This window comes from Alienimonas chondri (genome assembly GCF_013036045.1).
GTDB classification, from domain to species: domain Bacteria; phylum Planctomycetota; class Planctomycetia; order Planctomycetales; family Planctomycetaceae; genus Alienimonas; species Alienimonas chondri.
In genome coordinates, this window is sequence record NZ_WTPX01000026.1 from 1 (window position 1) to 42,040 (window position 42,040).

General features: G+C 68.9%; 32 protein-coding genes. 14 read left to right on the top strand and 18 right to left on the bottom strand.

The window, feature by feature from the left end; genetic code table 11:
- On the top strand, nt 1-592 hold a 592-nt coding region (locus LzC2_RS05925), incomplete at its 5' end, for an NAD(P)/FAD-dependent oxidoreductase (RefSeq protein ID WP_171184773.1).
- Nucleotides 593-599: 7 nt separating this feature from the next.
- Here the strand turns inward: LzC2_RS05925 and LzC2_RS05930 are convergent.
- Nucleotides 600-1,628, bottom strand: coding sequence for a zinc-dependent alcohol dehydrogenase family protein (locus LzC2_RS05930; RefSeq protein WP_171184775.1), 1,029 nt, complete (start codon nt 1,626-1,628; stop codon nt 600-602).
- Nucleotides 1,629-1,657: 29 nt separating this feature from the next.
- Nucleotides 1,658-2,548: a PDZ domain-containing protein gene (locus tag LzC2_RS05935; protein WP_171184779.1), complete on the bottom strand. Its 891-nt coding sequence runs from the start codon at nt 2,546-2,548 to the stop codon at nt 1,658-1,660.
- 77 nt (nt 2,549-2,625) lie between these two features.
- On the opposite strand from LzC2_RS05935, the gene LzC2_RS05940 reads away from it, so the two are divergent.
- On the top strand, nt 2,626-4,110 hold the full coding sequence (locus tag LzC2_RS05940) for a sulfatase-like hydrolase/transferase (RefSeq protein WP_171184781.1): 1,485 nt from the start codon (nt 2,626-2,628) through the stop codon (nt 4,108-4,110).
- A gap of 104 nt (nt 4,111-4,214) precedes the next feature.
- Here the strand turns inward: LzC2_RS05940 and LzC2_RS05945 are convergent, their stop codons facing one another.
- A complete protein-coding gene (locus LzC2_RS05945) occupies nt 4,215-5,687 on the bottom strand; it encodes a hypothetical protein (protein WP_171184783.1) in 1,473 nt (490 codons plus the stop codon).
- Nucleotides 5,688-5,836: 149 nt separating this feature from the next.
- Nucleotides 5,837-6,730: a bifunctional DNA-formamidopyrimidine glycosylase/DNA-(apurinic or apyrimidinic site) lyase gene (mutM, locus tag LzC2_RS05950; RefSeq protein WP_171184785.1), complete on the bottom strand. Its 894-nt coding sequence runs from the start codon at nt 6,728-6,730 to the stop codon at nt 5,837-5,839.
- A 17-nt stretch (nt 6,731-6,747) separates the two neighbouring features.
- Between mutM and LzC2_RS05955 the strand changes: the two genes are divergently transcribed.
- Together LzC2_RS05955 and LzC2_RS05960 are read left to right on the top strand one after the other, a co-directional pair.
- The gene (locus LzC2_RS05955) at nt 6,748-8,292 is read left to right on the top strand and encodes a DUF1598 domain-containing protein (protein ID WP_171184787.1); all 1,545 of its coding nucleotides are present in this window, start codon (nt 6,748-6,750) and stop codon (nt 8,290-8,292) included.
- Between the two features lie 171 nt (nt 8,293-8,463).
- Nucleotides 8,464-9,141: a 3-keto-disaccharide hydrolase gene (locus LzC2_RS05960; RefSeq protein WP_171184789.1), complete on the top strand. Its 678-nt coding sequence runs from the start codon at nt 8,464-8,466 to the stop codon at nt 9,139-9,141.
- Nucleotides 9,142-9,244: 103 nt separating this feature from the next.
- On the opposite strand, the gene LzC2_RS05965 is transcribed toward LzC2_RS05960, so the two are convergent.
- Nucleotides 9,245-9,904, bottom strand: a complete 660-nt coding sequence (locus tag LzC2_RS05965) for a DUF2238 domain-containing protein (RefSeq protein WP_171184791.1) — start codon at nt 9,902-9,904, stop codon at nt 9,245-9,247.
- A 54-nt stretch (nt 9,905-9,958) separates the two neighbouring features.
- Nucleotides 9,959-11,020: a thioredoxin family protein gene (locus LzC2_RS05970; RefSeq protein ID WP_171184793.1), complete on the bottom strand. Its 1,062-nt coding sequence runs from the start codon at nt 11,018-11,020 to the stop codon at nt 9,959-9,961.
- A 437-nt stretch (nt 11,021-11,457) separates the two neighbouring features.
- On the opposite strand from LzC2_RS05970, the gene gpmI reads away from it, so the two are divergent.
- Complete coding sequence (gpmI, locus tag LzC2_RS05975) at nt 11,458-13,071, top strand: 2,3-bisphosphoglycerate-independent phosphoglycerate mutase (RefSeq protein ID WP_171184795.1); 1,614 nt, start codon at nt 11,458-11,460, stop codon at nt 13,069-13,071.
- Between the two features lie 4 nt (nt 13,072-13,075).
- Here the strand turns inward: gpmI and LzC2_RS05980 are convergent, their stop codons facing one another.
- On the bottom strand, nt 13,076-13,513 hold the full coding sequence (locus tag LzC2_RS05980) for a hypothetical protein (RefSeq protein WP_171184796.1): 438 nt from the start codon (nt 13,511-13,513) through the stop codon (nt 13,076-13,078).
- Nucleotides 13,514-13,566: 53 nt separating this feature from the next.
- Here LzC2_RS05980 and LzC2_RS05985 point away from each other — a divergent pair, with 53 nt between their 5' ends.
- Nucleotides 13,567-14,352, top strand: a complete 786-nt coding sequence (locus tag LzC2_RS05985) for a YqjF family protein (RefSeq protein ID WP_171184798.1) — start codon at nt 13,567-13,569, stop codon at nt 14,350-14,352.
- 25 nt (nt 14,353-14,377) lie between these two features.
- On the opposite strand, the gene LzC2_RS05990 is transcribed toward LzC2_RS05985, so the two are convergent.
- Complete coding sequence (locus LzC2_RS05990) at nt 14,378-15,067, bottom strand: DUF2062 domain-containing protein (RefSeq protein WP_171184800.1); 690 nt, start codon at nt 15,065-15,067, stop codon at nt 14,378-14,380.
- A gap of 320 nt (nt 15,068-15,387) precedes the next feature.
- Between LzC2_RS05990 and LzC2_RS05995 the strand changes: the two genes are divergently transcribed.
- On the top strand, nt 15,388-16,686 hold the full coding sequence (locus LzC2_RS05995; protein WP_315854553.1) for a formylglycine-generating enzyme family protein: 1,299 nt from the start codon (nt 15,388-15,390) through the stop codon (nt 16,684-16,686).
- 132 nt (nt 16,687-16,818) lie between these two features.
- Nucleotides 16,819-18,738, top strand: coding sequence for a ribosomal protection-like ABC-F family protein (gene abc-f / locus LzC2_RS06000; RefSeq protein WP_171184804.1), 1,920 nt, complete (start codon nt 16,819-16,821; stop codon nt 18,736-18,738).
- A 9-nt stretch (nt 18,739-18,747) separates the two neighbouring features.
- Here the strand turns inward: abc-f and LzC2_RS06005 are convergent, their stop codons facing one another.
- From LzC2_RS06005 to LzC2_RS06035, 7 genes are all read right to left on the bottom strand, one after another.
- Complete coding sequence (locus tag LzC2_RS06005) at nt 18,748-19,905, bottom strand: helix-turn-helix domain-containing protein (RefSeq protein ID WP_171184806.1); 1,158 nt, start codon at nt 19,903-19,905, stop codon at nt 18,748-18,750.
- 1,857 nt (nt 19,906-21,762) lie between these two features.
- Complete coding sequence (locus LzC2_RS06010) at nt 21,763-22,311, bottom strand: DUF2062 domain-containing protein (RefSeq protein WP_171184808.1); 549 nt, start codon at nt 22,309-22,311, stop codon at nt 21,763-21,765.
- Nucleotides 22,312-22,369: 58 nt separating this feature from the next.
- Nucleotides 22,370-23,734: an AI-2E family transporter gene (locus LzC2_RS06015; RefSeq protein WP_171184811.1), complete on the bottom strand. Its 1,365-nt coding sequence runs from the start codon at nt 23,732-23,734 to the stop codon at nt 22,370-22,372.
- A gap of 77 nt (nt 23,735-23,811) precedes the next feature.
- A complete protein-coding gene (locus tag LzC2_RS06020; protein ID WP_171184813.1) occupies nt 23,812-25,206 on the bottom strand; it encodes an outer membrane protein assembly factor BamB family protein in 1,395 nt (464 codons plus the stop codon).
- A gap of 96 nt (nt 25,207-25,302) precedes the next feature.
- Nucleotides 25,303-26,400, bottom strand: coding sequence for a DUF1559 family PulG-like putative transporter (locus LzC2_RS06025; protein WP_414636410.1), 1,098 nt, complete (start codon nt 26,398-26,400; stop codon nt 25,303-25,305).
- A 125-nt stretch (nt 26,401-26,525) separates the two neighbouring features.
- Complete coding sequence (locus tag LzC2_RS06030) at nt 26,526-27,200, bottom strand: hypothetical protein (RefSeq protein WP_171184815.1); 675 nt, start codon at nt 27,198-27,200, stop codon at nt 26,526-26,528.
- A 77-nt stretch (nt 27,201-27,277) separates the two neighbouring features.
- A complete protein-coding gene (locus tag LzC2_RS06035; protein ID WP_171184817.1) occupies nt 27,278-27,535 on the bottom strand; it encodes a hypothetical protein in 258 nt (85 codons plus the stop codon).
- Nucleotides 27,536-27,683: 148 nt separating this feature from the next.
- Here LzC2_RS06035 and LzC2_RS06040 point away from each other — a divergent pair, with 148 nt between their 5' ends.
- Entirely contained in the window at nt 27,684-28,586 is a 903-nt protein-coding gene (locus LzC2_RS06040; RefSeq protein WP_171184819.1) for an ABC transporter permease, read from the top strand.
- Between the two features lie 112 nt (nt 28,587-28,698).
- Here the strand turns inward: LzC2_RS06040 and LzC2_RS06045 are convergent, their stop codons facing one another.
- Both LzC2_RS06045 and LzC2_RS06050 read right to left on the bottom strand, forming a co-directional pair.
- Nucleotides 28,699-30,006: a DUF1501 domain-containing protein gene (locus LzC2_RS06045; RefSeq protein ID WP_171184837.1), complete on the bottom strand. Its 1,308-nt coding sequence runs from the start codon at nt 30,004-30,006 to the stop codon at nt 28,699-28,701.
- Between the two features lie 76 nt (nt 30,007-30,082).
- On the bottom strand, nt 30,083-33,406 hold the full coding sequence (locus LzC2_RS06050) for a DUF1553 domain-containing protein (protein WP_171184821.1): 3,324 nt from the start codon (nt 33,404-33,406) through the stop codon (nt 30,083-30,085).
- A gap of 226 nt (nt 33,407-33,632) precedes the next feature.
- Here LzC2_RS06050 and LzC2_RS06055 point away from each other — a divergent pair, with 226 nt between their 5' ends.
- From LzC2_RS06055 to LzC2_RS06075, 5 genes are all read left to right on the top strand, one after another.
- Nucleotides 33,633-34,241 carry a sigma-70 family RNA polymerase sigma factor gene (locus LzC2_RS06055; RefSeq protein WP_171184823.1) on the top strand — a complete coding sequence of 203 codons (609 nt, stop codon included), beginning with the start codon at nt 33,633-33,635 and terminating at the stop codon, nt 34,239-34,241.
- Nucleotides 34,234-35,931, top strand: coding sequence for a FecR family protein (locus LzC2_RS06060; RefSeq protein WP_171184825.1), 1,698 nt, complete (start codon nt 34,234-34,236; stop codon nt 35,929-35,931). Before LzC2_RS06055 ends, LzC2_RS06060 begins: the two co-directional genes overlap by 8 nt.
- Nucleotides 35,928-39,251, top strand: coding sequence for a DUF1549 domain-containing protein (locus tag LzC2_RS06065; RefSeq protein ID WP_171184827.1), 3,324 nt, complete (start codon nt 35,928-35,930; stop codon nt 39,249-39,251). Before LzC2_RS06060 ends, LzC2_RS06065 begins: the two co-directional genes overlap by 4 nt.
- A 61-nt stretch (nt 39,252-39,312) precedes the next feature.
- The gene (locus LzC2_RS06070) at nt 39,313-40,731 is read left to right on the top strand and encodes a DUF1501 domain-containing protein (RefSeq protein WP_171184829.1); all 1,419 of its coding nucleotides are present in this window, start codon (nt 39,313-39,315) and stop codon (nt 40,729-40,731) included.
- A 177-nt stretch (nt 40,732-40,908) separates the two neighbouring features.
- Complete coding sequence (locus LzC2_RS06075; RefSeq protein ID WP_171184832.1) at nt 40,909-41,346, top strand: hypothetical protein; 438 nt, start codon at nt 40,909-40,911, stop codon at nt 41,344-41,346.
- Nucleotides 41,347-41,371: 25 nt separating this feature from the next.
- Here LzC2_RS06075 and LzC2_RS06080 read toward each other — a convergent pair.
- Nucleotides 41,372-42,040: hypothetical protein (locus tag LzC2_RS06080; RefSeq protein ID WP_171184834.1), on the bottom strand; the 669-nt coding region annotated here is incomplete at its 5' end.

A 42,040-nucleotide genomic window follows, 5' to 3' on the forward strand; every position in this document is an offset into this window, starting at 1 on the left:
GTCGAACGCCCCCGGCAGCCGCGTGGGGGCGGGGGCCGAACTGGCGCCGGGGGCGTTCGACGCCGACTTCTTCGATCCCGGCACGATCCACATGGCTGTCGCCGGGGGCGGTTACGTCGGCGCGACGATCACCGAAGGCGGCGAGTTGAACCTTGCGGGCGCCTACGATCTGTCGTTCCTCAAATCGCGGGGCGGTCCGGGAGCGGCGTCGGCGGCGATCTTCGCGGCGGCGGGCTTCCCCGTCTCCGACACGATGGCGACGGCCGCGTGGGCCGGCACCCCGCCGTTGACCCGCACCGCGGCCGACGTGGCGGACGACGGCGTGTTTCTCATCGGCGATGCGGCCGGGTACGTCGAACCGTTTACCGGCGAGGGGATGGGCTGGGCCGTCGCCTCCGCCCGCGCCGCCGCGGACCCGGTCGAAGCCTTCCTGAAAGGCGACCCGACTGCCGAAGAGCAATGGCGAACGGCCTATCAGCGGCGCGTCGGACGACGCAAAGGCTGGTGCCGCGCGGTCGCCGTGGCGACCCGCGCGGCGCTGAACCGGGCGCCGATCCTCGCGGGGCCTTTGGTGCGGCACTTGGCGGGGTGACGACGGCTCAGCCGCCGATCGTCACCACGACTTTGCCGAAGTGCGAACCGCTTTGCAGGTGCTTGTAGGCGTCGATCGCTTCGTCGAAGCCGAAGGTGCGGTCGATGACGGGGCGAATCGCGTTGGCGGAGAGGTGCCGGTTCAGGGCCGCGAACATCTGCCGACTGCCGACGTAGATGCCGTCGATCGACAGCCGTTCGAAAACGCAGGGCAGCGGGTTCACGGCGCCGCTGGTGCCGGTCAACACGCCGATCAGACCGATATGGCCGTTGAGGGCGCAGGCTCGCATGCTCTTCTCCAGCGTGCCCGGTCCGCCGACCTCCACCACGTGATCGACGCCGCGGCCGTCGGTCAGCTTGCGGACCTCTTTGTGCCAGTCGGGAGTGGTCTTGTAATTGACCGTTCCGTCGGCGCCGAGTTCCTTCGCCCGCTCCAGCTTTTCATCGCTGGAAGAGGTGATGTAGACCGTTGCCCCGGCCGCTTTGGCGAGTTGCAGAGCGATCGTGCTGACGCCGCCGGTGCCGAGGCAAAGCACGCTTTGGCCGGCGGTCAGGTCGCCTTTGACGAACAACGCCTGCCACGCGGTGACCGCGGCGCAGGGCAGGCAGGCGGCTTCCTCGAACGACAGATGCTCCGGGATCGGCAGCAGCGCCCGCTCCGGAAAGAGCACGCGCTCGGCAAGCACCCCGTCGATGCCGCCGCCGTAGGAACTCCGCATCTCCTGCTCGGTCGGGTCGCCGGCGATCCAGTCGCGGAAGAACGTGTTCACCACGCGATCGCCGACGGCGAAGTTCGTCACGCCCTCGCCGATCGCGTCCACGACGCCCGCCCCGTCGGAGAGCGGCACGCAGGGGAAACTGTCGTTTCGCGGATAGCCGCCGGCGGCGACGATCGTGTCGCGGAAGTTCAGGCTCGCGGCCCGCATCGAGACGAGAACCTCGCCCGGACCGGGCCCGCCGTCGCCGCCGGGGTCGGGACGTTCGACGCGTTCGATCGCGTCGGGACCGCCGTCGGAAGTGACGAGATAAGCCTGCATAGAAACGCTGAGGGGATCGAAGGGGCGGGTCAGCGACGGGGGATCCCGCCGCGGGGTTGTGGGGCACGGTACAGAGGATCGAGGCCGTAACCGCTGTCGTAGCGGGGGGGGCCGAGCGGGTTCACGCCTGTTCCGAAGCCGGTGTCCGGGCCGTAGAGCGAACCGGCGCCCGGCCGCGGGCGGTAGGGGTCGCCATACCCGGATTCATAGCCGGGCGGGCTGGTCGGTCCATACCGACTCACGGGCCGGACCGTGACGGTCGTGATCTGCCGGGTGCGATGGTCCTGGACGAGCAACTCGGCGTCGCCGGTCGGGGAGAGACGTCGGGCGAGTTCCACGCCGAGCGGATAAACCCGCGGACCGTTCGGCGTGCTCACCACGCCGACCTGATAGCCGCTGACGGTCAAGATGCGGTCGCCCCGCTCCAGGCCGGCTCGTTCCGCCGGCGTGCCTCGGACCACGTTGGTGACCAGTACCCCCGAGGCGGTGTCCGTCCCGCTGACGCCCAGCAAGACCGGGCTGTCGTCCGGGTCGAACCCGGGCAAACCGCCGGCGCCGGGGACGAGCCGGGTGGAAGGGATGTCTAACAGCGGGGAGACCGGCTGGCCCGACGGGGGGCTGTACTCGTAGCCGTTCGATGGCCCGGGGACCGCTCGCGGGTCGGGCGCAGACCTTGGATCGCGGACCTCGCCGGGCCTCTCGGCGGGGTCGGGGGTGAAGCGACGGGCGTCGATGCCGTCCTCCCGCACCCGCGCGTCCCCGGTGGGGCCCTCCTCCGGGGCCGAGAGGCCGTCGGGCAGCTCCGGCAGTCGCGGCGGTTCCTGAGCGACCGCCGCGGACGGGACGAGCGTCGAGAGAGCCGCGACGGCCAGCGAGGCGGCGAACGTCGCGACCGGCCGGCGGGGAACGGGGCGGAACATGGAACCGGCGGGGCGTGCGGAGACGAGCGGGGGACGGCATCATCCTACCCGCCCGCCCACGCTGATCGGAGCGCCCAATGCCGCGTTCGTCCCTCGCCGTTCTCCCCCTGCTGCTCCTCGCCGGACCGCTATACGGCGACGAAACCAGCCGAGTTGCGACGCGGCCGAACATCCTGCTGCTGATCGCGGACGACCTCGGCTACGGCGAATGCGGCTTCCAGCACGGGCCGGGGACGAAGTCGGTCAAAGCGGGCGGCGTCGGCGCCGTGCCGACCCCGCACCTCGACGCCCTCGCCGCGGACGGCGTGCGGTTCACGCAGGGCTACGTGACGGCCTCCTACTGTTCCCCGAGCCGGGCCGGGCTGCTGACCGGCGTGCTGCAAACCCGATTCGGCCATGAATTGAACCCCGTCGGGCCGCACAACGAACATCCCCTCGCCGGGTTGCCGATCGGTCGCAAGACGCTCGCCGATCATCTCCGCGGACAGGGCTACGCCACCGCATTGATTGGCAAGTGGCACCTCGGCGGGCATCCCACGGCCCATCCGCTGCGGCGGGGCTTCGATCGCTTCTGGGGCTTCCTGCACGAGGGCCACACCTACGCCGATCCGTTCGCCGGACCGCCGGTTGTCTCCTTTCTCCGTCGCAAGACGCTGCCGGACGGGCGAACCGACGGCGTCTGGGAAAGCCCGGACGGTCGCCTGTTCCTGCACACCGGCGCCCCGATCAGCGAACCGCCCTACGACGCGAACAACCCCGTCCTCGCCGACGGCACGCCGGTCACGCCGGAGGGCTATTTCACGCACGCCATGACCCGCGAGGCGGAGCGGTTCCTCGACGACGCCGCCGGTCGCCCGTTCTTCCTGTGCGCCAGTTACTCCGCCGTGCATTCGCCGATGCAGGCGCTGCCGGAGGATTACGCGGCGTTCGCCCACCTCGACGATCCGCAGCGCCGGGTGTTCGGCGGGATGCTCAAGGCGATGGACGAGAGCGTCGGGGCCCTCCGCGCCTCGCTGGAGCGTCGCGGTCTGAGCGAGAACACGCTCGTCCTCTTCCTCTCCGACAACGGCGGCCCGACCGCCGAACTGACCAGCACGAACCTGCCCCTGCGCGACGGCAAGGGGAGCCTGTACGAAGGCGGAGTCCGGGTGCCCATGCTGGCCGCGTGGCCGGGCGTCTTGCCGCAGGGGACGGACTTCGAGGAGCCGGTGTGGAGTCTCGACCTCACCGCGACCGCTCTCGCCGCGGCGGGCGGGGACGTGCCGAAGGAGTGGGACGGCGTCGACCTGCGACCTTGGATCAACGGGCCGATGGCGGGGGAACGCGATCCCCGGACGTTCGCTTGGCGGATGGGACCGAAAGCGGCGTTTCGGTACGGCGACCTGAAGGCCGTGCGACCGTCACGCGACTCGGAGTGGGAACTCTATGATCTCGCCGCAGATCCCTCGGAGAGCCGCGACCTCGCCGCGGAGCGACCCGACGATCTCGAATTGCTGGTTGCAGCCGTGTGGGGCAAGGAGGAAGCGAAGATGGTCCCGCCGCGCGACTTCAAGGCTCGGTGAGACTTCAAGGTTGGGTGAACGGACAGCGAAAGAACCAAGGCCCGGGACTCTCCCGGACCTTGGTTCTTGATCTCTTGGTCATTGAAGCTTCCGCGAAGCGGACTTCACTCCGCCTCGTAGGCGCCGCTGAACATCGTCAGGGCCAGGTGGGCCGGTTCGCCGGGACCCGGGGTGCCGACGAAGCCGATCCCGCCAAACAGGGTGTGCGAGACCGTCATCGACTGCCCGCTGACCCGGCAGCGGGCGCTGAAGGGCTGGTCGATCAGCGAGCGGCAGAAGGTTTCGATCTCCACGCAGGCGACCGGGTCGACGCTGTCGGTGTTCGACTCGCTCGGGCAGGCTTTGGCGGAGGTGACGACGCCGAACAGCAGGCCGTCCGCGGTGGCCCGGCAGTCGCCGGTGACCTTCAGGGAGCAACCGGCGTTCGGAACGGTGCAGACGGCGGCAAAGGAGCCGTCGGCGGCGACGGCGATCGTCACGGACTGATCGTTCAGCGTGCGGGTCCAGCGACCGACCGGCAGGCCGGGGTTCGCCTCGACCGGGACGGCATAGGAGGCCGAGCTGATCGAAGGAGCCGGGCTGACGGCGGCGGTACGAACCACGCCGTAGGTCTGGCCGCCGTACAGGCCGGGCGGCTCGTAGGCGATCGGGTAGGGAGCGGCGAGCGACGCGGTGGCGTGCCACTCGGCGAGGGCGCCGGCGTCGCCGGATTCGCACTGCGTTTTGCAGGGGCTGATCTCGCGGGCGAGGGCGCCGGTCACGCCGTCGGGGCAGGGGCCGCCGTCGCATTCAGGGCCGCGACAGGCGGTTCCGCACGCGGCCAGGCACCCGGTCCCGCAGACGGACGGGCCTTCGCTGCCGCAGACCGACGGGCATTCGGGAGCGGAAACGGCGGTGATGAACGCCTTGGAGACGGTCGTGGAGCCGCACACCGAGAGCGGGCAGGCGTCACCGTTGCAGGCCGTGAGCCGCTTGGGGGACGGCGGGGTGTCGGCCGACGAAGCGGAGCAGACGACAACCGCGGTGGACGGAGTCGCCTCGCCGCAGGTGGCGACGGTGGCGGTCGCGGGCGCCGGCGGGGCGTTGCAGGCGAGTGCCGTACCGCACTTCGGCGGGGAGCAAGGGACGTAGCTGACCATCGGTGAGTTCGCGATCTCTTCGCAGGCAGCTTTGCGAGGAGCCAACTTCGCCTTCCAGACCATCAGTTTGGCAGCCGAATCGTCCGGGAAGAGCGTGCGGACCCGCTTCGCGGTGGCGAGGGCGGCGACGAACTCCCGGCTGCGCAGCTGGTCTTTGCAACGGTCCGCCAAAGCTTTGAAGCTCTCTTCGCAGCAGCCCATCTCTTCGCAGCAGGCGGAGCCGGGGCCGGTGCAGGTCGCGGGGCAGTCTGCCGTCGGGCAGGCCGTGGCGTCAGCCGTGCGGGCCGGGATGGCGCAGCAGCCCGCGTTGGCGGTGCAGGCGGCCGCGTCGGCGGTGCAGGCGGCGGCGGAGCAGGCCGGCGGAGCGGGAGCCGCGGACAGGGCGTCCGAAGCGGCGACGCCGATCGCCAGGATGGCGGCGAGTTTCAGGGCGTTCATCGGAGGTCTCTTCCTTGAGACGGGGGGAGGGTGGGTCACGACCTCGTCTGCCCGGCGTCCTCTGAGCGTACCGGGCAGCCGATCGGGCGGTCGCGCTCGCGTCTTCGCATAGAACCCTCCGCGCGCGAACCCCGGGTTCGCCGCACACGTCACCGCTGGCAGGCGGGGCAATGGAACGTGCTGCGTTGCGCCTGCACGGTGCGGACGATCGCCGTGCCGCAGCGCGGGCAGGGGACGTCGGCTCGTTGATAGACCCGGTGTTCGTTCCGGTAGCGACCCGGATCGCCGAGGGCGTTCATATACGTTCCGTCGGACAGCGTGCTGCCTTCGTACTCGATCGCCTCGGTCAGCACCTCGACCGCCGCGGCGGCGAGCATTCGCACCTCTTCCCTACTCAACCCGTTCCCGGGCCGATCCGGGGCGATGCGGGCGTGAAACAGCGCCTCGCTGGCGTACAGATTGCCGATCCCCGCGGCGACCTTCTGATCGAGCAACGCGACCTTCACCGGCCGAGCCGTCTTCGCCAACGCCGAACCCAGCGACGCCGCCCATTCCTCGGGCGACAGCCGCAGCGGGTCCGGCCCGAGCTTGTGCGGACCGAGGTGCGTGTCCAACTCGCCCGGTTCGTACAAACGCACCGTTCCCAACCCGCGACGATCCCAGAACCGCAGCACCGGATAGCCCTCGCCCGAACCTGTCGCCGAATCGACCGCCGGTCCGAGGTGCAATTCGAGCCGGACGTGATCGGTCGTCGGCGGAGCGCCCAGCAGCATCAGCCCGGTCATCCGCGGCTCCACCGCGATCGCCCGGCCGCCCTCCAATCGCAGCACGACCCGCTTGGCCCGGCGCTCGACCGCCTCGATCATCTTTCCCCGCACCCGGGCCGCGAGCGATGACAGGGAAGGGGTGAGGCTGATCGGCCGCAGCGGCTGTCCGGCGGCGTTCGTGCCGCCGCTGGGGCGTTTGACCGCCGTAATCGTCCGGCCGACGGCGTGCGGCCGCACGCCCCGCACCATCGTTTCAACCTCGGGCAGTTCCGGCACGGGCGACGCGGTTCTCGGTGGACGGGCGGCGAGGTGGGGGAAAACGGACGAGCGCGATTTTAGCGGCGGGTCATGCCGTCGAGCCGGGTGGCCGTCATCTGCGACAGCGTGCGGGCGGCGGCGACGACAGTCTCGCCGGCGGTTCGCTCGCCAACTTCCAGCCGCTGATCGACCTGATTCAAGCTACCACCGGCGGAATCGACAACGGCGGCGGTTGGGAAGAGATCGACGGCGAGGGCGGGGCCATGGAAGAGTACGACAGCGGGGTGCGGGTCGACCCGCTCGGCAAGATGGCCGCCCTGACGGTTCGTGAGCGGGCTGATCGCCTCGAAGCCCTCGGCCTCGCCGCCTCCGCCGCGACGCTGAACGAAGACCTCGCCGCTCGCTCCGATCTGCGGCTCGTTTCGCTGCGGGGTTTGGAAGCAGAAGTCGCCAGCCGCCTCGCCGAAGGCCGGGCGCTGCCCGGTTCGATGCGGCACCTCGCCGGCCTCACGCAGGTGAAGTACGTCCTGCTGGTCGAGCCGACCGCGGACCAACCCGGCGACATCCTCCTCGGCGGCCCCGCCGCCGGCTGGAGCACGGACGACGCCGGTCGCGTCGTGACGGACGAGGGGCGTCCGGCGTTGCACCTCGACGACCTCGTCACCGTGCTGCGGACCTTCTCCGACAACGGCAGCGGCATCTTCCAGTGCCTGATCGTTCCGCGTCAGGAAGGGTTGAAAGCCGTTAAAGAGTACGCCGAAGCCTCGCAGGCTCGCGGCCCGCTGTCGGGCCGTTCGGCCACCCGTCAGTTCGTCGCCGGTCTGGGCCAGGCGCTGGGCGAGCAGGACGTCGTTTATAACGGAGTCCCCGCCGAAAGCCGCGTCGCCCGCGTGATCGCTGAAGCCGACTACCGGATGAAGCTGATCGGCATCGATAAGGTGCAGGGCGCCGGCATTCAGAGCTACTTCGACCTGCTCGGCGCCAGCGGCGACACCTCCGGCGTGCCGATGAAGGCCCTGCGGTGGTGGCTGACGACCGACTTCGATGCCGTCCTGCACACCGAAAACCGCGACGTGTTCGAGTTCGTCGGCAGCCGCGTGCTCTGCAAAAGCGAAGACGAGTTCATCAACGCGGACGGCACCCGGGAGCACACCGGCCAGAGCAGCCCGGTGAACAGCCAGTTCGCCGCGGACTTCACCGCGAAGTTCGATCAGCTCGCTCTGGAAGATCCGGTCTTCGCGGAACTGCAGAACGTGTTCGATCTGTCCCTCGCCGCGGCGTTGATCTCGCAGGAGAACCTGGGCGAGCGGGCCGGCTGGACCGGCGAGGCGTTCGCCAGCGAAGCCCTGTACCCGGTCGCCGGCGGCGCCGAAATCGCCACGGTCGACACCGCCGTCAACCACCGCGTGTATCGCGGCGGCGAGGTCGTCGTGCAGGTGGCCGGCGGCGTCCGCGGCGACCTGAACCGCGTGCTGGCGGACTCCGAGGTCTATAAGACCGGCGTGCGTTTGCAGAACAAGTTCAACGACGGCGAACTGACCCGTCCCGACGGCCGTTGGTGGTGGGACGCGGCGAAGTGAACCGCTGAATCCCCGTCGACCCGGGCATCGACGCCCCGGACGCTCCCGCGTCCGGGGCGTTTTTATTTTTATATCGTCGCGGCACCGGGACGCCGGACGTCGTTGCATCCGCCGATACGTTCGGGACAATGCGCATCCGTTTCAAATCCTGAGTCCTACAACGACCATTCCATGCGACGCTTCGCCCCGCTGCTGACCTCCGCCGCTCTGCTCGCCTTTGCGCTGACGCCCGTCGCCCAGGCGGACCACCACGAGAAGGACGGCGAGGACGGCTTCACCGTGCTGTTCGACGGCAAGACTCTCGACGGCTGGGAGCAGCGGAACGGAACCGCGACCTATAAAATCGAAGACGTGGACGGCGCCCCGGCGATCGTCGGTCGCACGGCGAAGGGCAGCCCGAACTCGTTTCTGTGCACCAAAGAGAAGTACGGCGACTTCATCCTGGAATTTGAAGTGAAGCTGCCGACGAAGAACCTCAACAGCGGCGTGCAGATTCGCTCCAACAGCAAGGGCGGCACGACGGACGGTCGCGTGAACGGACCGCAGGTCGAGATCGAAAGCAGCCCCGGCGACGCCGGCTATATCTACGGCGAGGCGATGGGCGGCTGGATGGACCCGCCGAACCAGCACCCCAAGCAGAACACCTTCAAGAACGGCGAATGGAACAAGTTCCGCGTCGAAGCCAAAGGCGACAACGTCCACACCTTCGTCAACGGCGAGGCCGTCTCCACGCTGCAAAGCGACAAACTGCCGGAGGATGGATTCATCGGCCTGCAGGTGCACAGCTACCGCGGCGACGAGACCGGCGTCGTCATGTGGCGAAACATTCGCATCAAGCCGTTGAAGTAACCCGGCGACGACCCGTCGACGAGCACGGCATTAAGAACGACCCGGACGCGACTGGCGGCCGGGTCGTTTTCTTTGATGAACCAATCGCCAGCGGCGGCCGCTCTCAAGACGGAGCGGCGGGGCGTGCAACGCGATCCGAACCCGTCCGCCGGGCCAACGCGACCGATGCCGGCAACGCCAGTAGGGCGCCGAGTCCCGCGAGGAACATGTCCTTCTGGGCGTCCCACTCGTCGCCCTGCAAGCCGTTGTAGCGGTCGGCGTAAGCTGGGTTGAGGATCGCCGTCAGCGACCACTCGAACACCTCATAGACCGCGGCGATCGCCAACAGCAGGCAAACGCCGAAACCGGTCGCCCAAGCGGTTTTCATTCCGCCGAACCGGGACGCCAGTTCGCTCGCGATCGGCGCCAGCAGCAGGCCGGAACAAAAGTGAACGAGCCGATCGAAGTGGTTTCGTCCCTCCGGCCCGCCCAGCGAGAACCACGTCAAATGCTCCCCGCCGGGCACGGTCGAGTAGAGGAACCGGGCCGCGACCGCGTGCAGCAGAAAGAAGACGGCGACGCCGGCCGCCGCCGGGCCGGAGATCCACCCCCGCCGTCCGCCCAGCCAAAGCCCTCCGAGCACCAGCGGCGTGGCGAGGTGCTGGAGAAACTGCTCCCACGGATGCGGCGGGGCGATCGCGGAGAGAACCGTGATCGCCCCCACCAGCGCCGCGAACCGCCCGGGCCAGGGCGTGGGGGAGCGGTTCGATCGCGGGGAGTTCATCCCCCCACCCTGACCGTCCCTTGCCCTGACCGGCAAGGGACGAACGCTCACGCTTTAGGAACCCATCAACGGGTCGTCGTCCGTCTCAGCAGCGGTCTTCGCGACATCCGCGGCGCTCGGGTAGATCCGCTGCGGCAAGGCGTGGCCGGCCGGGTCGGCGATAAACGCCTTGCGGCTCGCTTCGGTGGCGTGCAAATACAGGTTCCCTTCGTAGAACGCCGCGAACTCCGCCCGCCCCGGCACCGCGCGGGCGGTGGTGGAGAGCAGGTGCGGGTCGTACCCGCTGAGCTGCGGGGCGTACCGGCTGGGGTTCGCACGGAACTTGGCCAGCGTCGCGGCGTCCTTCAGGTGATAGGCGACGCCGCCGAAACTCCAGGCGAACTTCGCCTCGCCCTTTTCCCACACGCGGCCGTCGATCAGCGAGACCGGGCAGTACCCCTTCAGACCCAGTTCGATGCACCCGGGACCGCGGCGACGGGCCCATTCTTCCAGCAATTCGGCCGGATCGCCCGGCTCGCATTTGGGACATTCGAGCAGGTCGGCGGCGTCGGTGGCGGGCAGGTGAGCCGCGACGCGGGAGAGGCGACCGGCGTACCCCGCCGCGTCGGTCGGACCGACGGCCCGCGTGAGCAGGGTGCCGTCCGCCTGCAGGAAGACATCTGCCGGCAGCGCCGTCACGCCGAACTCCTCGGCGAGGTCTTCGTGTTCGTCCACATCCACTTTGACGCCCACCACACCGTCGCCGCCCAGTTGGGCCAGCACGGCCGGATCGCCGAGCACATTGTGCTCCATCTCCTGGCAGGGCCGGCACCATTCCGCATGAAAGTGCAGCACGACCGGGCGGCCCGTGGCGCCGGCGGTGACGCGGGCGGTCTCGACGTCCTCGACCCAACAGCCGGGCTGCGGTTTGCCGTCCGGCTCCGCTTCGGCGATCGTCGATCCGATGCCCGCCGGCCGCAGGGTTGTTTCGGGGGCGACGGTCGAAACGCTCGGCCGATACCCGGCGGTTCGCTCGGCGGGCGGTTTTTCGCCGGCGACGAGGGACGAGGCGCTGAGAACGGTCATCGTCGCGACGGACGAGACGGCCCAGCGGGAGAAGCGGGGAACGGGGGGCATGCCGAGGCGGTACCGCATACGGAGTCTGCTCGCGTTCGGGAGAGAAGGCCGCCCCGGTCCTTGGGGCGAAAGAGGCAGTCCAGGGCGACCTGGCAGGTTGTGCGGGTCGCAAAGCTGAGTTTGATTGGCGGGGACGATACGGTTCCGCGCGACGCATGCAACCGAATGATGGGCGTTTTCCCGAGCGGCCCCGCAGGGGCGCCCTCTGCGGGGGCTGCTGGAATTGCCGAAGGTCTTGCTGGTTCAGGCTCTACGGCTGATCGAACTTCTCATCACGGGACCGGAATTTCTTTTCGAGCGAGCCGCCGGATCGCATCAGGGAACGCGGATCAAACCGCTTTCGCGAACGCGACCCAGTGCGGTTGCGAGTCTGACGGACGAACCGAAGATGTCGGCGCGTCCCGCTCTCCCGTATCCGTTCCGATCGCCCGATCCGCATGTCCGCCTCGCACCGCCCCGTCGTTTTGATCATTCGCGACGGATGGGGCCATAACCCTCGGGCCGATCAGGACTTCTGCGACGCCACCGTGCAAGCCGCCACCCCGGTCGGCGATCGTTTGCTGGCGGACTACCCGCACGTGCAAATCAAGACCAGCGGCACCGACGTCGGCCTCCCTCCCGGCGTGATGGGGAACAGCGAGGTCGGCCACCAGAACCTCGGCGCCGGGCGGATCGTCGACCAGGAACTGATGCGGATTACCAACGCGGTGGCGAGCGGAGCGTTTCTGGAAAACCCCCGATTGCTGGAAGCGGTCAACCGGGCGAAGAGTTCCGGCAAGGTCGTGCACCTGCTGGGCCTGCTGAGCGACGGCGGCGTGCATAGCCACATCGACCATTGTCTGGCTCTGATCGATCTGTGTGCGCAGGCCGATCTGCCCAAGGATCAACTCGCGGTGCACGTCATCACGGACGGTCGGGACACCGCCCCGACCGGCGGCGCCGGCTACGTCGCCAGGGTCGAAGAGAAACTGGCCGACCTGAACTTCCCGCCGGTCGCCAGCGTGGTCGGTCGGTTCTATGCGATGGACCGCGACTTCCGTTGGGATCGCGTGCAAAAGGCGTACGACCTGTTAGTCGGCCGCGGCGGGGATCCCGGGGAGAGCGCCGGCGCCGTGCTGGCGAATTACTACGAGAACCCCACCGAGCCGGAGCGATTCGGCGACGAGTTCGTCGCCCCGCACTACACGGACTATTCGGAGGGCGCCGGCCCTCTGAACGGCGGACGCATCGCCGACGGGGACTCCGTCATCTTCTATAACTTTCGCGGCGATCGCCCGCGGGAGATCACCAAGGCGTTCGTGCTCAGCGACGCCGAGTGGGCGGACATCAAGGGCGGGGGCTTCGACCGCAAACCCGTGCCGAGCGACCTCTATTTCTGCACGATGGCCCGCTACGAGACGGGCTTGGAAACGGAGGTCGCCTTCGAGAAACCGCCCAAAATGGAGGGCATCCTCGGCGACGCCGTCAGCGCCGCGGGCCTCACGCAGTATCGCTGCGCGGAAAGCGAGAAGGCCCCGCACGTGACCTTTTTCTTCAACGACTATCGGGAAGAGCCGTTCACCGGCGAGGTCCAGCAGGAAATCCCCAGCCCCCGCGACGTGAGCACCTACGATCAAAAGCCTGAGATGAGCGCCCGCGGCGTGACGGACGCCGTCTTGAACGTCATCAACAACAGCGAAGCGGACTTCGTGCTGGTCAATTACGCCAACGGCGACATGGTCGGCCACACCGGCGTGTTGGAGGCCGCGGTGAAGGCGGTGGAGGTGGTCGACGGCTGCGTCGGCGAGATCGTCGACGCCACGCTGGCGAAGGGCGGGGCGCTGGTCGTCACCGCGGACCACGGCAACTGCGAGCAGATGGTGGACATCGAGTCCGGCCGCCCGCACACCGCCCACACGACCTACGACGTGGACTGCGTCGTCGTCGCGAGTGACGTCGAAGGTCGGAGGTTGCGAGAGGGCGGCCGCTTGGCCGACGTCGCCCCCACCGTGCTGGACCTGATGGGCGTGTCGAAGCCCGAGATGATGACCGGCGAGAGCCTGCTGGCGTGACCGCTCATGCGTTGAGGAACCCGTACCAGACGAACCCCGCCAGGGCGGCGATGAAACCGACGAGGCTCGCTAACTTCCCGAGGGCGCCGTACCCGTGATAGTGCGGGTGCGGCGTCCAGAAGAAGTGGGCGTGAAGGAACGCGGCTCCCGCGAGCGCCGCGCCGGCGAGGCACGCCGCTTCGGCGCCGTGCAGTTCGGTCCATCGCAACGGTCGACCGGCGACGAACGGCGCGCGGCCGGCCCACAGCCACTGTACCGCGTGCAATCCGAGGATCGACGGAGTCAAAGCGCCCGCGATCCACCGAGAGACCGGATGGTCCGGCGCCTCCTCGCCCAGCGATTCGACAGCGTCGACGAAGCGTTCAGAGTCACGGCGGAGCATCGGGCTGGGGGCTTGCGGAGCGGTATGGCCCTCAACGTGCAGCGAACCCGAACGGTTCAAGTCGGACGATCCGGTCCGCGTTGGATGCTCGACGGGATCGCGGACATTGGGGTGTGACCGAGCCGACTTCCGCCCCCGTCGACCGCCTCGCCCCCGCCCGCCGTCCGGCGGGGCGGCCGGTGGGCTATCAGCAGTGGCGGCATCTCACGTTTCTTCACTGGCGCGTTCCGCCGGAGCAGGTTCGCTCCAAGCTGCCGAGGGGAATGGAACTCGACACCTTCGACGGCTCCGCATGGATCGGCTTGGTGCCGTTTCTGATGGACGGCGTGCGGCCGCGGTGGGCGCCCGCGGTCCCGGGCGTCTCCCGGTTCCCGGAGACCAACGTGCGCACCTACGTCACCCGAGTGAACGGCGAGGGCGAGTGGGAACCGGGCGTCTACTTCTTCAGCCTCGACGCGGCCAAGTGGCCCGCGGTGCTGATCGCCCGCACGGTTTGGAGCCTGCCGTACTTTCGGGCGACGATGTCCGTCGACCGCGACGGCGATCGGGCGCTCTACCGAAGCCGGCGCCTGTGGCCGGGACCGCGCGGGGCGGGGGGGAGAATTGAAGTGACGGCGGCCGGTCCGCCGGCCCCGGCGCTACCGGGGACGCTCGATCACTTTCTCGCGGAGCGCTACCTGCTGTTCACCTCTGCCCGGGGAGCGATCCTCCGTGGGCAGGTGCATCACACGCCCTATCCGCTGCGATCAGCACAGGCCGATCAGCTCGACGATTCGCTGGTCGCGGCGGCGGGATTCGCGGGGCTTTCCGGTTCGGAAGAAACGACCGGTCGTCCGCCGGATCACGTCTGCTTCAGCGAGGGCGTGGACGTGGAAATCTTCCAACTTCGCCGGGGCTGACGGGGTCGAAAGCAGTCGGGGCGGTTCAGGCCCGCCGCGCCCGCCACTTCACAACCAGCCACCGCGTAACCGGGTAGCTCACCAGCGCGCACGCCGTGCCGACCACCACCGAGCCGATCAACATCGGCCAGCCGACCCGCAACACCAGCCCCTTCACGGTGGTCCACCACTCCGACAGGCTCTCGTATTCCAGGACGGCCGCGAGTTCGGACTTCGTCAGGTCGCCGTGCATGAACAGCGTGCCGACTTCGTAGTCGAACCAGTATATCGCCAGCATCGTCAGGGGATTTGAGATATACACCGTGACCAGCGACGCCTTCACGTTGAAGTTGAAGAACGGCTTGCACAGGTAATAAAATCCCACCACCAGCATCATCTGGACGCCCACCGTCGGCGTCATTCCCCAAAAAAAGCCCACGGCGACGCCCATCGCGATTTGATGCGGCGTGTCGTCGAGGCCGAGGATGTAGTTCAGCAGCGTCCGCGGGCTGCTCCACCATCGCAGCTTCTGCTCCGTCGGGGCGGATTCCGCGGGAGGATCGTCGGAGGAGACGGGCGCCGCGTCTTCGTCGGGGATCAGTCCGTGAGGGGGGGCGAGTTCTCCCGGCGGAATCGGGGGCGCCGGATGATGGGCGACGGAGGCAGACGTCGACGCGGGCGGGGCGGACCGATCCTCCCGATGCCCGGCGGAAGTGCGGGGAGCCGGGGCGGTCATGAGCACGGGGGAGCCTGTCGGAACGGACGGCACGGGAAGGGGAGTGCCGTGGGAGCCCGCAGGCGGGGCGTCGAACCGTCGGCGGGCGGCGGAAGACGAGGGGCAACCGGGGCGGCGGACGATTCTAACGCCTGTCCGGCTCCCCGACGCCCTTCGATCGCCGCTTTGCCCGCGGACGACCCCGACGCGTACGATGGCGCCGGCGCCACCTGCACCGAAGCCGCCCCGGCATCGATTCAAACGGCGCTCGACGGATCACCCCGTCGCCGTCGCCCGATGCGACCGGCCCCCGTTCATTTTCTTCCCAGATGAGTCCGCCCGTGCCACGCCCCCGCTCTCGCGCCGCCGCGGTTCTCCTCGCCCCGCTGCTTGGCGCGCTGCCCCTCGCCCTGACCGGCTGCGAAGAGACGGACGCCGCCGTCGCCGCGCCGGCGATCGAGTCGTCGTCGCAGCTGGCGGCCGCCGTGGATACGCCCGAATTATCGAAGCCTGCCCCGATCGACGCCGCGATCGACCCCGAGACGATCGCGGCCCTGGAACGCGACGGCCTGGTCGCGATCCCCGGCGGATCGTTTTCGATGGGGACGGAGAATCCCCCCCGGCTGCACACGGACGAATCGCCCGTCCATACCGTGACGCTCTCGCCGTTCTGGATGGACGCGACGGAGGTCACCAACGATCAGTTTGCGGAGTTCGTCGCCGCGACCGGCTACGTCACCGCCGCGGAGAAGCCCATCACCCGGGAAGATCTGGAGGGGATGGTGCCGGAGGATTTCCTCGCCCAGATCCCCGAAGGGGGGATTGAACCGGGCAGCATCTGCCTCAGCCCGACTTTCGACCCGCGGATGGCTTTAAAGATCGGTCAGGATCCCAACCTGGTCGTCGCCGCGGGCGTCTGGCAGATGCAGAACGGCGCCGACTGGCGGCACCCGGAAGGGCCGGATTCCGACCTCGAAGGGAAGGGCGATCATCCGGTCGTGCACGTCTCCTGGAACGACGCCGTCGCCTACGCCGAATGGGCCGGCAAGACGCTGCCGACCGAGGCTCAGTGGGAATACGCCGCCCGCGGCGGGCACAAGGGGAGAGAGTTCCCGTGGGGCGACGAACTCGTCCCGACCGACGCCGAGGGCGAAGAGGATCACCGGGCGAACGTCTACCAGGGCCGCTTCCCGTTTGAAGACGCCGGCGACGACGGCTTTGAAGTCGGGACCAGCCCGGTCAAAGCCTATTCGCCCAACGATTACGGCCTGTACGCCGTCAGCGGCAACGTCTGGGAGTGGTGCCGCGACTGGTATCGCGCGGATTATTACCAGACCAGCCCAAGCAAGAACCCCCGCGGTCCGGCCAGCAGTCTCGACCCCAACGAGCCCAACGTTCCCAAACGCATCCAGCGGGGCGGCAGCTTCCTGTGCAGCGACAACTACTGCACCGGCTATCGGGTCGCGAGCCGGATGAAGGGCGACCCCGGCACCGGCAGCTTCCACTGCGGCTTCCGCTGCGTCGTGGAGGATGTCGAGAAATGGAAGGCCGCTCCGCAACGGACCGCGAAGGCCGAATCGGCCGAACCAAGCGTCGATTCGAACGAGGAATCCAGCGAAGAGCCGAGCGAGAACGGCTGACGCCGCTGGTTCCTCGGGCGAGCGGGGCGAAGCCGTTCCCGCTGCCCGAGTCGCTCACTACACTCCCGGCCACGTCGCTCGCTTCGCCCGCGTTCGTCTCTCCGCGTCCCGCTTCGCCCCGCCGCCCGCGTTATGGTTCTGCTGTCCGCCGCCGATCTGTCTCGGCAGTTCGATCGTACGCCGGTTTTCAAACAGGTCACGTTCGACGTGCGGGCCGGCGAGCGCGTCGGCCTGGTCGGTCCGAACGGGACCGGCAAAACGACGTTGATGCACTGCCTGATCGGTCGCGAGACGCCGGACACCGGCGCCGTCACCACCCCGCAGGGGGCGACCGTCGGCCTGCTCGAACAGGAAGCGACCTTCCCCCCGGGCCGCACGTTGATGGACGAGGCGAAAGCCGGCCTGGCCCATTACTACGCCCTGCATAAAGAGAGCGAAAAGATTGCTCATAAAATGGCGGAGGTCTGGGAGGGGCCGGAGGCGGAAAAACTCCACCGCCGCTTCGACGCGATTCAGGAAGAATTAACCCGTCACGACGCCTTCGAGTTGGACTATAAAGTCGAAGAAGTGCTCGGCGGACTGGGCTTCACGAAAAGCCAGTACGACGCGGATCTCGCGGAGATGTCCGGCGGCCAGCGGAGCCGGGCGATTCTGGCGAAGCTGTTGCTGACCGACCCGGACGTGATGCTGCTGGACGAACCGACCAACCACCTCGACGTGGCCGGGACCGAGTGGCTGGAAGGCTATCTGCCGCGAGTCGGCGGGGCGGTGATCGTCGTCTCGCACGATCGCTACTTCCTCGACAACGTCACCACCCGCACCTTTGAACTGCTGGGCGGCACGCTGCACGAATATAAAGGGAACTTCAGCGTCTATCGTTCCCAGCGTGAGGAACGTCTCAAAGTCCTCGAACGCACCGCCGAGAAGCAGCGGGACACGATCGAGAAAGCGGAACGCTTCGTCGCCAAGAACCGCTACGGCACCAAGAGCAAGCAGGCCCAAAGCAAGCTGAAATCAATCGCCAAGCTGGAGGAAGACCGCGTCGAAGTGCCGGTCTACGACGAATCCGGCCCGCGGATGAAGTTCTCCCCCGCCGACCGCACCGGCGATAAAACGCTGGACATCGTAAATTTATCGAAGGGATTCGACGAGGGGCCGCTATTCGAAAACGTCTCCCTGCGGGTCGAGCGCGGCGATCGGATCGGCATCGTCGGCCATAACGGGTGCGGCAAGACGACGTTCTTGAAGTGCGTCGTCGGGAATATCACGCCCGATACCGGCACGGTGACCGAGGGGGCGAACGTCCGCGTCGGGTATTTCGATCAGCGCCTCGACTCCGTCAGCCCCGAGGACACCGCCGTCGACGCCGTCCGTCCGCCCGGCGACGACCCGTTCAATCCCGGGTTCGGCCGCGGCATGCTCGCCAAGTTCGGCGTGAAAGACGATATGGGGTTGATGAAGGTCGGCGCGATGAGCGGCGGCGAGAAGACCCGCGTCGCCCTCGCGCGTCTGGCGACCGGCGATTACAACACGATGGTGTTGGACGAACCGACCAACCACCTCGATCTCTGGAGCCGCGACGCGCTTGAACGGGCGCTGTTGGAGTTCGGCGGCACGCTGCTGTTCGTCTCGCATGACCGGTATTTCATGGATCGGATCGCCACCAAGGTGCTGGTCTTCACGCCGGAGGGGGTGAAGGAGCACGAGGGGAATTACTCCGAATACGTCGCCTTCCGCGACGCGACGAAGGCCGCGGAGGACGCCCACGCCGCCTCGTTGGATGCAAAGCGGGCGACCGCAAAAACGAAGGCCCCGGCGTCGCGGAACGGGGCCGCGAAGGAGGCTCCGAAAAAATTCCCCTATAAGCCCGCGGAACAGATCGAAGCGGAGATCGCGGAGACCGAGGGCGCCATCGAATCGTTGCAGACCGAACTGGCCGCCCCGGAAATCGTGCGCGACGGCGCCGCGGTGAAGAAGGTCCAGAAGAAGTACGACCGGGCGAAGAACCGTTTGGCGGAGTTGTGGGAACACCTTGAAGAAGTCGCCGGTTAGCCGTTCTCTTCAGGAGAGCGGCGAACGTCTCCGCAGCTCCCGACGCACGGCGGCGACATGGCCGCGGAATGCGGCGTCCTTCTTCTCGCGTTCTTCGAATCGCTTAAGAGCGTACATGACGGTGCCGTGATCGCTGCGGCCGAAGTGCTTGGCGACGGCGGCGAGCGACTCGCCGGTCAACTCACGACACAACGCCATCCCCGCTTGGCGGGCCGGGACGACCGTCGCGCTGCGCCCCGGGCGTCGCAATTGATCGACCGACAGGCCGAACCGCCCCGCGACCGCCCGGCTCACGGTTCCCAGCGACAGCGGCGGAACGTCCGCGACGGCATCCGCTCGGCCAGCCGCGAGCGCCGCGGCGATCTCCGCCGTCCAACCGCTCGTCCCCGCGGCGCGGGCCAATTCGCCCATCCGGTCCGCGATCGATTCCAGCTCCCGCACGGAGGTTCCGGCGAGGTCGGCGGTCAACGTTCGCAGGGCGGCCGGAGTCGCCCTCGCTCGCCGATGTTCCGCGAACCGGCGGAGTAACTCGCTCGCAGACTCCCTCGCGGGAGTCGCGACGCTCGCGCAGACTCCCCCGCGGAGACGGTCGATGAGTCGAGGGGAGACAGCCGGGAGTTCGCCCGGCAGGCACGGCCCGGTGAGCGCCGCCCGTCCGCCGGATCGCTCGACGGCGTCCAACGCGGCGATCAACAGATCCTGAGTCTTCGGCTTCGCACGCACCCCGGCGAGATCCTCGACGATCAGCAATCTTGCCTCCAGCAGATCCTCCCGCAGCGGCCCGGGGAAGCCGCCGACGAGCGCTTCGTCCAGCGCCGCGGCGAGTCCGGCGCCGGTGAACCGTACGACGCCGGCCGCTTTTCGCTCGACCGCGGTGCGGGCGCCGCCGGTCGCGCGATCCAGACGCAGGAGTTCGTCGATCAATCGAGTCTTCCCGCACCCCGCGGGACCGTGCAGATAGAGCCGCGGACCGGGTGGCAGGGCGTCCGGGGACTCTCCGTCCCGCGGTGGGACGAAGTCGGCCAGCGCCCGCACCGCGGCGAGGGCGGCGGCGTTCTCCGGGATCTCCACCAGCGGCGCCGGGCCGCGGTCGGTGACGGCCGTCGTGCCCGGTCCGCGCAGAGCCGGAGCAAACGGGGAGGCGCCGGCGTCGCGCGCGTCCGCCATCGTCAGTCTCCCGGTTGGCCGGATCAAGATCGGCCGGCTGGCGGCCGGGTGGCCGGCGATCGGCCGGCATGCGGGCGGCCGTGCGTTCAATCCGGCCGCGCCCGCCGTCCAGCCGCTCGGCGAGCGTCGCGACGCGGTGTAGCCCGTCGGTCGCTTCGCCCCATCGTTCGGACAGGTCTGCAAGGAACCGGGCTTCAGCCGCGTCGGCCTCGGCGAGCGCCGCCTTCGCCTGGTCGGCGACCGTTCGCTCCGCTTCAAGTTCAAGGGCGGCGATCAATCGCGGTCCGTCGTCCGTCTCCAGTCGCCAGTCCGGCCGCGACGCGAGACCGGACAGTCGTAGCGAACCGCTGAGGCCCCCCAACTCCGCCGCCGCTTGATTCACCGCGTTCGCCAGGGCGCCGCGGCCCCCATCGTTTCCACCCCGGCCCAATCGACCGGCGAGCCGCAGATCGACGGCGCCGTCCAACGCCGTGTCGGCGCCGCGGCCGGTCAGCCGGAGGCGTGCGGTCCAACTCAAGGAGGCCGGTTCATCGTCTGTCGGTCCGACGATCGGAATCGGCACGGATTCCACGATCGCATTCGCCCCATCGGGAACCGTGGCGTCGACCCGCAGATCGACGTGCGTCACCGGCTCCCCGACGGAGGCGTCGTGGGTGAAGGAGAGTCTGAATCGCGGTCCCTGGACGGCCCGCGGATCGGCGAGGGCGGTGAACGAACCGGCGATGGGCGAGCCGTACAGGGCGGGGGCGTCGGTGAGGCCGGTCAGCGTGCCGGCGAACGGGATCGGGCCGGCGGACGTCGGCAGCGAACCGGTGACGGCGAGGTTCTCCAGCAGCACGTTCGGCCGCGGGGCGGTCGCCGGGAAGGGAATGCGCATGCCGCGACGCGGCGGCCGGGCGAGGAGGTGCGTGTCCGGCTCCGTGAGGCGTCCCCGCATCCAGCGGGTGAGCGCCAACGTCGCGGCGAGCCGCTGGGAGAGCGCCGGCCCGAGCAACGCCCGCGAAGCGGCGTCGGAGTCCATGGTCGCAGTCTCGGGGAGGGTCCGCAGGCGGGCCGCGTCGCGAGCCCTCGCGGCGGCGAGGGCGATGCGATCCTCACCGGCCCGGGCAGCGAGGGCGGGCAGCACGCTCCGCAATCGATCCGCGTCTGCTTCCAGCGCCGCGGCGTCGGTCGTCACGTCCGCGACGACTTGCAGGCGAGCGAGCCCGCTCGGCTCCCGTTCGGCCGCATTGAGGCGGTCGGAGAGCGCCGCGGATCGCCGGTCGAGCGCCGCGCCGCGGGCGGTCAGGTCGTCCAGCCGATCCGCCCACTCCCCCCGCAATTGTCGGGCGAGACGCACGGTTTCCGACGCCTCGGTCTGCGGGGCGTCGGCGAGGAGGTCCGAAAGCGTCCCCAACGCGCCGCGGCCGTCCCGCAATCCGTCGCAGATCGGCATCAGGTCCGACGCCGCGAGCAGCAAACCCGGCAAGGAGTCGCCCCGATCCGCGGGATGCGCGCGGGAGGATCCGAACGTCAGCCCGGTCAGCGAGCCGGCGGTGACGTGCGAGCGGCCGCGGAGCAGTTCGTTCGCATCGAGATCCGCGGTGAACCGCTCGAACGCGAGCAGGTTGCGCCCCGGCTGATCCGCGGCCGGCAGGGCGAATCCTCGGACGTCGAGGCGGGGGGGAAACAGGCCGGTTCGCACCGCGGCCAGGTCCGGCTGCACGCCGGTCGCGCGGCTCAGGGAATCCACCGCGGCGGTGCGGAGCAGGGGATCGAAGCCGAACGCCAGAAACGCCCACAGCCCCGCCGCCAGCAGGACGCGGGTCAACAGATTACGGCGATTGAGCAGCGGCACGGGGGGGGAAGACGGCGTGCTCATGGCGACTCCCCCATGAGGCGACCGGCGGCCGGGACCGCGCCCGACGGTCGACCGAAGCGGGTGTTCGTCCACCACGCGGCGATCGGCGCCGCCCAGGCCCGATGCGCCGCGAGCGTCCCGCGATGCAGCGGCCAGGCCGCGAGAGCGCCGCCCAGCAGGGCCGCGATTGTCACCGTGTTGTCCCACCCCGACCACGCCCCGCCGGGCAGGGCGAGCAACGCCGCGAAGGTGCCGTGCAACGGCTCGGCCGTCAGCAGGGCGAGGCCGAACCGGTGCAGAAACGGGTCCAGCAACGGGACGAGCGCCGCGGCGACCAGCGCCGCCCACGCCGCGGCGGCGAGGTTCAAACGGGTCACGGCGATCGCCAATCCCAACACGCAGGTGGTGGCGTTCTCCTTGGGCAGCAGACCGAACCAGAACCCCAGCGCGACGCCCCGGGCCGCTTCCTCCGCGGTTCCCCCGCACGCGGCTTCCAGCGCCGAGCGCAACGGGCCGGCCCATGCGGCGCAGGGCAGCCGGGTCGAAGAGACAGGCGGCGACGACACGGCAGACCTCCCCCAACCCCAGCGGTGCGTGAGCCGGCGGACCGGCGGCGCCCGGGGTTTACGTCGCCGCGGCCGGGGCGGTCAACGGAGGCTCGGCGGCCGGCGGATCGGAGCGCAGCGGCGGGTGCGTCGCTTCGGGCAGACGGCGGGCGCTCACCCGGGCGGCGATGGTCGGATCGAATCGCTCGCGGGAGAACTCTCGCAGTTCGCTGTTGAAGATCTCCAACAGCGTGTGCAGACAGGCCGCGACCACCGGGCCGACGAACACGCCCCAGACCCCCATCACCTTCAATCCGCCCAGCACGCAGACGAAGGCCAGCAACGGGTGGAGCTTGGCGTCTTTATTGAGAATCAGGGTGCGAATCAGGTTGTCCATCGTGCCCACCACGATCGAGCCGAACAGCAGCAGGAACGTCGCCGCAATCGGGCGATCGTGCAGGTACAACCAGACGACGCACGGCCCCCAGACCAGCCAGGTGCCGGCGAGGGGGATGAGGCTCGCCAGCGTTCCCGCGACGGCGAAGGCGACGAAGTGGCCCAAACCGCAGAACTGAATGGCGAGCGCCGTCACGATTCCCTGCGCCGCGGCGGTGAGGAACGTGCTGAGCACCACCGCCCGCAGCACGGTGTCGAACCGGTCGAGCAGCGCCTGTTGGTACTCGGTTTGAACCGGAACGAGTTCGCGCGCCCCCTTCAGTAACGCCGGGCCGTCGCAGAGGAAGTAGTACAGCCCGACGCCGAACATCGCCAAGGCGACGATCAGTTCGACCGCGTTGCCCAGCACGCCTGCGGCGACACCCACGCCGGCCGCAGACGGCAAGTCTTTGCCGCCCTGCAACACGGCGGCTTTCAACTCGCCGAACTCCGCCGGCAACAGACGTGCGGCCGAGGCCACGAGGTCGCGTTCGCCTTCCGCCGGCGGTTCGAGCTTCAACGCCTTCCGCGCGTCCGCCGCGAGCAGTGTGCGATAGTCGGCGTCCTCCCGGCCGGCGATCTGTTCCAGTTCGCGGACCTTCAATTTGGCCGTATCCGCCAGTTCGATCAGATAACTGCCGGCCGCGATCGTCGCGAGCGTGATGGGCAGCAGGATCAGCCCCAGCATCGCCGTCGTCACCACGGCCGCCGCCAATCGGCCGCGACGTTGTAGCCGACGACGCAGCCGCATGTACCACGGCCGGCAGAGCACGGCCACGACCGCCGCCAGAAACAGCGGCAGCAGGAAGGGGGCGACGACCCGGTAGAACGTCACCCCCAAAAACGCGATCAGCCCGCACAGCACGCCGAGGCTGATGACCCGGGCAAGATTCATCCGCGAGCCGCGTTTCGCCTTCTTGGGCGGAGACGACGGCGCCTCCGCGGGCGGCGGGTTCGGCTCCCTGGGGGCGGGAACGGTCGGATCGGCGGGGGAGGCGTCGTCGGTCACGGGCGGAGTCTAACGACGACGTCCGCGGCGTGGATCACACGCGGGACCAGACGGGGGAATCGGCGGTCGCGTCCGCCTCACTCATTTGCCGTCAGCCGGAACAGCCGGCCGCCAGTGCGGATCAGCAGGCCGCCCGGGTCCGCGGCGACGCCGTACTGGGTGATGCCGGCGAACATCGAGGACGCAGCCCGGCGTTGCGGGTCAGCCTCTTGGGCGAGGTCCGGGTCCGGCTCGGTGGCACCTTCTTTCCACAGCCGGCTCTCGGCGAGCAGCTTGTACTCGTCGCCCGCCGACACCGTGGCCGTCACGCCGTCTTTGCCGAACAGATAGACGCGGTCGCCCACGCCCAGCGGCGTCGCCCAGCAAGAGCCGGAGGGCGTGCGCGCGGCGTACAATTGCTCGCCCGTCTCCGCGTTCAGGCAGTACAGCACGCCCTGCCGGTTCACCCAGTAGGCCCGTCCGTCGTGCACGATCGGCGAGGCCCAGCTGACGGACAGATCGCCGTCCGTCCACAGCTTCTCCGCGACATAGCCGTCTTCGGTCTTCGTCACCTGCACGGCGCCGTTCGAGATGCGGGCCGCGTCCGTGTTCTCTCCGCCGCGGCCGGCGCTGGCGCCGATGAGAAACCGTCCGTCCGCTCCGTCTTCACCAGGATACGACAGCGGCGTGACGGCGGTATTGCCGCCGACGTCATCCAGCGTCCACAACTCTTCGCCGGTGGCAGGATCGTACCCCTGCACGGCGCCGTCGGAGGAGACGACCACCTGCGGCACTCCGTCGACGGACACGATCGCCGGGGAGGACCAACTTTTACGATTCTCGCCGCGATCCGCCGTCCAGAGGACGCCGCCGTCCGCCTTGCGGATCGCGATGAGGATGGAGGGGCCGTCGGCGTCGTCCTTCAGGATGAACAGCGTGTCCGCCGTTTGGCAGGGGGAGGAACCCAGCCCGAACGTGTTCTCAAATCGCCCGAACTTCGACCACAGCGACAGGTGCCAGAGAAACTCGCCGTCGTGATCGAGGGCGTAGAGGTCGCCGCTTTCAAAGAAGGCGTACAGGGCGTCCTCGTCGACGCAGGGCGTCGGCGCGGCGCGGGAGACGTACAGGCTGTTTTCGACGGGGTCGGAGCTGTCCGTCCGCCGGTTCCACAGCGTTTTGCCGGACTTCAGATCGACGCCGAGCACGTGCAACGATTCCTTCTCCTTCCCGGAGACCGCCGTCACGAACGCCCGGTCCCGCCACACGACCGGCGAGCTCTGCCCGTGCCCCGGCAGCTCGGCGACCCAGGCGGGGGACTCCGGCGTCCACTCGACGGGAATCGCCTCCGGCGGGATCTCCGGCGCCCCCTGACCGAGAAACGCCGGCCAGGACGAGGGCGGAGCGTCGACCGTGTCCGCTGGGCCGATCGGCCGCGGCTCAAGCGGCAGGGGCGTGAGCGAGAGAGCGGCGAGCAACAGCGGAGCGGCGAGCATCGGTCGGTCTGGCGGGGGGCGGAGAAACAAATGATAGGGAACCCGGGCCGAACGCTCGCGTTCGGCCCGGGGGAGTGACGGACGAACAACCTTTCGTCAGAGAGGTTCGTTTGGAACTTCGCCGCCCTTCGCGCTGCCGGCGGCCCGCCAGGTGTCCGCGTTGACGGTCTCGGAGACGAATCGCACGCTGCCGTCGCCCAAAGCGAGATTCACCCCGCCGGCGTGATACGACCGCGCCGCGGACATCCCCCGATTCACCCAGAAAAAACAGTCGAACCGCGAGTCGTTCGGAAGCAACGCGTGGTTGTATTGGGTGTTTTCATACCCCTGGCCCGCCCATATCCGCCCACGAGCGGCGACGAATCGATTCGTCCCGCCGGGAACCGTCGGCGGAGTCGTCGCGGGCGCCAAACAGTTCGATTCCGTCACCTCCGTCAGCGGAACCACGAGCGCCATATAGAGTTTGGGATCCGGCGGAGTCTCGCCGCCGGTCGTTTCGTCTACGCCGCCCGCCCCGAGAGTCCGTTCGCTCAGCAGGGCGGTATTGGTCAGCCCGTCGCGGCAGTGCGCGAGGGAACGAGGGACGAGGGAATTGAACATTCCGTCGGCGCGCTCGTCGTGGGCGCCGTCGTCGTCCTGGCCCGGTCGGTTCAGGCCGGAGCCTGTGCACGGCGCATAGTTCGTCGGGGCGGTGGTGACGTCGCCGTCCGTGCCGGCCACGCGGCGGCCTTCGCCCGAGGGGCAGAGGAAGGTCGGGATCATCGTCCCGATCGTGGGGAAGTGTTCCGCCCTCAGCGGCGATCCGCCGAAGCCGGGTTCATAAAGCGTGAGATCCGTATTTAAGGCGTTTCGCACGTTCGCCTGATCCAGGTACGGCAGCGTGTAGGCGAAGGCGCTCCAATAGTACTGCTTGTTCGCGGTCGGTTCGGTATGGCCGTTGTAGCCGATCGGAAGCGAACGGTGCGTTGATTCATAATTGTGCAGCGCCAACGCGATCTGCTTGAGATTATTCTTGCACTGCGCGGTGCGGGCGGCTTCGCGGGCCTGCTGCACCGCGGGCAGCAATAGCGACACCAGGATCGCGATAACGGCGATCACCACCAGCAGCTCGATTAACGTGAACCCGGTTCGATTTTGAAACCGTTGAGGGACGCGGCGGACGGGGGCGGGAAAAGGTCGGTTGTGAGTGCGCACGAATTGAGTGGGGCGGGGCGAACCGCGAGCGCGCCCGTGTCCGACGGACCGCAACGCGAATCGCGAGAGAGGTGGGGTGCGACCCCGCATCGCGCCGACGCGCACGCGTCGGCCTCGGGGCCGCGTTAGAGAGCGGAGGCCGCAAGCAGCAATCGGGGCGGCGGCGTCGGCGGTTCGGCGTCCAGCGTGGCGACGCAGACGGACCGCGGCCGTTCCCACTCGATCGGCGCCGGCAGTTCGCCGTCAAACAGGATCGGCCGCAGTGCCCAGGGCAGGGCGCCGCAGGCCGCGATCTCGCCGCGGCACTTCTGAGCCATCCAACCCAACGGGGCGGGCGGAGCGTCGTCGTCGACGTCCGCGTCCGAGTCGCAGCCCCCCCTCTTCGTCCCGCAGCAACTCGCCTTCGGCGCCGGCTTTGACTCGTTTTGAGGCTTCGTCGTCCCGCAGCAGGACTTGCCGGCCGGAGCGGCGCTCTCGGCGGCCGCCTCACGCTTTGCGGCGTCATGGACGAATGCGGGGATGCTCACCCCGTTCGCCTTCGCCCACGCGACTTTTTGAGCGTTCGTGAAGCAGCAACACCCGGTCCAACAGGCGCTCGCCGAGGCGCAGCCGCACGGCCGATCCCGGCAGGGATAGAGTTCCGAACGATCCTTCCCGTTCTCTCCGACGGCCGCGGCGGGCACGGGGATCGGCGCCGGCAGTTGGCAAACGATCATCGCCAGCAACGTCACCCACGCCACGCCCCGCTGACGAGCGGGACGCTTCATCACGCGTCGGCGGCGGCTGCGGCGGGCGAACATACGATCGATCGCAGTGTACCTGTCCGATTCTCTCCATTGCATGCACGGGCGACGGATCGACGCGGCGCATCGACCGCTCATCGCCTACGTCGCAGCAAATAGCGACCGAAATCCCAAAGCCCCGCGAAGCGGTACCCCGGATCGACGTATCTCTCGACGACGTAGAAGGCGAAGTAATACGCGCGGCAGAACGCCCACACGCACAGAGCCAGCAGCGCCGCGGTCGTCCAAGAAGTCTCCCGAGCGATCAGCAATCCGCCGGCCAGCGTGCCGAGCGCGACGAACAGCCCGGCTTTCGCGTACAGCGCGAGGGGCGAGGCGAGGTCGCGGTTCATGCCAACGGAACGTCGCCCGCGGGTTGAACCGCTCACGACGCCGGTCGACGCCGACGGCACTCGGGCTTTCAGCGGGGCGGACGGCGGTCTACGTTCCCGCCAAACGGAAGCCGTCTCACCCGGCCCGGCCGGGATCCCGCATTGCACCATGACGAACGCCACCTCCACGCCGGTCGCCGCGGCTGACGCCGGTCCGGCGACCTCTCCCGCCGCGTCGCCGGCTTCCCCCCGGACCGTAATTCGTCCGCCGGGCGGGTGGCCGGTGCCGGACTTCTCGGAGATTTGGCGGTATCGCGATCTGCTGGTCTTATTGACGAGCCGGAACGTCGCGGCTCGTTACCGGCAAAGCGTGCTGGGGCTGGGCTGGGCGCTGGTGCGGCCCGTGACCAGCGTCGGGATCTTCACCGTGATCTTCGGCAAGGCGGTGGGGTTGGAGGACGATCTGCCTGCGGGCATCTCCTACGCGCTGTTCTCCTTCTGCGGCCTGCTGCCGTGGATGTTCTTCGCCGCCGCCCTCGCCGGCACGACGGAGAGCGTGGTGGGTGCCCAAGACATGCTGACGAAGGTCTATTTCCCGCGGATCGTGTTGCCGCTGTCGAACCTCGGCGTGGCGGCGGTCGATCTGGCGATCCAACTCGTGCTGCTCGTCATCGCGCTGGCCGTCTATCGGATCCTGCCAGGGCTCGAAATCCTCGCACTGCCGGCGTTCCTGCTACTCGCCGCGACGGCGGCCCTCGCCTGCGGACTGTGGCTGACGGCGTTGAACGTGAAGTACCGCGACGTGAAGTACGCGGTTCCGTTCATGCTTCAGGCGGGCATGTACCTCTGCCCGATCATTTATCCGGTGACGAAAATCCCGGAGCAATGGCGGGCCGTTTACTTCCTTAACCCGATGGCCGGGGCGATCGAGGGCGTCCGCTGGAGCGTGCTGGGAGCCGAGCCGCCGGATTGGGGCTACGTCGGCCTGTCCGCCGCGGCGACCGCGCTGTTGTTAGCCGGCGGGACGATGTACTTCACCCGCACGGAACGCACCTTCGCGGACATCATCTGACCGGCCGCGGCGAACCCTCGGCAGCCCGAGGCGCGAGCCGAGGCCAGACGACGTCCCAACGTTGCACAACCTCGGCTTGCGCCTCGGGCTGCCAATGTCGCGAGTGTTCGTCTTAGACGAACAACGCGCGGACTGCGTGGCCGCCGTCGGTGACGGGCACGGGGCGTTCGCCGGCGTACAACTCCAGATGCGGGTCGATGCCCATGGCGTGGTAGATCGTCGCGTGCAGGTCCGGCACGCTGACGGGGTCGGCGACGATCGACATGCCCAATTCGTCCGTTTCGCCGACGGCCCTGCCGAGGTTCAGTCCGCCGCCCGCGAGGACGGAGGTGAAGCTCTTGCCGTGGTGACCGCGGCCGCCGCCGCCGTCAAACCCGGCGGGACGGCCGAACTCCGTGGCGACGACGACCAGCGTCTTGTCCAGCAGGCCCTGAGCTGCGAGATCGTCCGTCAGGGCGGCGAGGGCGACGTCGAGCTCCCGGATGAGCAGGTGCTGCATCGCCTGGCCCTCGTTGTGCGTGTCCCAGCCGGTGCCGTTGGTGAAGGCGATATTGTGGGAGACTTCGACGAACCGCACGCCCCGCTGCACCAGTCGGCGGGCCAGCAGGCAGCGCTGGCCGAACTCGGAGCCGTAGGCGTTCCGCAGGTCGGCCGGTTCGTCGGAGGCGTCGAAGATCTGGGCGAACTCCGGCCCGGCCAGTCGCAGCGCTTCGGCGATCGTTTCGTCGTAGGCTCGAATCGCGTCGGCGCCCTCGGGAGTGCGGCCCAGCGCATCCTCGCGGATTCGGCCGAGCAGCCGTTCCCGCCGCGCCCGACGCTCCGCCGGCAGGTTGCCGGGGACGGTCAGGCCGGAGGGACCGCGGCTGGTGTCCGTCAGATACACGAAGTTCGCGGACGGGCCGAGGAAGCCCGGGCCGCGGCTGACGGAGGGCATCCCGATCAGCATGTAGGCCGGCACGTTGTCGCCCGCGGCACCTAACTCGGACGCCATCACGCTGCCGATCGACGGGTAGACGACCGTGCCGGTGGTGTTCCGGCCGGTGTGCATGCGGTTGACGGCCCGGGCGTGCTCGTCGATCACGTCGTGGTTCGTGGAGCGAATTACCGCCAACCGATCCGCCCGATCGGCGAGCATCGGCAGGTGTTCGCAGAACTCCACCCCGGGAATCGCCGTCGGGATCGCGGGGTACGCCGAACCCTGCTTGCGCGTCTTGGGGTCGCCGACCCGTTTCGGGTCGAACGTGTCGATCTGACAGGCTCCGCCGCCCAGCCAGAGGACGATGCAATGCTCCGCCTTCCCAGCGGGCAGGGCGGCGGCCGCGTCTTCCGCCCGCGCGGTTCGCATCAGGCCGCGGGGGAGCGTCGCCGCGGCGCTCGCGGCGGCGGCGGAAGTCAGCAGGGAGCGACGGGTGAGGGACATCTTGGTCGGCGGGGAGAGATGTTCGGGGGCGTCCCTCACGCGGCGAGCGGTCAGGACGGGGAGCGACGTGCGGCCGTCACGGCACGAAGGGGAACTCCGGGCTGTTCAGCAGCGCCCACAGCAGGTCTTCGTAGCGTTCCCGCCAGTCGTCGGTCAGCCGGGCGGTGGGCGGATCGCCGGCTTCGACCTTCCTCCGCAACTCGATCTGGCGGTTAGCCGCCTCCGAAAGGAACTGGTTCGTCCAGGTGACGCCCGGGTTCGGCAAGAAGTGCGGCGGGTTCGCCGGTTCGCCGGTCGTCCGTTCATTCCACCCTTCAGACAGCAGTTCCTTGAACAGGGAGGCCTCGTGGTCGGTCGGGGGGCGGGTGAAGATCGCCCGGACGGTGCGCTCCGCCAGCGCTTCCGGCGAATCGGCCGCGAGGGCGAACTCGGTGAAGCGGCTGTCCTCGGACAGACGGGTAAACCGTTCTCCCAGCACGCCGTTCTCCAGCAACGCCGGCTGGGTGACGTCCGGGCTGTCGTCGCGAACGTTTCGCGGGTCCGGCCGCGAACCCCGCCAACCGAAGGCGCTCAGCAGTTCCACGAACGGTTCGGCCCGCGGCACCGTCAGGCTCTCGCGGTCACGGTCGGTGGACAGGCTGACGAACTCCCAAGCCCGCCGCGGACGGCCGAAGTTCTGGCCCTGTTTCTCGTTGCGGGCGCCGTCGGCGTCGATCGTCACCAGCCCGGCCTTCAGGCGTTTCCCGCTGGCCGAGAACAGGCTGTCGACCAGTTGCTCCGCCGTCATCCGCTGGCGCGTCGGCCCGGCGAACAGGGCGCGTTCCGCGTACTCCTCGGCGATTTGCCGTCCGTAGACGTGCGAGTTCAGAATCAGCCGGGTCACGTGCTTCAGGTCGTAGCCGGACAGAACCAACTCGTCCGCCAGATAGGCGAGCAGCTCCGGGTGGGAGGGTTCGCCGAAGCTCCAGTCGTGCGGCGTGTCGACGATTCCGCGGCCGAGGTAGCGGGTCCACAGCCGGTTGACCATCACCTCCGCAAACCGACGGTTTTGGTAGTCCGTCACCAGCAGGGCGAGGCGTTCGCGGGTGTCCTTTTCCGCCTTGAACAGGTCGATCAATTCCGGGGCCGGGTCGCCGTCCCGCAGGCCTTCGAGGGTGAACGCCGGGGCGACGGACTCGCCGGGCTTGAGCGTCACCTCGACCGCCGCGTCGGCCACCAGATCCGGCGGGAGGCTGCTGCCGGCGGGCACCGTCTGCGGGGAGCGTTTCAGCATCGCCGCGATGCCGAACAGATCCTTCTGCAGGAACGGCCGGCTGGGAGCGTCGTGACAGCGGGCGCAGGTCATGTCGGTCGCCAGAAACGCCTGCCCCAGCACATGCGCCTTGGCGGCGAACGGGGCGTCGTTCTGGCTCGCCAATTCGAATCCGCCCAGCCCGCCGCTGTACCGCGAACCCTTCATGCGGATCAGCTCCGTGGCGAAGCGGTCCGCGGGAAGGCTGTCGTAGAAGGCTTCGTGCAGCCACGCGCGGAACGGACCAGTATTGTTCAGCGTCGGATTGACGATCGTCGGGTTCTCCGCGAGCACGTCCTGCCACACGCCGACCCAGCCGTCCGCCCAACCGAGGTCGTCCGCCAGATAGCGATCAACGGCGTTCGTCCGGCGTTCGTCCGCGGGATCGGCCAAGAACCGGTCGATCTCTTCCGTGGTCGGGATGCGGCCGACGATGTCCAGCGCCGCCCGGCGGAGGAAGACGGCGTCGTCCGCCTCCGGCTGCGGCCGCACGTCCTCGGCGGCCAGCGTCGCGTTGATGAAGCGGTCGATCGCGTTGTTCTCCGGCAGCCCCTGCGTCGGCTCGGGGACGTCGGCGCGGGGCGTGTAGGCGTCGCGGGTGAAGTCGTGCCGTGCGTTCCAACGAGCGGTTTCCCCCGCGGAGGCGGCCCGGCGGCGGGTCTGATCGAGCTGCCGCATGGTTTCGGCGTACTCCTCCGTAAAGGCGACCCATTCGCCGTCGGTCAGCGCCGGGCCGAAAGGTGAACCGTCGTCGACGCTGGGGAGCAGCAGGCGGAACGGTTCGCCAGCCTCGCCTTCGGCGGGCGCCGGACGGACGAATAGGCCGGCCTCGCCGGTCTCCCGCCGCCGACCGTTTCCGCCCGCGTAGAACTCCGCCCGCACGGCGATCGGCTCGCCGTCGGCGGTGAAGCGGTGGGTGGTCTCGGCATCGCCCGGCCGCAGGCTCCGCAGACCGGGAGCGGTCAGTTTGCTCGGCGGGTACATGGGCTGGTGGGCGCTGGAACTGCGCGTGAAGAAGCGAACGGTCGCGACCTCATCGCCGTCGAAAAACACGCGTGCCCCGCTACGGCTGCGGACCAACAGTTCCCAATCGCCTGCCGGCAGCGTCGTGCGGCCGCGGGTACGTACGACGAACGCGGCCCCGCGATCTTCTCGCACGCCGGTCGGACCGTACGCATGAGCGACCTGCGGGAAGCCGAACGCCTCTTGGACGTAGTGATCGGGCGACCGGCCGGGCAGGGGGAAGTTCCACGCCCTCGCGTTGCCCGGGACGCCGGTGACCACTTCGACTGACACCCGACCGGCGGGGGCGCGAAGCGGCGGACGAGAGGCCAGGATCGGCGGGCGGGCCGTCAGTTCCTCCTCGGACAACACCCCCCGAACGAGCCGCAACGGGCCGATCGCTCCCTTGAAGGTGCTCCCGGCGCTGCCGCCCATCGCGGAGCCGATCCACAGGTCGTCGTCGTCCGTCACCGGGGCCTTGTCGGTGGCGCCGCCCAAGTCCCAGACGCCCGCCGTCTCCGTTCCGTTGAGGAACGCCCGCAGACTATCCGGCTTGCCGAAGGTGTAGGTGAAGGCGATGCGGTGGGCACGGCCGTCGCAGGGGATCACGCCTTCGGAGGTCCAGCGGTGGAACTCTCCGGCTCGATCGGCGAACAGGAAGGAGAGCGCCGCGCTGCCGTCTTTTCCCTGAAGTCGCAGGGCGTAATTCTGATTGTTCGGCGGCCGCCCCGCGGCGCCGGTGCGGCCCTTGCAGAGGATGTGTCCGTATCGTCCCTGCTCCAACGCTTCGGGGAACAGCGTCGCGGTGACGGAAAACGCCTCGCCCTCGTCGATCGTCAACAGGCTGCCGGGGCCGGTGTCGCGGACCCGCAGGAAGCCGTCGGCGCCGGGGGAGAGCCGCGGCGGGTTCTCCGGGCTGACCTCCGCGGTGTTCTCCAGCGTCCCAGCGATTGGCGCCACGAATTCGCCCGTCGCCGCGACGCCGAGCGCGGTCCCGTGGGACGAATGCGTCCAATCCCAGAGCACGTCGGGCGGCGCGTCCCCGGCGGCGGGGGCGGCGGACGGAGTCAGTAAAGCGGCGGCCAGCAGGGCGGCAGAGAACGGCACGGCGGTCGACGCCTCGATGACAGAGCGGTGAATGGGATAGCCTTCAACATACATCAGAGCGTCCGCATGTGTAGCTACCGCATCGCTCCAAGCTTCATCTGAGCGCTGCTGCATCCGGTCGCCCGGCGACTTACGATGATTTCGCCTCCCATCGAAATTTGCGTGTCCGAATCGGACGGCATCCGCTCTGAGTCTCCGTCTCGCCGTTCTATCCATCCCCCGCCGCATGTCCGATCGTTCCTCTGCCGCCGATGTCCCCGCCGACGGTCCGCCCGTCCAAGCGGCGGTCGATCGGGCGCAGATGAACGAGTTCGCCCGCCTCCTCGGCGGGGCCCAGCGGCAGTTATTCCTGTATCTGATGGGGTTGATGGCTGATCGGGCTGCGGCGGAGGACGTCCTGCAGGAGACGAACCTCGTTCTCTGGCGGGAGTTCGAGCGATTTGAACCCGGCACGAACTTCACCGCGTGGAGCTGCCGCGTCGCGTTCAATCAGGTGAGGGCCTACCGCACGAAGCGCGGGCGGGATCGGTTGGTGTTCAGCGATGCGTTCCTGTCCGCCGTCGACGAGGAACTGACCCGCGAGGCCGACCGCCTGGAGGAACGCCGGGCGGCATTGGCGAGTTGCCTCGATCGCCTCCCCGATCACCACCGCGAACTCGTCCGTCACCGGTATCTCGGCGAGGGCACGACCGAGGCGCTGGCGGATCGACTGGGCAAGCGACCCGATGCGGTGCTGCGGATGCTCTCCCGCGTGCGGCAGACGCTGCACGAGTGCGTCACTCGCAAGCTCGCCGGCCTCGGTTCGCCGCGCGGATCGGGGGTGGGTCTTGTCTGAACCGAACACGCACGCCCCGATCGCCGGTCCGGCGCCCGGTCATGAAGAGTTCAACGTCCTCTGCGATGCGGTCTTCGACGGCGTCGCGACCGCGGATCAAGTCGCCCGGTTGGAAGCGGCGGTGTTGGCGTCGCCGGCGTTGCGGCAGCGGTACGTCGAACTCGCCGATCAGGAGGCGTCGCTGGCTTGGGTCGGGGCCGATCTGCCGGGCGCCGGGGAGTTTCAGGTCGGCGAAACCGAACCGCCGACGGTGTTCGCCCCGCCCACGGATCGCCGTCGTGCTTGGGTGTGGCCGGCAGTTGCGGCTCACACGGCGGTGATGCTCTGTCTGCTTGGCGGGTGGGTAGTCTTTGGATTGCAGGAGGAAGCCGGCTCCCCGAACTTCTCCGCAACGCCCGTTTCCACGCCGCCCGCGGCGGTTTGGGCGGCGAGCGCCGGGGCGGACCTGTTCGGCGGCGCAGTGCCCGCCGTGGGGGAAGCGGCGCCGGTCGGTCGGGAACAGGCGCTGCTGGGCGGGTGGGTGAAGTTGCGGTTCGCATCCGGCGCCGAGGCGGTGCTGGAAGGGCCGGCGGTTTTCGAGATCGCCGCCGCCGATCGCCTGATCCTGCGGGCCGGGCGATGCAGCGTGCACGCCCCCGACGGGGCGGAGGGGTTCCGCGTGGATACGCCGGACGGCCGGGTCGTGGACCTCGGCACCCGCTTCGCCGTGCGGGTACGCGACGGCGAGGCCGACGGCGGCACCGAGGTGCACGTCGTCGAGGGCGCCGCCACGTTGGAGCACGACGCATCAAACGGCGACGGCGTGGTCAGTCTGCTGGAAGGCGGGCAGGCCGACCGACTGTCCGGCCACGGCCCGCTCGTCTTCGATCCCCAGGCCTACCGGGAGTCGCTGCCCGATCGCGTCGTTTCCTACGTCGCCAGGGACGAACCAGACGGCGCCACCGTGTTGAAGGGGCTGACGGTACAGCGCGACGGGCGGGTGCGGTCCTACGGCGCTGCGGCTCTCATCCCCGCGGCCGTCGTCGCCTTCCACGCCCCCGCCGGCGGGTATCCCTATGCCGTGCCGACGGACGCGACCGGCTCGCTGGGTAAATGGCTGTCGCGACCGTTCGTGTTGAACGCCGGCTTCATCAACCCCGGCGGGGCGAGCGAACCGCTCTCCGCCGATCCAGTTCTCGACGGTCCTGACGGCACACCGGGTCTGGCGGTGCGATTCGACTCGCCGGTGACGAACGGGCCGGGGCCGGACCTCGTGCTGTTCGACATTCAATCGGTGACGGACGTCCCGGACGGAGACGCCTTTCACCTCTCTCCCGCGACGTTCCGCCCGGGGCTGCGCTCGCACACCGTGCGGCGGTTCGATCTGACGTTGGGCGACCCCGGGACCGCGGTCGTCGCCCCGTTCATTCTGCCAAAGCCGGCCGGACCCGTTTCAACCTCCGCCGCTGACGGCGTCGCGCTCGATGCGGAGGCTCCGCGGCTCGTCCCGTCGCTGCGGTTCACCGCGAATGCGGTGGCGATCGATCTGTCCGACCTCGGCTACGGACCGGGGGAGACCGTGGGTGAACTGTTCATTCAAGACGCCCGCGACGACCCGAAATTCCTCGACCCGACCGTGATCGTCGGCCTGCCGACCGATTCGTCGGGCCGCACTTCCTCACAACACACTCCTGACAGGGACACGCCGTGACGCGGTTCGCTCGCCTATTGGTTTGCCTCCCGTCCGCCTGCTTCATCGCGGCCGGCGCTTTGACGCTCCTCGCCCCGCCGGCCGGGCAGGCGGCGGAGCCGGACGAATTGGACGCGGCGAAGGCCAAGTTCTTTGAGAACGAGGTCCGTCCGCTGCTGGCAAAGCGTTGCTTCGAGTGTCACGGCGAGGAGAAGCAGGAGGGCGAGCTGCGACTGGATTCGATGGGCCACATCCTCGCCGGCGGGTTCACCGGTCCGGCGTTGGAACGCGGGAAGCCGGCCGAGAGCCTGTTGATCGAAGCAGTGAACTACGAATCCTACGAGATGCCGCCCTCCGGCAAGCTGCCGGCGGCGGAGATCGCCGTGCTGACGCGGTGGATCGAACTCGGCGCCCCCTGGCCGGGGGCGGAGGACGCCCCGCCGGTTCGCCCTGCCAGTGAACGCGGCCCGCAGTTCACCGAGGAAGACCGCGCGTGGTGGGCGCTGCAACCGGTCGTCGATCCGGCCGTGCCGGACGTTCCTCAGGCGGACGTTTCTCAGGACGGTGGCGAGGCCGCCTGGGGCCACAACGAGATCGACCGTTTTCTGCTTGCGGCGATGCGGGAACGCGGTTTGTCGCCGGCGCCGGAGGCCGACCGTCGCACGCTGATCCGGCGCCTCTCGCAGGATCTCACCGGTCTGCCGCCAAGCGCCGCGGACGCCGACGCCTTCGTGGCCGACGACTCGCCGGACGCCTACGACCGCCTCGTGGATCGCCTGCTGGCCAGCGACGCCTACGGCGAACGCTGGGGCCGGCATTGGCTGGACCTCGTCCGCTACGCCGATTCCGACGGCTACCGTGCCGACTTCGTCCGCCCCGACGCCTGGCGATACCGGGATTACGTCATCGACAGCCTCAATAAAGACAAGCCGTACGATCGATTCGTGAGGGAGCAGCTCGCCGCGGACGAGCTGTTCCCGAACGACATCGACGCCCAGGTGGCGCTCGGATATCTGCGACACGGGATCTACGAATACAACTCCCGCGAGGCGCCCGGCCAACGGGAGCTGATGCTGAACGAGCTGACGGACGCCACCGCGGACGTGTTTCTCGGCCTCGGCCTGCAATGCGCGCGCTGCCACGACCACAAGTTCGATCCGCTGCCGCAGACGGACTACTACCGCCTGCGGGCGTTCTTCGAGCCGATCCTGTTCCGAGATCAGGTCGTGCTGGCCACGGAGGAGGAGCAGTCGGCCCACGCCGCCGCGATGAAGGAGTGGGAAGCCGCGACCGCGGATCTGCGCGCGGAACTGGAGGCGATCGAAGGTCCGGCTCGGGAGCAGGCCCGCAAGAAAGCGGTTGAGATGTTCCCCGAGGACGTGCAGGCGATTTACTGGGTTCCCGAGGCGGAGAAGACTGCCGAGCAGCGGCAGGTGTACTGGTTCGTGCAGGATCAGGTCGAATTCGAGTGGAGCCGTTTGGACAGCAAGATCCCGTCCGATCTGAAGCCCCGGGCGGTCGAACTGCGGAAGCAGATCGCGGAGTTCGACCACCTCAAACCCGCCCCGCTGCCGACCGGCCGCGTCGCCGCGGATGCGGACGCCGTCGCTCCGCCGACGGTCGTTCCGAAGCGCAAGACCGTGGTGCCGCCGGGCAAGATCGCGCTGTTGGCGGAGGAACCGATGGAGATTCCGGAGTTGGATCTCCCCGGCGTGAACGGCGAAGGCACCACCGGCCGGCGGGCGGCGCTGGCGAACTGGATCGCCGACCCGGAGAACCCCTTGAGCACGCGGGTGATCGTCAACCGCATCTGGCAGGGACACTTCGGCCGCGGCTTGGCTCCCAACGGCAGCGACTTCGGTCGGCTGGGCGGTCCGCCGTCGCACCCGGAGCTGTTGAATTGGCTCGTCTGCCGGTTCCTCGACGAAGGCTGGCGGCTCAAGCCGCTGCATCGGTTGATCGTCACCTCCGCGGCGTACCGGCAGTCGGCCTCGCACCCGGATGCCGCGGCCCTCGCGGAGATCGACCCCCGGAACGAGTGGTACTGGCGGGCCGACGTCCGCCGGCTCGCCGCGGAGCAGGTCCGCGACGCCCTGTTGACGGTGACCGGTTCGCTGAAGGAGAAGGACGGCGGTCCCGGTTCGGGGCACAGCACGCCGGTCCGCAGCGTTTATCTGGAGGTGAAGCGGAACTCCCGCGAACCGCTGATGGACCTGTTCGATCTGCCGCAGTTCTTCATCAGCGCCTCCACCCGCGATACCACCACCAGCCCGCTGCAAAGCCTGTATCTGATTAACTCCGACGCCGTGTTGAAGCACGCGGCCTCGCTCGCCGGTCGCGTCGCGGCACAGGCGCCGGGGGGGAGCGACGAGGAGCTCGCCGCGACCGCCTGGCGGACCGTGTTCGGACGTGAGCCGACCGACGGGGAACTGGCCGCCAGCGTGCGATTCCTGAGGGAACAGGCGGACCGCACCGCCGCGGAGGCGTCGACGGGCAACGAACCGGACGGAGCGGCGCTCGCCTTTGCCGACTTCCCCACGCGGGAAGGGCGGGCCGTGGAGACGACCGAGAAAAATCCCGCGGACCTGTTCGCTCCGCACGACGCCCGACTCGCCGAGCCGCTGGCGGACGGCGGGTTCACCGTCGAAGCGTTCTTCCAATTGCGCAGCGTCTATTCGTCCGGTTCGGTGCGAACGCTGGTCTCCAAGTGGAACGGCAGCCACGGCACGCCCGGTTGGTCGTTCGGGGTGACCGGCGAAGGGTCCCGTCGCAAGCCACAGACCTTGGTGATCCAGATATTCGGACCCGACCCGAACGGCGGATCGGTGCAGGAAGCCGCGGTGTTCAGCGATCAGCACGTCGCCCTGAACACGCCCTACTACGCGGCCGCCGCGGTCTCCCCCGCGACGGCGGACGGCCCCGGAAAGGTGACCTTCTATCTGAAGGATCTCTCGAACAACGATTCGCCGCTCTCCGTGGCGGAACGCCCGCACGGCGTCGCCACGGCGGGGAACCGGTTGCCGGTCGCGATCGGTCGGCAGGGGACGAAGCCGTCGGGGCTGTTCGACGGGCTGATCGATGACGTCCGCCTGTCGCGCGGCGTGCTGGACGTCGCCAGCTCGCTGTTCACCGATGAATCGCCCACCGCGTCCACGCTGGCCCACTGGACGTTCGAGCCGACCCCCGGCGCCTTCGTGGATGCCGCGGCCGCCAAGCCGGGCGAGGGATTGAACCTCACGCCCTCCCGTGCGGCGGTCGATTCCGGCGATCCGCGTCGCAAGGCGTTGACGGACCTCTGCCATGTGCTGCTGAACAGCAGCGAGTTCCTCTACGTCCAGTAATCGTCCGCCCGACGTCTCCAGTCGCCCGCATTCTCGCCGTCTCACGCACGGAAACTCGCTCATGTCGATCGATCGCCTGCCGCACATCGCCGTTCCGCAGACCCGCCGGGAGTTTCTTGCCCGCAGCGGGGCCGGCTTCGGGGCCACGGCTCTCTCCGGATTGATGGCTGACGCCGCCGTCGCATCCGAGGTCCGCCCCGCCGGGTTGCATCACGTCCCGCGGGCGAAGTCGGTCATCTTCCTGTTCATGGAGGGCGGGCCGAGCCACATGGACACCTTCGATCCGAAGCCGGAACTGAGCCGACTGGCCGGGCAGCCGTTGCCGGAGAGCTTCGGCAAGGTCGCGTTGGCGATGGGCGAGGCGCACGCCCCGTTGATGGCCAGCCAGCGCAAGTGGAAGCAGCACGGCGAGGCCGGCACCTGGGTCAGCGATTGGTTGCCGCACACCGCCACCTGCGTGGACGACATCGCCGTGCTGCGAAGCTGTCATACCGACGGCGTGAACCACAGCGCCGGCGTGTGCCAGATGAACACCTGCAGCCCGCTGGGCGGACGCCCGAGCCTGGGCAGTTGGGTGAGCTACGGGCTGGGCACGGAGAACAAGGATCTGCCCGCGTTCGTGGTGATGCAGGACGGCGGCAGCAGCGTGGTCAACGGCCCTCGCAACTGGAGCGCCGGCTTCATGCCCGCGGTCCATCAGGGCGTGCGGCTGAAGGAGGTCGGCGAGCCGGTCCCGAATCTCTCCACGCCGGAGTCCGTCGGCGCCGCCCGTCAGTCGGGGAAGCTGGATCTGCTGGGCAAGCTGAACCGCGAGTTCGCCGCCGCTCATCCGGAGCAGACGGAACTCGACGCCCGGATCGCCAGCTATGAACTCGCGTTCCGCATGCAGGCCGAGGCGCCGGGCGCGGTCGATCTCTCGCAGGAGACCGCCGAGACGCAGGCGCTTTACGGCATGGACGACAAGGAGACGGCGTCGTTCGGTCGGCTCTGCTTGCTCTCTCGCCGGCTCGCCGAGCGGGGCGTGCGGTTCATCCAGCTCTACCACGGCCCCGGCTCCAAGTGGGACGCCCACAGCGGGATCGAGGCGAACCACTCCAAGCTCTGCAAGGCGATGGACAAGCCGGTCGCCGGGTTGCTGAAGGACTTGAAGCGCCGCGGATTATTGGAGGACACGCTGGTCGTGTGGGGCGGCGAGTTCGGCCGCACCCCGATGAGCGAGCAGGGCAACGGCCGCGACCACAACCCGACCGGCTTCACGATGTGGATGGCCGGCGGCGGCGTGAAGGGCGGTCAGACGCTGGGAGCCACCGACGAGCTCGGTTTGCGAGCCGTCGAAGATCGCCTGCACGTCCACGACCTGCACGCCAGCATCCTCCACCTGCTGGGCCTGGACCGGCTGGACCTCACCTACCCCTACAAGGGCCGCCCCGAACGCCCGACGATCAACGAGGGCAAGTTCTTCGAGAAGCTGGTGGGGTAAGCTGACGCCTTCCAGTCCGCTCTCTCAGACCGTCCACCGATGCACCGTCGAAGACTTCTCGGGGCCGCCATCACAGCCGTGTCCGCCCCGGCTGCATGTTTGGCGACACAGACTGAAGAGGAAGAGTCACCGCCGCTCACGCTAGACGACCTGAAGTGCCGCCCGATCACGGGACGGTTGGGGTTCCCGCTGGGCACGGAACTGCTGCTGGCAGGGACGGTCGAGTACCGGCGCCTGCGGCGGAGGCATAAACAGCGTGGCTTCTCGGTGCTTGTTACGCATGTGAACGAACGGCCCTGGGCCGCAGCGGAGCCGCGATTCGACCTGCCGGATGACGCATTTGCGGCCTCTGGGATTGAAGAGCCGTCGGCGGAGTCGGAAGCGGTCGGTCAGTCGATTGAACTGGTGGCGTACGAGACGGGAGGATTCTACGGGCTCACGAAGAGCGCCGTCCCCGACGAGGCCCTGCCGGCGCCGGATCCGTCGCTCCCGGTCTTGCCGCCGTTGGCGGGACGTCCGTTTCAGTTTGTGGCTCATCTTGAAGTGGTTGGGATCGTCCGCGGTCCGGGCTACCAGAAGAGGCGGTGGGGGCCGCCGCTTTTCAGGACGCCTTGAGGCGCCGGCGACGAGCGGATGAGGGTCACTCCGTTGCTTCGTCCGCCTCGGCATTGGACGAGCCACGGTCCGCATCGGAATCGGCCGGCTGATCCGGCTCGCCCGGGCCTTCTTCGCCGCCGTTGTCCGGCGCCGACTCACCCTGCGGCTGCGGATAGCGAACCGAACCCCAGGTGCCGGTCTCGGCGCTGAACATGCCGAAGCTCTTCGGCGAGCGAACCATCGCGTAGTCGATGCCGACGGAGGGGGCGACGGCCTCTTCCCCCTCGCCGAGTTCGTGCAGGCCGCCTTTGCCGCTCACGCCGCTGTAGGCGTAGACCCCGTCCGCCGTTCGAGTCGCGGCGACCGTCGTGCCGACCACCGGCACGCCCAAGTGATTCACGGCGTCGCGTTCGCCGACCGGATGCGAACCCCATTTGCCGGACGAGCCGCCAAAGGCGTAGACGGTTCCGCCGACGACCAACATCGCGACGTCCTGACCGACGATCGGCTGCACCTTGCCGCGTTCCTCCTCGGGCACGTCGACCGGCAGCGGCGTCATCTTGCCGGAACTCTGCGACCATCCCCAGACCTTCGACCGGTCCGGCGAAATCAACACGAGGACGTGCCGGCCCTGCACGAAAAGCTCGCCGGTGTCCGACTCCCGCGTCTCGACTTGCCGGAACGGGCCGCCGAACGTCCCGCCCCCAAACCC

Coding starts and splice junctions, on each gene's coding strand:
- LzC2_RS05930 (WP_171184775.1), bottom strand. CDS start 1,628: ATGCAGGCTTATCTCGTCACTTCCGACGGCGGTCCCGACGCGATCGAA.
- LzC2_RS05935 (WP_171184779.1), bottom strand. CDS start 2,548: ATGTTCCGCCCCGTTCCCCGCCGGCCGGTCGCGACGTTCGCCGCCTCG.
- LzC2_RS05940 (WP_171184781.1), top strand. CDS start 2,626: ATGCCGCGTTCGTCCCTCGCCGTTCTCCCCCTGCTGCTCCTCGCCGGA.
- LzC2_RS05945 (WP_171184783.1), bottom strand. CDS start 5,687: ATGAACGCCCTGAAACTCGCCGCCATCCTGGCGATCGGCGTCGCCGCT.
- LzC2_RS05960 (WP_171184789.1), top strand. CDS start 8,464: ATGCGACGCTTCGCCCCGCTGCTGACCTCCGCCGCTCTGCTCGCCTTT.
- LzC2_RS05965 (WP_171184791.1), bottom strand. CDS start 9,904: ATGAACTCCCCGCGATCGAACCGCTCCCCCACGCCCTGGCCCGGGCGG.
- LzC2_RS05970 (WP_171184793.1), bottom strand. CDS start 11,020: ATGCCCCCCGTTCCCCGCTTCTCCCGCTGGGCCGTCTCGTCCGTCGCG.
- gpmI (WP_171184795.1), top strand. CDS start 11,458: ATGTCCGCCTCGCACCGCCCCGTCGTTTTGATCATTCGCGACGGATGG.
- LzC2_RS05990 (WP_171184800.1), bottom strand. CDS start 15,067: ATGACCGCCCCGGCTCCCCGCACTTCCGCCGGGCATCGGGAGGATCGG.
- abc-f (WP_171184804.1), top strand. CDS start 16,819: ATGGTTCTGCTGTCCGCCGCCGATCTGTCTCGGCAGTTCGATCGTACG.
- LzC2_RS06005 (WP_171184806.1), bottom strand. CDS start 19,905: ATGGCGGACGCGCGCGACGCCGGCGCCTCCCCGTTTGCTCCGGCTCTG.
- LzC2_RS06020 (WP_171184813.1), bottom strand. CDS start 25,206: ATGCTCGCCGCTCCGCTGTTGCTCGCCGCTCTCTCGCTCACGCCCCTG.
- LzC2_RS06030 (WP_171184815.1), bottom strand. CDS start 27,200: ATGTTCGCCCGCCGCAGCCGCCGCCGACGCGTGATGAAGCGTCCCGCT.
- LzC2_RS06035 (WP_171184817.1), bottom strand. CDS start 27,535: ATGAACCGCGACCTCGCCTCGCCCCTCGCGCTGTACGCGAAAGCCGGG.
- LzC2_RS06040 (WP_171184819.1), top strand. CDS start 27,684: ATGACGAACGCCACCTCCACGCCGGTCGCCGCGGCTGACGCCGGTCCG.
- LzC2_RS06045 (WP_171184837.1), bottom strand. CDS start 30,006: ATGTCCCTCACCCGTCGCTCCCTGCTGACTTCCGCCGCCGCCGCGAGC.
- LzC2_RS06055 (WP_171184823.1), top strand. CDS start 33,633: ATGTCCGATCGTTCCTCTGCCGCCGATGTCCCCGCCGACGGTCCGCCC.
- LzC2_RS06070 (WP_171184829.1), top strand. CDS start 39,313: ATGTCGATCGATCGCCTGCCGCACATCGCCGTTCCGCAGACCCGCCGG.